Source organism: Cryptosporangium sp. NPDC048952 (assembly GCF_043197895.1).
Taxonomy (GTDB): Bacteria; Actinomycetota; Actinomycetes; order Mycobacteriales; family Cryptosporangiaceae; genus Cryptosporangium.
On sequence record NZ_JBICTY010000007.1, the window covers coordinates 165,707 to 219,347 of the forward strand.

Below are 53,641 nucleotides of genomic sequence, written 5' to 3' on the forward strand. Positions count from 1 at the left end.
TCTCGGTCCGCCCGTCCCGCCTCGACGCCGTGGCCACCGCCCTCGCCACCCACCCCGAGGTCTCCCTGGTGGCCCTCACCACCGGCCCCACCAACCTGCTCGCCGCGGTGAACTGCCGCGACTCAGGAGACCTGGCCCGCTACCTCACCGAACGGATCGCGTCCCTGGACGCGATCCGCTCCCTGGAGACCGCCCCGGTGATCCGCACCCTCAAACGCGCCGGCGCGGTCCTCCTCCCGCGATGACGCGCGGTCACAGGTCTTTGGCCAGGTTGCGGCCCGTCTCGATGAAGCCGAGCTGCTCGTAGAGCACCCGGGCCCCGGTGTTGTGGGCGAATACGTGCAGGCCGATCCGGGTCACCGCGTTGTCCGAGCACCAGCGCTCGGCGGCGAGCATGATCGCGCGGCCGTAGCCCTGGCGGCGCATGTCGGATTCGACGGCGACGTTGTGCACGGTCGCGGTGGTGCCCGTGACCACGATCCACAGGAAGCCCACCCGACGCTCGCCGTCGTAGGCGTACCAGAAGTGGTTGTCCGGGGTGGCGAACTCGTCCGGGAGCAGCCGCGCGTAGGTGTCAGCCGCCGCACGCGCCGCGTCCTGCGCCGACCGCCCCGACGCGGCCGCGCTCCGCGCGTAGTGCGCCTCCGCCTCGGCCCGCCACGGCCCGTACTCCGTCTCGCTCATCGCCTCCAACCGCACGTCCCGCGATGCAGTCATGACGACGTGGCGACACCGGCCAGGCGGTTCAGTGAGGCTTCGAGCTTGGCCGGCGTCGTCGCCCGGGCCGTCGGGAGGCGTTTCGGGTCAGTCAGCTGGGTCCAGTCGTAGACGTGGGTGACGTGCGTGCGGGTGTCGTCGATCGGCTCGAGGATCCACCGCCACAGATGCCCCGGCGGCTGCTGACCCGGCTCACTCGGGTTCCACGCGATCCGCCGCCCCTCGACGAACTCCACGATGTGGTTCTCCCGGTCCGAGCCCTTGGTGAGCCGCATGACGAACACGTCACCGACCGCCCGCACCCGCTGCCCGTCCGCCGCCACCGCCAGGTTGTCGTTGCCGTCCCACGACGGCTGCCGGGAAGGATCCGCGATCAGCTCGAAGATCACCTCAGCCGGCGCCGCGATCTCCCGCGCAACACTCACGACCCGCTCGTTGTCCACGACGACATCTCACCACAGCCAACGGATAGCCATTCAGCCGTCGCGCAACACGGCGAACACCGTTTAGGCTGCCCGGCCATGATGTCGACGCCGTCATCCGGCTCCTCCGTACAACGCAAGCGTGCAACGCCCTTGCTCATCGGTCTTGCTGTGCTCGTCCTGGTCGCCGTCGCCGGCGGCGCTGCCGTGTTCTTCGCGACCGGCGCCAACGGGAGTTCCGAAGCCCCGGCACCGGGCTCGAGACGCACGGCCGCGGAACTCGCCCGCAAAGGCCTGAACTGCATGCAGACGACGCCGGTCACCAGCGGCCTCGCCCCGGCGCAGGAGCGGGTGAAGTGCGCGACCGGCGGTGGCGGGGACGCGGTCGTGTCGACGTTCGAGAACGCGAGCACGGCCCGCAAGGAGGCCGAGCGGGCCTTCGAGAAGCTTTCCGACGCCGACAAGAAGGAGCGCGGCGTCGTGGTCGGCTCGTACTGGACCGTGAGCTGTTCGTTCCGGCAGGTCTGCGAGACCGCGGGCGACTACCTCAAGGGCGAGCTTCTGTCCTAGTCGAACAGGTGCCGGTTCGCGCGGCTCCACGCGAGCCGCGCGTCGGCGGCGTCGAGTACGCCGTTTTCCTGCCAGGCCACCTGGGGCTGCCTGCCCTCGGCCGCCAGCTGCCGGGCCCGCCGCAAGACGTCGCGCTGCTGGTTGATGACCTCGTCGACCAGCCCGTCGATCGACGTCAACCCGTACGCGGCGGCGAACGTCTCGAGGCGGCGGCGCCGGTCCGGCGGCTCCGGGTGGTGCAGCGAGTCGCGGCTGTACAGATCGTCCCGGAACGGCGCCACGTACTCCAGGGCGTAGGCGACGTCGTGCACGGGCCGCTCGGGCCAGGCGTAGTCCCAGTCGAGGATCCCGATCGGCTGGGTGCCGTTCCAGACCAGGTTCCACGGGCCGAAGTCGCCGTGGCAGACCAGTTCTTCGGCGTCGAATGCGCCATCATGGGCGGCCCAGCCGGCCACCGCCGTGGGGCGGAACCCGCGCACGGCGTCGTGGTACTCGCGCAGCAGCCTTGCCATCGCGATCAGGCCCGCGTCGCCGACGACCCGGTGCCACGCGGCGCCGCCGGACTCACCGTCGAGATACGTCAGTACCTCGCGCCCGTCGGCGTCGATACCGAGGAAACGCGGCGAGTACGGGAACCCGACCGCTTCGAGGTGTTGCAGGACTTCGTGCACTGTCGCCGACCAGGCGTGCAGCGGTCGGCGCACGGTGTCGCCGATGCGGACGACCGGCCGGTACGGATCGTCCTGCAGGAACGACGAGGCCGACGGCCCGGAGCTGCCCGGGCCGCCGGCGGTGAACGTGGGCGTCAACGCAGTCCCAGATCCGCCCACACGAGTCGGTGGTCGGAGGTCGGGAAGCCGTTGACCGCCGACCACGCCGGGTCGAAAACACCCGTCAAACGTGACAGCGGATCGGCCTTGCCCGGCCAGAACACACCCGAGCGCACGATTTTCGTGCCCTTGTTCGGCAGCACGTAGTCAGCGTGCAGGTTGCCCGGCGCGGTGTCAGCGAAGTCCGCCGTGTCGAATCGAGGATCACTCGTGTGAGTGGCGTTCGCGCCGCCCTGAACCTTCGACGCTTCGACGGCTCCCGCGCTGGACGGGAACGTGCCGGTGTTGATCAGCGGGTGCTCGGTGAGCTGCCGGGCGGCGTTCTGGTACGAGTCGCCATCGTTCGGGTCGGCGTTCTCGTCCCCGGCGATCACGAAGTTCTGCCCCGGCTTCAACCCACCGTGGTGGCCCTTGTCGTCGTAGATGTACGACGCCTTCTTCGGCGTGACGTAGTCGGCCCAGAACCGGATCTCGTCGTGGTTGCGCCGGCCGTTGCGGTCCTCCGGACCGTCGAAGGTCGGCGGCGTCGGGTGCGACACCAGGAAGTGCACGGTCTTCCGGCCGACTTTCACCGGCACGTCCCAGTGACTCTTCGACGACAGGCGCAGCGCCGCCTGCTCCTCGGGCGAGTAGAAGTCGGTCGGGATCGCGTTGCCGGGCATGTCCTTCCACGTGAACAGCTGGAAGGTGCGAACGGCGGAGTAGTCGATCGGGAACTTCGAGTAGACGACCATGCCGTACTGACCCGGGAACTGGCCGAAGCCCCACGAGTCGTCGCCGTAGGCCTGGTCGCCCGGCGTCGTGTCGGTCACGCCGTTGTTGTTGAGGTCGAAGCCGGACGAGATGCCGGTGTTCGAGGGCGCGACGTACCGGTACGGGTAGCGCTGCGCCGGGGCACCGTTCTGCGACTTCGCCAGGAAGTTCTCGGCGAACAGCCGCGCGGCCTCGGGATCGTAGTCGAATTCGTTGATCAGGACGACGTCCGGGTGCGCGCGCTGGATCACCTCTGCGACGTTGTGCGCTTGGCGCCGGTAGACGTCGTCGACGTCCGGAGCGGCCAGGTGCTCACGAAGCAGGCCCTCGGTGGGCCGGTTGAGTGAGAGGTTGTAGGTGGCGAAGCGGACCGCGCGCTCGTCGTGAGCGACCGCGACGGCCGGTGCCGTACCGATGATCGCCGCGCACACCGCGGCTACGGATAGAACTCGCTTGATCACGCACTCTCGATACCGGACGGCGCACCGCTTCGTGGCACCTTCGGCCGATCCGTCGCCGACAGTTCAATCAGATGGTGTACTGCATCATGAGAGTCGGTGTCGCGCACCACTTCGGCTGGGCCGTGGCCGTCACGGCGTCGGCCGACCAGCGGATCGTCGATCGGCGGCGGATCGCGCTGGTCGAGCCCGGCGTCGCGGTCGCCCCGTTCCACTCCGACGGCAAGGCGCTCGACGACGCGGCGGCGTCGGCACTCGTGGCTCAGGTCCGGGCGTCAGCGATCCGGGCGACGGGCGAGGCGCTGGACGCCCTCGCGGCCGACGTCGGCGAGCCGATCCTGTCGCTGTCGCTGCGGGCCTGGTCACCGGACTTTCCCACCGACATCGCGGTGCTGCGCCGGGTGCCGTACGAGGCGCGCGCGGACTCGGTCATGTACCGCCAGGTGCTGGCCGAGTCCGCGGAAGCCCGCGGCTGGGCCGTGCACCTCTTCGACGCCAAAGACGTCGAAGCGCAAGCTACCCGCCTCCTCGGCGCGCCGCTCCCCCGGCCACCCGGCCCACCCTGGACCAAGGACCACCGCATCGCCCTGGCCGCAACCGTCCTGGCCGCCGCTCCGCGCTAGCGAACCGCAGGTGCGTAGGTGTGCCGCGTCAGTCGTCGGCGACCTGGCGGTCAGCGGCGACGTAGGACGCCGCCGCGGTGAGCGCGGACACCGTCAGCACGGACGGCCAGCCGCCGATGCGCTTGGCCAGCGGGTGCGAGAGCCCGAACGCTCCGAAATACGTCGCGACCAACGCCCCGGTCACCGCGGGGCTGGTTCGCCGTGCCCACTCGCGTCCGGCCAGCGCGCCACCCACCGCGAGCACGACCCCACCGAGGGGTCGGATCCCGGTCCGCCGCGCCACCTGCCAGCCCCCGATGAGTGAACCCGCAGCAATCGCCGCCGTCGGAATACGCATGCGCAGACCGTACCTCTACCCATCGATAGAGGACCGGTTCGCACCCGGGGCGGAGGTTCGGGACAGGTGTCGTCCCTAGTGTCAGGAGCGTTCCGCTTCAGACCGAAGGACACCGATGACCAGCAAGGCAACCTACTTCCTGTCCCGCTCGATCGAGACGCTCCTGCTCCTACTCGGCATCGGGACGATCTTCGCCGAGGACACCGTCGGGTGGATCCTGCTTTGGGACTGCATCGCGATTTTCTACCTGGCCACCCGCATGTACCGCTTACGCCGCAGCAACCGGCGCGGCGACGACGTCTGGCTCACCCGCAGCCTCGGCGGCCGCGTCGGCCTGGCCTTCACCGTGCTCACCAGCCTCATCGGCATCGGCGCCGGTCTCGACATCGCGGTGAGCGGCGGCGGCGACGAAAAGTGGTTCGCGTCGGCCGTCGGATTGCCGTGCGTCATCCTCGCCTGGGCGATCCTGCACTTCGGGTACGCCGAGCGGTACGCGAAGACCTACTACGCCGCCGACCCGGCCAACCCCCCGCTGTCGTTCCCGAACATCGACAAGCCTTCCTACGTCGAGTTCGCGTACTTCTCGTTCACGCTCGGCACGACGTTCTCGGTGTCCGACGTCGAGACCCGCACCAGCGCCATCCGCCTGCAGGTGCTCTCGCACAGCGTCCTGTCGTTCCTGTACAACACCGCGACGATCGGTATCGCGGTCAGCGTCATCACCGGCTGAGCCCGGTACGGAGCGTCGCCCAGGTGAGCTTGCCCTCCGGCGTCGGCATCGTGCCCCAGCCGGAAGCGAACTCCTCCACCAGCCGCAGACCGTTCCCGTTCCGCCCCGGCCGCACGGCTTCCATGCGCCGGGCCGGCGTCGACGAGCGGTCGGCGACGCAGACGTGCAGCAGGTTCGCCCGGTAGATGAGCGTCACGACGACGTCGGTGCGGGCATGGACGGCCGCGTTGTCGACCAGTTCGCTGACCACGAGCGCGGCCGCCGACTCAAGATGGTCCAGGTCCCACGCCGTACAGGCGTTCCGAGTGGCCAGGCGGGCGTCGGCGGCGGCCTGCAGAGTGGGCCGCAGCGCGAACCGGAGCCGCCCCCGCACGGGCGGCCCCACGGCGCGCGCGAGCGCTTCGGGAAGCGTGCGGCAGACGGTCAGGTGCTCGGGGACGGCCGTGAGGGCCAGCGCCGACGCCAGCTGCCCGGTCACCCCGGCGAGCAGCAGCGGCACGTTCGGCCACGGTTCACCCTGCCGCTGCACGGCCGGGAACACGTTCAGCACGACCGGCCCGCTGACGCTCAGCTCGGAGACGTCGGCGATCACCGCGACCGGACAGTCGGTCAGGCACGTGAGCAGGACACCCCGCACGGTCGGGACGTCCCGGAGCGCCAGCAAACCCCGCAACCGGACGATCGTCACCTGACGATCGGCGCGAACGTCGTACGACACCGCGCCCACGCTCAGTCCGGTGGTTCGACCAGCACCGAGGGATGCAGGTCCCCGGCGCGCAGTACCCGACGGGCGAACGGGGGCGGGTCCCAGATCGACACGTGGATGTCGAGCACCTGCGCGACCTCGGCGACCGTGTTCAGGCACTGCAGCCCGGCGGCGCCGAAGAACGACAGGTGTCGTAGGTTCAGCACCAGCGCGTCCCCACTCTGGTCGCGGCAGGCGCCGAGCAGTTGATCGGTGAGCCAGGGTGCCGTGCGGGCGTCGACGTCGCCCTCGAGCGCGTACAGCATGCAGCGGTAGCGGGTGCCCAGCCGGGCGCTCAACGTGCCAGTGGGGTCACTGATCACCTGGACAGGCCCGCGGCGCGGGGGCGTGCACCGATCGGTGTACATCAGGTCCCCCGGTTTTGCTACGCATCGGCGCTACACCACCACCGAATGTGCTCAGCCTACTTCGATGCGCATTAGCGCGCCTTCCCGTCCTTTCGCCCCGCTTCGCGTGATGCGTTGACCGCGGAGGCAGCCTGAACCCATGGACCCCACGATTCGGTCGAACCGGCGCGCCTGGGACACGGCGGCGCGCACCTACGTCGAGGAGCACGACGTCTGGCTCGCCGTCGCCGCGGACGGCTCGTCGCTCCTCGACGTCGAACGCGAATTGCTGCGGGACGTTCTGGCGGCCGCACCGGACGTCGTCCACCTGCAGAGCGGCAACGGCACGGACGACGTCGCACTGGCCAACGCCGGGGCTCGGTCGGTGGTGGGCGTCGACTTCAGCGAGGTCACGACGCGAGCCGCGCAGCGGCGCGCCGACGAACTGGGTGCACCGTGCCGCTACGTGGTGGGGGTGCTGCCCGGCGCTCCGCTGGCCGGTGGCAGCGCCGATCTCGTCTACACCGGCAAGGGCGCCCTGATCTGGCTCCCGGACCTGGACGCCTGGGCCGCGGACGTCGCCCGCCTGCTGCGCCCCGGCGGCCACCTGTTCCTCTACGAGGAGCACCCCGCGTTCGCGCTCTGGACCTGGGACCCCGACGAACCCCGGATCCGCCCGGACCGCGACTACTTCGCGGCGAGCCACGTCAACGACGACTTCCCCGCGAACGGCGCGGTCCAGCGGCAGCACACGCTGGGCGAGATCGTGACGGCCGTGGCCACGGCCGGCCTGCGGATCCTGCACCTCGAGGAGTACGCCGAACCGTTCTGGCGGATGGGCGGGGTCACCGCCGCCTCCTGGAACGGCCGGCTGCCGAACTCGTTCTCGCTGCTGGCGGTGGCACGCTAGGGGGTGATGAGCTCTCGATCGCTGTCCGTTCTCGGTACCGGATGTGTACTGGTGTCCCTCCTCCTGTTCGGTGTGCTGCACTTCGTGCCGCCCTCGGCCGAGCTGGACTGGTCCCGCCGGACGATCAGCCAGTACGCGCTGCTGTCGAACGGCTGGCTGTTCGACACCGCGACCCTGCTGCTCGCGGGCGGATCCCTGGCCGTGCTCGCCGCGCTGTGGACCTCGCGGCTCCTCACCCGCGGCGCCGCCGTGGCCCTGCTGCTCTGGGTGGTCGGGCTCGTCGGCGTCGTCTGGTTCGAGAAGCACAACTGGGCCGTCGGCCCGTCGATCAACGGCGACATCCACCGCGCCGCCAGCCTGCTGGCGTTCCTGAGCCTGCCGGCCGGCGCGCTGCTGGCCGCGGCCCCCCAACTGCGCCGGTCCGACGCCGCCCGCTGGGTCGCCGCGGGCGGCGCCGTGTCGTTCCTCTGCTTCACGCCGATCCTGTGGGCACTGGTGTCCGAGCCGTGGACCGGTGTGCGCTGGTGGCGCGCGATCCCCCTCGGCGGCGTCGAACGGATCCTGGGCCTCGCCGAGGTCGCGACCGTGCTGCTGCTGGCCGTCTGGGCCCGCTCAGCTCACCGACTGGAAAAGGCGCCGTAGGTCCGCGGCGAGGTCCTTCGGCGGGTCCGACTAGGCTACTGAGCCGCCGACGTTGCGGATCATGCGCTGGAGCACCTTGAGCGTCGTCACGTAGTCGGCGTCGTCGATGCCGTCGTGGATCGCGGCGCGCACCGCTGGCGCCTGCGCAGCGACGGTGTCCTTGGCCGCGTCGCCGGCCGCGGTGATCGTGAGGCGCCCCCGGTCGTCGCGGGTGATCCAGCCGCGTTCGAGCAGCGTCTCGGCTTCGGCGGCCAGGTCGTCCTCGGGCCGGAGATACGTGGCCATCGCCTCGTACAACTCCGGGATGCTCCGCGGGCTCCCGGACGGCCACAAGTCTCCCGTCGACAAGTTGCGGAGCAACCAGAACTGCGGTTGCGTGAAGCCCAGCTCGGCCTGTCGCGCGCGGATGAAGGCGATCACCGCCTCGTAGGCGACACCGGTCCAGTAACCGGCGGGCTGGTTCGCGAGTTCAGTGTCGGTCATCGTCACGCGCCCGAACGTAGGACCTGAACTCCGGTTGAGGTCAAGGGCACGGCGCCCGGTACGGCAGCGAAGGCACGTACTTCGCCCACTCGGCGCGGGTGAGACCGTCCCCGCTCGCCCGGCAGACCAGTCGAGCGGCCGCTTTGGGGTCGATCGTCCACAGCCACACAGTGGCTGACCTTCCAGCCGCAGCTACCGTCTGGCCGTCCCGCGCGAACGCGACCGTGTACAAGGCCTTGTCTGAGGCGGTGAGCGTTCCCAGCAGCTCAGGTCGTGCCAGATCCCGGGTGTTCCACAGCGAGACAGTACCGTCCGTGACAGCACCTGCGAGCATGTGACCGTCCGGGCTGAACGACAAGGCGTAAACGTAGTTATTCGGGCCTTCGAGAACCGGCCCAGTCCGCCGCGGGCGGACCGGGTCCGTGACGTCGTACAGGCGCGCGGTGTGGTCGCCGCTGCCCATCGCGAGGGTCCGGCCGTCGGGGCTGAAGGTCAGCGCCATCACGTAGTGATCGGGGCCGCGGAGCGGGCCACCGAGCGCCCGCGGGTGGTCCGGGTCGGACACGTCGACGAGCCGTGCGGTCTTGTCCACGCTCCCGGCGGCCAACAACGCTCCGTCCGGACTGAACCGAACCGTGTAGACGTACGACTTGAACGTCGCCGCGACCGCCCGCCGAATGGACCGGGCCGGATCTTCCACGTTCCACACCTGCACGGTGCCGTCGTCGCTGCCGGTGGCGAGGCTCCGTCCGTCCGGGCTGAACATCAACGATTCGACGACGAAGCCCGGCGCCACGACGGCCTGCCCGTGCGGCACCGGACGCCGGGGGTCGGTGACGTCGTAGAACCGCACCGCGCCGTTGCCGAAGCCGACCGCGAGCGTCCGGCCGTCCGGGCTGTACCCGACGGAGGTGGCCAGGTCGGGCGCCGTCATCGGCGTGCCGATCCGCTGGTGGTTCCGCGGATCGAAGAACGAGACGTCGTGCCCGGCGACCGCCAGTACCGCGCCGTCCGGGCGGAAGGCGACCATGTTGACTGTTCCCGGTAACCCGGTGAGGACCGGACCGGGCAGATGCCACACCCGGGCGACGCCGTCGGCGGCACTGGTGAGCAGGCGCGTCCCGTCGAACGTCACCGCCGTGACCGGACCGGGATGGATCAGCCGGGCGACGACCACCCGCCGGGCCAGGTCCCACACCTGGGCGGTGCCGTCCGAGCTCGCCACCGCGAGCTTCGTGGCGTCGTCGTTGAACGCGACGCCGTTGATCCAGCTGTCGGTTCCGGCGAGACGCTCGGGGACCGTGCCCTGTTGGTTCCAGAGGTACGTCTTCGTATCGGCGCTGCCCGCGGCCAACGTCCGACCGTCGGGGCTGTAGGCGATCGCGAAGATCTTTCCGTCCGGGCCGGTCAGCGGTGGACGCGGGACGGGACGCGCCGGAGCGGTGACGTCCCACCGCTGCACCGACCCGTCCGCCAGCCCGGCGGACAGCTCCCGGCCGTCCGGGCGGAACGCGACGGCCTGCGCGAAGCCGGTCAGGCCGTCGAGGACCGCCACCGGGCGGTGCGTACCGACGTCGTAGAGGCGCACGGTGTTGTCGCCGCTTCCCGCGGCCAGCAGACGCCCGTCCGGGCTGAACGCCACCGAGTAGACGACGGCGGCCGGCCCGCCCAGGACCGCCACGGCCCGCGGGTGGTGCGGATCGGCGATGTCCCACAGTCGGATCCGGTGGTCGCCGCTGCCGGCCGCGAGCAGCCGCCCGTCCGGACTGAAGGCCGTCGTGTAGACGACGTCGGTGGGGCCGGTGAGCGGGGTGCCGAGCGTGCGCGGATGCGCGGGATCGGTGACGTCCCAAAGACGGACTGTCGTGTCCGCGCTGCCGGCCGCGACCAACCGCTTCCGCGGACTGACGCTGATCGACTGCATCACACCGTTGCCGCCGAGCATCCGGGGCGACGCGGTGGTGGCCGACGCGTCGATGAGGCTGGCGCGCGCTTCCGGGGTGTCGGCGATCCGGTTCGCGACCAGGCTCAGCTGTGCGGCCAACGGCACGTCGGTCTGCCTGACCCGGTCGGCCCGGATCGCGACCAGCCGGGAGAGCGCGAGGTTGCGCTCGGTCTCGGCGGTGCGTCGCTGCTGCACCGCGACGACGACTCCGGCGACGGCCACGAGCAGCAGCACGATCAGTACGGCCACGGTCTGGTAGAGCCGGGCGTTGCGGCGCCGCTCGCGCCGCAGTCCCGCCTCGACGAAGTCGCTGACCAAGGGGCCGTCTCCCCCTGCCGCCAGCCAGTCGCGGGCGGCGACGAGCCGGGCACCGCGGTAGAGCGCGGCCGGGTCGCGCTGTTCCCGGTCCCAGATCTCGGCGGCCTCGGCGAGCCGGCGGGCCATGATCAGCGTCGACCGGTCGGCGTCCAGCCACTCCCGCAGCCGCGGCCAGGCGGAGAGCAGCGCCTCGTGGCTGAGGCTGACGGCGTCCTGCTCCACCGTGATGAGCCTGCGTCGGACGAATCGGTCCAGCACCGGTGATCCGGCCCGCTGGATCTCGGCGATCGGAGCCCGGCGGCGGGTGTCCGAACCGTGGTCGGAGACCTGGACGAGGCGGAGGAACAGGCGGCGGGCGAAGTCCTGTTCGTCGGGGTCGAGCTCGGCGTAGGCGTTCTCGGCGGTCCGTGCGACGGCACCATGCAGACCGCCGGTCGCGTGGTAGTCGGCGAGCGTCAGCCGACGGCCCCGGCCCAGCTCGTACGTGGCCAGTAGCACGTGCGACAGCAGCGGTAGGGAGCCGGCCTCGTGCCCGGTGTCGCGCAGCAGGACGTCGACGAATCCCTCTTCGACGTCCATCCGGTCGCGCCGGGCGGGCTCGACGATCGCGCGGCGCAGCCCGTCCACGCTCATCGGCGGCACGATCACCTGGCCGACCTCGGCCGCCGCGGCCAGCAGCGGTACGCGCAGCGCGTCGGCGTAGAAGTCCGCCCGCAGGCCGAGGACGACGCGGAGCGTCGGGGCGTCACCCAGCGCGCGGAGGAACTCCGACCGCTCGGTCTCGTCCGCACACAGGGTGAAGACCTCTTCGAACTGGTCCAGGATCGTGGCGGTGAGTTCCTCCCGTCCGAAGAATCGGTCGGTGTCCTCGGGCTGGAAGCTGGCGAGCCCCAGGTACGGCGCCGGGGCACCGCTCGGGCGCGGTCCCGGCGCTCGCCGGATCCGGTTCAGCGCGGCGACCCACGCCGCCACCTCGGCCGGGTCGTGCACGCCGCACGCCTCGAGCAATCGCGGCAGCGCGTCGACCGGCTTGAGCGGCGGCAGGTGCCGACCGCCGAAGTAGCCGCCGACGGTGCTCGCCGGCACCCCGGTCAGCTTCGCCACGTCCCGCACCGTGCGCCCGGCCCGCTCCCGCAGGCCGGTGAGCGCAGCCGCGAACTCCTCACGGCTGTTGACGTCTTGAGGTTCCGGCCACGACGAATCCACTCAGGCCCCCCCGGGTCTCGTGTGGACACAAGTGTACGAAGCTGTACGGCCATCCGGCTCCCGCGTGGGCTTTGCGTTCAGCGTCGGCATTGGTGTGGCTTGTTGCTCTGAGCGGCATGGCCGGCGCTGCGCTCGCCATCGCCTGGCGGGCGTGGACGCTTCTGCAGCGGCCCTGTGCGCAGATCAACGACCTGATCTCCTCCTCGGGCGACAAGTTCGCCGTCGTCGATTGGCTCGCTTCCGCGCTCTCCGTACGACGCCAGCTCGTCGCTGCGGCTGTCGGCGGGCTCAGCTGCACGTACTGGCTGTGGTCGGCTCAGGCGTCGATCGGGACGGAACGCGAACTCAGCCCGGTCTCGTACGTCGCCGTCGGCTGGACCGGCGCAGTCGGCGGCCACCTGACCCACTGGCTGCTGGTCATTTTCGAATTCGGCCGTCGCGTGCTCTCCCGACGCGACCTCGAGATGGTGTGGTTCTCACCGGCGAGCACACCCGGAGTCGTCGAACTGAGCGCGGGTTACACGTTCGGCGCCGCCGCTATCCTCGCCTGCTTAGGGACGGCCGAAATCACGGCGCTCAACGTACCCAATCCGGACGACAGCAGCGTTGTCTCCGTGGCGGTCGCGGTGTTTCCGCTCCTTGCCGCGGTCATGACCCTGCTCGTCGGGATCCTGCCGCACTGGTGGCTGTACACGCTGGTGAAAGACGTCCGCCTGGCCACGTTGAAACGACTGCTGACGGGCACGCTCGAACTGTCGTCGCCGGAGACGAGCGGCCAGGACGAGGACGCTCTGTCCAAGGTCAGCCTCTACCGGCTCGTCGAGAACAGCGAAGTAGGCGGGCCGCGGACCAGCGCGACCCCTCCGGCGCGCCGGTCCGGGCGCACGCCGGACGGTGTCATCGCACCGCGTTTCCGGTTCCGCCGACAGCCTTCGGGAGACGTTCGTACAGATCCGTACAGCCCTCGACTACGCCCGAGGCAGGCGGATGACCGCGCGGGTGCCCTGCGGCCGGTTGGGCATGAGCCGGATCGTGCCGCGGTGCGCCTGGACGATCGCGCGGCTGAGCGCGAGCCCGAGGCCCGCGCCCGGAAGCTGCTGTTCGCGGCTGAGAACGGTGCGGTAGAAGGGATTCAGTACCTCGACGCCCTCGTCGTCCGGGATGCCGATGCCGGTGTCGGCGACGACCAGTTCCACCGTGCCGGTCGCCGAGCACCCTGCCGACACCGTGACAATCCCCCGCGGGCTGTGCGTCACGGCATTGCGCAGCAGGTGGTCGAGCACCTGCCGGATCCGCTCGCCGTCACCGTCGATGCGCAGCCCCGGCTCGACCTCCGCCCGCAGCACCGCGCCGGCCTCGTCCGCGGTCGCCTGGCTGTCGGCCAGGGCCGCGTCGACGATCGCGCCCACGTCGAGCGGCTCCCACACCAGGTCGGCGTGGCCGGAGTCGAGCGCCGCCAGGTCGAGCAACTCGTCGATGATGTGCCGCAGGCGGCTGGTGTTGCGGTCGATGACGCCCAGCAATCGGACGTTCTCCTCGTCCAGACCCGGCGTCTCCGCCAACAGCTCGGTGTAGCTGGCGATCGACGTCAGCGGCGTCCGCAGCTCGTGCCCGACGAGGAACAGGTACTCGTCCTTGCTTCGCGCCAGCGCGAGTTCGGCGTCCTCGGCGCGGCGACGCTGCAGGAACTGCGCGATCTGCCCGGCGATGCCGGACAGCAGCACCGTGACCGCGCCCTGCTCGTGCTTGACGACGTCGGTGACGAAGCAGAGCGCACCTCCGGCGTCCGCCACCGGTACCGCCACCCCGCTGCCGGACCAGGCCGGCTCGTTGCGTTCCCACGCCGGGGTCGCGAGGGCACCCGAGCACGGGGAGTGTCCGTCCGGATACGCCGCCACCGGCCGCAGGACGTCACCGTCGTCGGTCATCCAGAGCTCGCCGGCAGACCACCCGAGCGTGGAGCAGACCGCTCGCAGGACGGTCGGACCGGCCTGCTCGATCCCCACCGCCTCGGCCAGGGCCTTCCGGACCGCTCGCTCGGTCGCGAGGAAGCGCTCGGCGTCGAGGCGATCCATCCGCCCGACGAGTTCACCGCAGACCCGCGCCGACGCCTCGATTCCGGCCAGCTCCCGGGGCTGCCAGAAATGTGGCTGGTAGTCCATCGCCGCGCACACCCCGACGATCTCGCCGTCGCCGTCGACGACCGGGTAGCCGGCATAGGCGCGGCCGCCGTGGTCGAAGATCGGCGCGTCCGGCGGTACCCGGTCGTCGGTCAGAACGTCGTCGATGACGATCGGGCGTCGGCGGATCAGCACCAGCCCGGCGACGGTTTCTGACGCCGGGATGCCCTGCAGCACCTGCCAGCCGTCGCGCAGTCCGCAGGCGCCGATCATCTGCAACAAACTGTCTTCGGCGACGTAGATCAACCCGGCGGCGACCCCGGCGGCCAGTGCGGTGAGCGCGGCGAGGTGATGAGCCGCCGAGTCGATGTCCTCGGAGGCGCTGGGGTCGAACGTCCGCAGCCGGACTCCTCGGACCACCGGGTCGGGCTCCACGGCTGAGTGCTTACGCGTCGTCATCACTGCTGATACTACAACTAATCGGATATAGCGGACGTCCACGTGGTTGGTCGTAGAGTGTCCGCATGGCAGAGCCGGTGAAGGGTCCCGCGTCGTACTTCCCGTCGATCGAGAAGAAGTACGGCCGGCCGATCAGCGAGTGGCAGGACCTCATCCGAGCCTCGCCGCTGACCAAGCACATGGAGCTGGTGAACTGGCTCAAGGCCGAGCACGGCCTCGGGCACGGCCACGCGAACGCGCTGGTCGGGTACACCCTGGCCGAAGACAAGTAATGGACTACGCCGCCGCGCTGGTCGACCAGGACCGGCAGTTCGCCGACATGCTGCGCGGCGCCGACCTCAGCGCGCCGGTTCCGACCTGTCCCGGCTGGACGCTCACCCAATTGCTGCGCCACCTCGGGCGCGGGCACCGCTGGGCGGCCCAGATGATCCGGGAGCACAGCACCGAGCCGATCGACCCTCGCGCCGTCGAAGGCGGCAAGCCGCCGGCCGACGACGAGGGGGCGCTGGAGTGGGTCGCGGGCGGCGGTCAGATCGTGCTGGACGCGGTGGCCGCCGCAGACGCGGATACGCGAGTCTGGACCGCGGTGGGGCCGCGGCCGGCCTCGTGGTGGATCCGCCGGCGCCTGCACGAGTCGACGGTGCACCGCGCGGACGCCGCGATCGCGCTCGGCGCGCCGTACTCCCTACCGGCGGACCTGGCCGCGGACGGCGTCACGGAGTGGATCGAACTGCTGGTCGTCGAACAGCAGCCGCTGCCGGACGGCGTCAGCCTGCACCTGCACGCGACCGACGTCGACGCCGAATGGACGGTTCGCGGTACCGCCGCGGGTCTGACGTTCGAGCCGTCGCACTCCAAAGCCACCGCCGCGGTCCGCGGCCCGGCGACCGAGCTCCTGCTCGCGATCACCCGCCGCCGGTCCGATCCTTCCCTCGAACTCTTCGGTGACGACACCGTCTGGCGCACCTGGCTGGACAACACCCCGTTCTAGCGTTCGCCCGATACGGTCCGGGGATGCTCCTCGGAATCGTGGTGTTCGCGCTGGGCATCCTGCTGTCGCTGTGCCTGCACGAGGCCGGCCACCTCGGTGCCGCCCGTCTGTTCGGCATGAAGGTCACCCGGTTCTTCGTCGGGTACGGGCGGACGCTCGCCTCGTTCCGCCGCGGCGAAATCGAGTACGGCGTCAAGGCGATCCCCGCCGGGGCGTTCGTGTCGATCGTCGGCATGGTGCGGCAGTTCGACGAGACCGACGACGATCCGCGGGCGATGTGGCGGTACGCGCTGTGGAAGCGGACCGTCGTGATGGTGGCGGGGGTGGCGGCGAACGTCGCGTTCGGCGTCGTCCTGATCTGGGGCATGTTTTCGTTCACGCCACTGCCCGACGGTGACCGCTTGCAGCGCGAGCCGGTGACGGTTGCCACCGTGGCCGAGGCCAGCGCCGCATCGCAGCTGGGCCTGCGCCCGGGTGACGTGATCACGACGCTCGACGGCCGGTCGATCCGCGGCTGGAACGCGTTCACGAACGCGGTGCGGGCGTCCGGCGGTCGGACGCTGGAGATCGGTTACCAGCGCGACGGCAGCGCGCGGTCGGCGTCGGCCACGCTTCCGGTGGTGGACGGCGCCGGCCGGCTCGGGGTCACCGCGGAGGTGCCGCGTACGGTGGCCGGGCCGGTCGACGCGGTCGGCCTCACCGGCACCCAGACCGCCACGATGATCACGGGGACGCTCAGCGCGCTGGCGCATCTGCCGGAGCGGGTTCCGGCGGTGTGGAATTCGTTGACCGGCGACGAACGGGACCCGGAAGCGCCGGTGAGCATGGTGGGCGCCAGTCACCTCGGCGGCCAGCTCGCGGAACGCAGTGAGTGGTCGTCGTTCGTGCTGCTCCTGGCCGGGCTGAACTTCTTCCTCGCGGCGTTCAACCTGGTGCCGCTGTTGCCGCTGGACGGTGGGCACGTGTCGGTCTGGTGGTTCGAGCGGGCGCGGTCGTGGCTCTACGCGCGCCTGCGCCGCCCCGATCCGGGCCACGTCGACTACCTCAAGCTCGCGCCGCTCACCTACGTCGCCGTCCTGATCTTCGCGGCCTTCACGCTTCTCACGGTGGCCGCCGACGTGGTCAACCCCGTCGTGCTGTAGCTCAGGCGCGCGCGAAGCGGACCCGGCGCGTCGTCGGGTCGGCCTCGATCAGGTGTACCCGAAGACGCTCCCCCGCCGTCAACCCCGGCCCCGCGCACTTCGCCCACACCGGCGGATCGTCCAGCGCCACCGTGCCGCTCTTGCCCTCGCCGGAGATGTCGACGACCGCCGCGTCGAACTCCTCGCCGATGCGCTCGGCGAGGAGCACGGCCTCGGTGAGATCCACGACCGCGCGCTCGAACTCCCCGGCGCGACGGGTCGCGCCGGCCATCACCGCCGGCAGCTCGGGCAGCGCCTCGAGCACCCACGCCGGCACCGGGGAACCAGAAGTGACAGCCAGGCACACCTCGGTGGCGTACCGGTCCGCGAGACGACGCAGCGGCGCCGTGACGTGCGCGTACGGCGCCCCCACGCCGGCGTGGAACGGCTGCGGCGGCGGCCCGTCGGTGAAGGGGGTGTAGCCCGAGCCCCGCAGCAGCGTCGCCGCGACGTCGAGGAACGCGGCGCCGCGCGGATCGGCCGCGTCGACGCTGGCGACCACGCGACCGGGGGATGCACCGTCGGGCCAGCCCACGCCGAGACTCGGCGCCACGGTGCGGAGCCGCTCGACGTCCGCGGGCGCTGCGGGCGGCAACGTGCGCAGCAGACCCACGCCGGCGCCGAGCATGATCGCCGCCGCGCACTCGCCGGTGAGCAGCGAGACCTGCGCGTTGTGCCGCTCGGACGGGCTCTGCGCGCGCAGCACGAGCCGCCACCCACCGTCGTCGGTGCGCTCGACGTCCTGTTCGGGCACGTCGAGGTCGATGCCGCCGCGCTCCAACACCCGCTCGACGCGAACCTTGCCGAATGCCTCCAGCGCCGTCAGGGCTTCCGGCCGTGCGCCCGCTTCGACCTCGGGATAGGACAGTTGCTGCCGGCTGCGCACTGTCGCTCGTTCGACTGCGACGTCCAGCGGCGTGGCGTCGGCAGAAAGACGGACCGTCCAGACGACGGCGGGCCGCACCTGATCGGGCAGCAGGCTGGCCGCCCCCTCGCTGAGTACGGCCGGGTGCAGCGGGATCCGGCCGTCGGGCAGGTACAGCGTGACGCCGCGGCCCGTGGTCTCACGGTCGAGCGCGCTGCCGGGACGGACGAACGCGGCCACGTCGGCGATCGCGTAGCGCAGCAGGAATCCGTCGCCGTCCGGGACGAGGTGCAACGCCTGGTCGAGATCGCGCGAGCCGGGCGGATCGACGGTGACGAACGGGACGTCGGTGAGATCGACGCGAGGGAACTCAGCGGGGGCGGCGGCCGCTTCGGTGAGCGCCTCCGGCGTGAAGTCGGGCGGTGTGCCCAACTCGGTGCGGATGGCGCCGAAGTCGATCGCCGGTGCCCGCAGCCGCCGCGTCGGCGACCCGGTGACAGTCCAGGCCTGCTCCCCACCCTTCACGGCCCGGACGCTATCAGTCCCCTCCGACACCCCCACCTCAAGGCTGAACGTTCTCTCATAAACATCGGTTGTCAGTTACCACCACCTGATAATCGGTCCAGGAACGACACCGCGAACCTGACGGTTTCCTAACAGACGTAAGTCCTGGCCAGGAGGCATCTACGAGCTGATTCAGATGGGGGTTGATCGGCCCGGGAGCGTGGCACCGTCGAATGCATGCGGAGCACATTCGTCACGACACGCGCAATCGCAACGCTCGTTCTCAGCATCATTGTGGGGATCGCGACCTATCAGTTCACGAGCGATCTCCGGATGTCGCTGTTCGTATTCCTGGCGACCGTTTTCTGCGGATACATGTACACGATGATCAGCGTCGCCACGCGGGAGGAGTGAACCGTCATCCAACAACCGTCTCGGGTGGTCGACGCCCAGAACCAGGGCTGGGGCCTGGCCGCCGCCACCGGCCGCTACGCGGCCGACTTCGGGGTTCCCCGCGGCTTGCGCTCCGCGGTCAGCTATTCCGAGCTCGCCGCGACCCGCGGTCCGATCCGACCGGTCGTTCCGGCTTCCGACGCCGATCGCGACGCCTTGCTGCGCGCTTTCCGTGACGCGGGGCCGAGGGCCGCACTGTCGTTGCTCGTCGCGCTGCAGCGGGTGTTCCGGGACGCCGCCGCCGGCACCGAGTACGACAGCGCGCGGCGGACGTTGATCGCCGGCTCCGAGGAGTCGTGGGAAGCCGCGCACCTGACGATGCTGTTGGGGCGGGCGGCACCGAGCGGCACAATCGATTCGCTCGCCGTCGCGACGATCGTGAGCGTGCTGAGGCCGTGGGTCACCCGGCCGGACGAGTACGTCGAGGTCGCGCAGACGCTGTCGGCCGTGTTCGCGTCGTTCCTCGACGAGGACGTCGACGGGCGGCCGCGCGGATGGCGCGGCGCGGCGGACACGTCGCTGCAGCCCGGCGCCGCCGCGTTCGAGACGAACGGCGGACGGCTGCTCTACAGCTGGCTGGCCGCCCGCTCCCGCCGCTCCCGCCTGCTCAGCGAGTAGTTTCCCGACGCTGGGCCTCGCGGCGCTGCCGCTTGCCGAGCGGGGCCATCGACAGGTCCTGCGCGGTCGACCGCAGGTTCTTGTAGCCGTACCCACGCTCGGTGAGCCACGCCGCTGCATTCTCCTCGGCCTGCTCGGTCGCGAGCAGGATGTCTTCCTCGTCCTCACCGGTGTCCTGGAAGCGGAACGTGAACGCGTCCCGCGCGGCGATGTCGTAGGTCAGGCTGCCCTCGGGCGTGAACGCGGCGTTGAACACGTCGTGCTGAGCGGCGTCCGCCTGCAGCGCGGCCCGCTGCTCGGGGCTCAGGCCGTCGAAGAAACCGCGGACGATGATGCGGAAGGTACGAGTACTCACCACCCCACCCCATCACCGTCGTCCACCGAATTCCGACCGGGGCACAATGGGCCACGTGCCAATTCGCAAGCTGGGCTTCCTGACGATCGGGCTGTTCGACGGCGCGGATCCGCGTCCCGGCCACGAATCGACGCTCGAGATCATCCAGCTGGGCGAGGAGCTCGGCTTCGACAGCGCCTGGGTGCGCCACCGGCACCTGCAGTACGGCATCTCGTCGCCGGTCGCGGTGCTCGCGGCCGCGTCGCAGCGCACCCGCCGCATCCATCTCGGCACCGCGGTGATCCCGCTGGGCTGGGAGAACCCGCTGCGGCTGGCCGAGGACCTGGCCACCGTCGACCTGCTGTCCGGCGGACGGCTGGAGCCGGGCATCAGCGTCGGCCCGCCGATGCACTACGACCGGGTGAAGCCGGCGCTCTACCCCGACACCGACGAGGACTTCAGCTACGAGCGGGTCGCGCGGCTGCTGCGCTTCGTCCGCGGCGAGGACGTCACCGAGGCCGGCACCGAGGGCTTCGAGGTGTTCTCCAACCGGGTCGAGCCGCACTCCCCTGGCCTCGGCAGCCGGATGTGGTACGGCGGCGCCAGCCTGCGCTCGGCGCAGTGGGCCGGCGAGAACGGCATGAACTTCCTGACCAGCAGCGTGGTCAAGGCGGAAGAGTCCGAAGACTTCGCGGACATCCAACTCTCGCACATCCGGACGTTCCGGGCAGCCAACCCGGACGGTCGGGTTTCGCAGGGCCTCGTGGTCATCCCCACCGACAGCGCGACGGCCGAGCAGCGCGCCAAGTACCGGGCCTACGTCGAGGCGCGGACCCCGCGAACGCTGACGCCGCAGGGTCCGGGCCGGATGCTGTTCGCCCGCGACCTGATCGGCTCGTCCGACGAGATCGCCGGGCAGCTGCATGCCCACGCCGCGTTCCCCGAGGTGAGCGAGGTGGCGTTCGCGCTGCCGTTCAGCTTCGAACACGAGGACTACGTGCAGATCCTCACCGACATGGCCGGCAAGCTCGGCCCGGCGCTGGGGTGGACCCCCGCCTCGTGACCGCGCTGGAAGACTTCACCGCGCTCCGGCCCCGCCTGTTCGGTATCGCCTACCGGATGCTCGGCAGCGTCGCCGAAGCCGAGGACATCGTTCAGGATGCCTGGCTGCGCTGGCAGGATTACGACCACGCGTCGGTGCGCGAACCGCGGGCGTTCCTGTCGACGACGGTGACCCGTCTGGCCATCACCGCGGCGCAGTCGGCGCGCAGACGCCGCGAGACCTACCTCGGGCCGTGGCTGCCCGAGCCGGTCGACACCAGCGCCGACCCGACGCTGGGCGCCGAGCGCGCCGAGGCACTGGAGATCGCGGTGCTCCACCTGATGGAGCGCCTGACGCCGACCGAGCGCGCCGCCTACGTCCTGCGTGAGGCGTTCGACTACTCGTACAAGGAGATCGCGGACGTCATCGAGGTGTCCGAGGTGTCCGCACGCCAGTTGGTGAGCCGGGGCCGCAAGCACCTGGCGTCCGAACGCCGCGCGACGGTGGATCCCGGTCAGCAGCGGCGGCTGCTGGAGGCGTTCCTCGCGGCCTCCCGCGCCGGTGACGTCGCCGACCTGGAGAAGCTGTTCGCGGAGGACGTCGTCCGGTACTCCGACGGAGGCGACGCCGTGCGTGCGGCCCGCGTTCCGGTGCAGGGCCGGGCCAAGGTCGCCCGGCTGCAGGACGCGTTCCGCGAGTTCTTCGGCGCGACCGATCTGCGCTGGGGCGACGTGAACGGCCAGGTCGCGGCCGTGTTGTCGCGGAACGGCACCACTGTCGCCGTCGGCACCGTCACCGCGTCGGACGAGGGGATCACCGAGATCTACTGGGTGCTGAACCCGGTCAAGCTCACCGGGCTGTGAGACCCAGGTGCCAGAGCCGGTCGGCGGCGTCTCGGTCCTGTGCGAACGGCTCGAGTGCGACCTGGTGCTCGTCCTCGTAGTACGCGCCGGTCGTCGACGCGGTCGCCAGCAGGATCGACGTCGCCGCGCCCTGCACCGGGGTCTTGTAGTAGTCGGGCGTGAGCAGGCTGCTACGGGTCGGAGAGTGCGTTCAGCACCGCGTTCAAGCGGGTGGTGGGGGTGTCGCCGCGGGGATACCGCCGGTCAGACGGGTAGCTCCAGGCCGACCGTCAGGCCGATGCGGTCGGAGAGGACCTCGTCGTCGAACAGGGGCTTCGCGTCGAGCGCGGTGGCGCCTTTGAGCAGAATGTAGTCGATGCGGTGGACGGTGGAGCCGTGCGGGAGGAACTCGGCGCGGAACGTCGTCAGGTCGGTGTGCTCGAACGGGTCGTGCCAGGCGCCGTCCTCGGTGACGAACGGGTCGAGCGGCGAGCGGCTGGCGATGTTGAAGTCGCCGGTGAGGATCGTACGGAGTGCTGTGGGCTGCTCCTCGACGAACGCGTGGAGGCGTTCGAGCTGGTCGCGGTGGAAATGGAAGTAGCGGTTGTCGGTCGTCCAGCGGCCGTCCTTGTTCGCGGTGAGGTGGGTGTTGACGACGAGGGTGTCGCCCATCGTCACGGCGAGCGTGCCCTGGCGCCGGGCGTTGAGGGCCCGCCCGGCGCGGAACCGCGCCGTGCTGGTGCGCGGAGCGGTGCCCGCGAACGAGCGGTAGTGCGCCCGGCCGAGCGGATGCCTCGAAAAAGTGGCCACACCCCCAGCCGGTCCGCCGGAGATCGCCGGATGCCTCGCCACGTGCTCGAACGACGGAAGATGGCGCCGTAACGTCGCCAGCCCACGTCGTCCCCACAGCTCCTGAACGTTCAGCAGATCGACGTCGGACGCCTCGAGCCGCCGCCCGATCTCGGCCGCCCGAACCGCGAGCGGCGGCAGCCCCGACAGCACGGTCGGCAACCCACAGATGTTCAACGTCGCAACCCGAAGCGGCACCACCATGTTCCGGGAGCGTAAAGGAGTGGTCGGGGGGCATGAAGGGGCATGTGTCGACGGATGTTGAAGTGGAAGTCGGGCTGATCGCGGAGCCGGATGCGCCGACGGACCTGGCCCGGTCGCTGGCCTCGGAGCTGGAGCCGGAACTGCGCCGCCGCCATCCCGAGCTGGGGTGGCGGTTCGTCGTGGTGGACGGGGCGGGGGACGCCACGGACATCATGGGCGACGCCCGCGACCGGCTGCTCGACGAGAACTGGGACCTCGCGATCCGGCTCACGAACCTGCCGCTCTCGGAGGCTCGGCGCCCGGTGGTGGCGCAGGCCAGCGCGGCGCACAGCGTCGGAGTGGTGTCGGTGCCGGCGCTCGGGGCAGTGAACGTGCGGCGGCGGGCGCTGCCGGTGGTCGCCGACCTGATCGATCAGCTTTCCGGCATGGTGGACCCGACGCCCGACGAGGACGACCGGCGGCGCAGCACGCAGCGGCTGCGGGAGCTCGCCGAGGAGCCGGGCGAGTTCCGGGTCTCCCGGCTGGTCACCGGGAACATCCGGCTGCTGGCCGGGATGATCCGCGCCAACCGTCCGTGGCGGCTGGCGATCCGGCTGACCCGAGCACTGACCGCCACCCTGGCCGCGGGGGCGTTCGCGCTGGTCACGCCCGATATCTGGGCGCTCGCGGACGCGTACGGGTCGGTGCGGCTGTCGGCGATCGCTGTGGTGTCGGTGCTCGCGATCACCGTGACGCTGATCGTCGGCGGCAATCTGTGGGAGCGGGCGCGGCACCCGGGTCAGCGTCGGCAGGTGGCGCTGTTCAACATCACGACGACGGTCACCGTGGTGCTGGGCGTGCTGGTGCTGTACACCGTGCTCTTCGTGCTCGCGATACTGCTGGCGTTGGCGCTGGTCGTGCCCGGTCTGCTGGGCGATTCCCTGGGCCACCCGGCCCAGTTCTCGGACTACCTCGAGCTGGCGTTCCTGACCAGTTCGCTCGCCACCGTCGGCGGGGCCCTCGGCGCCGGGCTCGAGTCCGACGAGGCGGTGCACGAAGCCGCGTACACGTACCACCGCACGGGGTAAAAGACCCACCCTGCGGCCGATCGGCCTGCAACTTAAGCGACGCACGTTTGGCCGTATGAGGTGCGCGTGCTGCGGCGAATGGATGATCGAGCCGGTGACCCTGGACGACGTCCCACGCCTGCGCCTGTCGTGCCGCGGCTACCTGGTCGGCTACTACACCGCCCCGGAGTCCCTCGCGGCCGAACTCCGCCGCCAACACGGCCCCGAACTGGCCGACTTCCGCGCCGCGGCGTGACGAGCGGTCAGGCGAGCGTGACCATGCCGTAGTCGCCGTCGCGGCGGACGTACAGCACCGTGCCGCGGTCGGTCGCCACGTCGGTGAAGAACACGAACGGCTGCTCGCTGCGCGCCAGACGGATCGCCGCCACCTCGACGCTCAGCCGCGGCGCCGGCTCCCGCTCGATCGACACCGCCACCGCCGGGCACGTGTCGATCGGCGCCCGCCGCGCCTGCACGAGCCGGTACCCGGTCGGGCCGGCGCGGTGCACGATCGTGTCCTCGCCGCTGTCGGCGTCGCGGAACAGCTCGAAGTCGCGGTCGAGCAGGTCCAGCACGGCGATCGCCTCGTCGACGGTGCACTCCCCCGACACCACGCCCGGCACCCGGATCCGCGGCGCCGCCGGCACGTCCGCCGCCACCGGCCGACGGTGGGCATCCGCGCGCCGGTCCTCCTCGGAGCGGTCGATCGCCGCGCGGAGCTCGTGCCTGAGCTGGTCCAACCCGTCGTGCGGGGTCTTCGCCGTCGTGTGGACGCGAATCCGCGTGCCGTTGAGGTTCACTGTCGCGTACGACGCCACGGGCCGGTCCAACGACGGGTCGTCGTACCGCACGATCCGCACGTCGGCGCGGAGCACCGGGCCTCTGCGGTCACCGACAGCGGTCCGGATCGCCGTGCGGGCGTACCGCGCGATCTCGGGCGCGAGCTGTCCGCCCAGCGTCACCGCCACCGCGAAGCCGGGTGCTTCCACCACCGTCGTGGGTTCGTGAACCTCGGTCTCAGTCATCGTCGACCTCCTCGATGACCGGCATCGTCGCCCTTCGGAACGATCCGGACACACCCGCCGCGCCGCACCGCGACCAGGCCGTGATCTAGAAACGCCGGAAACGCGTGATCAGCCGCTGGTTCTTCGTCGGGCCGTGGACGTCCCAGAGCGTCCGTAGGCGACGGCCGTCCCGGTCCAGCGCGACCACCCCGTCGTAGGTGTCCCGGCCGCACGGGTGCACGACCGGTACCCCCGGCCGCCAGGGATGGAACGGCCGACCGTCCTCGAAGAACATCCACCACTCGCCGTCGAGCGGCTGCAGCAGCGACACCCGGGTCACCGGGAGGTCGGAGCCCTGCCACCGCAGAACGCCGCTCTCCGCGAGCCGGACACCGGAATCGAGGGCCGAAACCACGAGCGTCCCGGCCACGGTTCCGTACGTCCCGGCCGACCGATCGACGACCCGCCGCGCCATCGTCCACTCACCGATCAGCTCGCGCGGTTCCACGCGCCCCACGGTATCCCGGTAACCTGACCGGCCCGGTCGTGCACCGACCTGCGAAACTCGATGGAAAGAACCTGGGAGCGAGGGGACGTACTCGATGCGAGCGGTGGCGGCGATGGTCGCGCATTCAGCCCATGTGGAAGCGGGGCTGTTGTACGTGGAGGGCGCGGGCTGGGAGTGGGCCAAGCTCCCTGCGCTGCCCGAGACCGCGAACGTCACGTTCGCCGCCGTTTTCGGCGTGACGCCCGACGAGGTCGATCGCACGCCGCTGATCCGCATCGAGATCGACGGCCCGACGAAGTCGCTCGGCCACGTCGACCATCACTTCGTGGTGAACACGATTCACCAGATCCCGGGTACGCCGATCCACGAGCCGCGGGTCATCGAGCTCACCGACGTCACGTTCGTCGAGTGGGGTCTGCACCGCCTCACGGCGGTGCGCATCGAGGGTGACGAACGCCAGGAGCTGGCCGTGGTCGAATTCTCGATCGTTCAGGCGTGAAGCAGACGCTCCACCACTGAGCGCACGGGTGTCGCCGGGCGGCCGAGGACCTTCTCCAACGTCGGATCGGTGACCGCGAACTCCCCCTGGCGCGCGGCACGGAACATGCCGAGGATGAAGTCGGCCACGGGCTCGGGCAGACCCGTGGCGGCCTTCCACTCGTCGTCACCCACGACGACCCGCGTGACCGTCCGCCCGAGCACCTCACCCACCACGCCCGCGACCGCATCGAAGTCGAGCGCGTCCGGCGCGGTCAGCGGCGGGGTGACGCCCTCGAGCAGGCCGTCCCCGAGAAGCGCCGCCACCGCGACGTCGGCCAGGTCGTCGTGCCACGTCCACGAGAACGGACCGTCCTCGGGCACCGCCAACCGGCCGGACTCGCGCACCCCGCCGAGGCTGAGCCCGATCGCACTCGCGTAGTAGCCGTTACGCAGTGCCGTGAACGGCACGTCGAGTCCAGCCAGGTGCTCCTCGGTCCGCGCGTGGGTGTGCATCGCGCCGAACAGCGACGACGCCGACGCACCCTGGTGGCTGGTGTAGAGGATCCGCTTCGCTCCGGCCGCTCGAGCAGCGTCGACTGCGGCTTTGTTGGCGGCGACCGCCGCCTCGGTGTCGGAGATTCCCGCCGAGACGACGAGCGCCGTCTCGACGCCCTCGAAGGCATCCGCGAGACCCGCGGGTGACGTGAAGTCGCCGGCGCGGACCCGCACGCCCCGATCGGCGAGTGCCGATGCCTTGGCGGGCTCCCGCACACTCACGCCGACGTTCGCGGCGGGAACCCGCGCGAGCAGCCGTTCGACGATCCGTGATCCGAGCTGTCCGGTGGCTCCGGTGATGACATACATGGCTGACTCCCTGGATGTTTCCATTGATACGTCCAGGACGTTAGCACTGGTTCGCTTCCACCGCTAACCGCAAATTGTTATCATTGATTCATGCGAGACAAGATCGTCGAGGCCGCCGCGAAGCTCCTGCGCGAGCAGGGGATCCGCGCGGTGACGACCCGCGCCGTGGCGGAGGCCGCCGACGTCCAGGCCCCGACGATCTACCGGCTGTTCGGCGACAAGGAAGGCCTGGTGGACGCGGTCGCCGAACACGTCCTCAGCGCGTACGTCGCCGCGAAACTGCAGACCCACGTCGACGGCGACCCGGTCGCCGACCTGCGCGCCGGCTGGCATTCGCACATCGAGTTCGGTCTGGCCAACCCCGGCCTGTTCACGTTGATCTACTCGTCGGAGCGCGTCGCGCAATCACCGGCGATTGCCGCCGGTATCGAGAAACTCCGCGACCGCATCCGCGCACTCGCCACCGCGGGGTTGCTGCGGGTCGACGAGGACCGCGCGCTCGCGATGGTGCACGCGGCCGGTGTGGGAGCCGTGCTGGCGGTGCTGGACGGCGCCGCCGACCGGAGCGACCCCGGATTCACCGACGCGATGTTCGACGCCGTCGCCGGGAGCGTTCTCAGCACGAAGCCGGCCGCGGACGACGATTCGCTGCGCACCGTCGCCGTCACGTTCGGGACGCGGATACCGGAGCTTCCCGGCCTCACCGACGCGGAGCGGATGCTGATGAGCGAGTGGCTCACCCGCTCGCTCAAAGCCGAGCCACCGTCAACAGGTGCGAGCTGATCCCGAACTGGCTCTCGTCCTGCTCGACCGCGCGCACCGCCTCCAGGAGCGCCGCGGTGCACTCGTCGTCCTCCAGCCAGCCCTCCCGCCCGGCGAACAGCCAGGCCGCGGCCTCCACCGCGTACCGCGTCGCGCCGGGCATCCCCGCTTCGGCGAATTCGTCGCGGATCTCGTCGGCGGTGTGGAAGTACGCGAGTGTGAAGAGCTCCTCGTCGAGCCCGTCGTGGATCCCGGTGGCCAGCTCGGCGTCGACGATGCGGCGGACCGCCGGTTGCAGATAGCGGGCGCGTAACACGGCGTCCCACATCCCCGCGTGCCGCAGGATCGTCGCCGCGACGACCACCCCTCCCGGCGCGGTCACCCGCACCGCCTCCCGCAGCGCCGCGATCCGATCCCCGCGCTCGGTCAGGTGATACAGGGGCCCGAGCAGCAGCGTCGCCGCGTACGTGTCGGACGGCTCGTCCAGCTGCCGGGCGTCGCCCAGCACGGCGTCGACGCCGGGAATCGACCCGGCGTGCGCCACGTGCGACGGAACCGGATCGACGAGCCGGACCGGATGGCCGTCGGCGGCCAGCCAGCGGGCGTGGGCGCCGGTCGCGCCGCCGACGTCGAGGATCGGGCCCGGCGGGAGCACCCGGCGCAGGATCTCCTGCGTGCGCAGGAACTCCAGACGGCCGTTGCCGGCCTCGAGGCGGGTCAGCTCGCCGAGGCGTTCGTAATAGGTGTGTATCGCCGCTTCCATGACCTCATGCTGACCCGCCCGACCAACTCGTTTTCGCCAGTTCGCGGCCCAGCGCCGAGGCCGCGACCATCAGTACGGCCGCGAGTTGCCGCACCTCGGGCCCGGTCGCGGGCACTGAGTCCCGGTCCGGGTCGTCCGGCCCACCGGCGACGACGGCGAGCGACGCCAGCGTGGTGCGCAACGGCCCCGGAACGCCGACCGCGATCGACCAGGTGCCCGGCGTCGCCTCCCCGGCGCTGTACGCGTAACCACGGGCCCGCACCTCGGCGAGGTCGCGACGCAACGCCGCCGGGTCGGTGATCGTGCGGGGCGTGACCGGCTCCGGGGCCGCCAGAACCTCGTCCACGACACCGACCGGCGCGGCAGCCAGGAGCGCCTTCCCCGCCGCGGTCGCGTGCAACGGCAACCGCCGCCCCACCTTGCTCTCCAGCGGCACCGACGCCCGGCTCCAGATCCGCTCGATGTAAAGCGAGTGCACCCCGTCGCGGATCGCCAGGTGCACATTCTCGCCGGTCGCACGGTGCACGTCCTCCAGGAACGGCATCGCGATCTCCCGAAGCTCACCATGGATGGGGGCGAGCAGAGCCAACTGCCAGATGCGCCGTCCGACGACGTACGCGCCGTCGGGTTCGCGGTCGAGCGCACCCCATTCCTCGAGTTCGGCGACCAGCCGGTGCGCGGTGCTCAGTGGCAGCCCGCTGCGCCGGGCCAGCGCGGAGAGCCGCAGGCGCGGGTGCTCGCTGTCGAACGCGCCGAGCAGGCGCAGCGCCCGTGACGTGACGGCCTCACTCCGCATGGACGCATACTCCCAGGTCCGACACGGCCGCCCAGCACGGGCGAACGCCTGTCACGCTGGTTACAGTTCGCCGCGTGCGAGACCTCTTCGATGCGGCGGGCGACCTGCGCGGCGCCTACCGCGACGTCGACTGGACCTCGACGCCGCTCGGCCCGGTCGAGACGTGGAGCCCCACGCTGCGCGGCACGCTCGACCTCGCGCTGGCCAGCCGGTTCCCGGTGACGCTGCTGTGGGGACGTAAGTTCGTGCTGGTCTACAACGAGGCCTACGTCGAGCTGATCGGTGACAAGCACCCGGCGGCGCTCGGCGCCCCGGCAGAGGCCGTGTTCGGCGAGATCTGGGACACGATCGGGCCGCTGCTGGAGTCGGTCGCGGCCGGCAAGGGCACGACCTGGGTCGAGAACCAGCAGCTGATGATGGACCGGCACGGGTTCCTCGAGGAGGCGTACTTCACCTACTCGTACTCCGCCGTGCACGGCCCCGACGGCACGATCGAGGGAGTCCTCGACATCGCGTCGGAGACGACACACGAACTGCTCGACCGGCGGCGGCTGGCGCTGCTCAGCCGGCTGTCCGACCGCCTCGGCGACCTCGACCACCCGCAGGAACTCGACGCGGTGGCGCTGCCGGTGCTGCGCGAGGATCCGGACGACTTCCGGCACGTCGAGATCCGGGTCCCGGGCTCGTTGCCGCCCGGCCAGGACTTCGCGGTCGAAGCCGGCCCGGTGATCCACATGCGGTTGAGCGCGGGACCCGACGCGACGTTCGTCGCCGGACTGAGCCCGCACCTGCCGCTCGACGAGCGCTACCTCGGGTTCGTCCGGCTGATCGGGACGTCGCTGTCGCAGGCGCTCAGCCGCGCCCGTCAGCGCGAGGCCGAGCGTCGCACCGCCGAGCTCGAACGCAAGATGTCCGAGAGCCTGCAGCGCAGCCTGCTCACTCCCCCACCGAAGGCCGAGGGCCTGGACATCGCGGTGCGCTACCGCTCCGCGCTGGAGCAGGCGCAGGTCGGCGGCGACTGGTACGACGCGTACCTGCTTCCGGACGGCCGGTTGACGATGGCGGTCGGCGATGTCACCGGCCACGATCTGGATGCCGCGGCGCTCATGGCCCAGCTGCGCAACCTGCTGCGCGGTATCTCGTACACGCTGCGCCACTTCCCGTCGCGGGTGCTCGCCGGACTGGACGACGCGCTGCACGGCCTGCACGTCGGCGCGTTCGCCACGGTCGTGCTCGCGCACGTCGACCGGGAGGGTCCGCAGGGGCGCCGGGAGGTGCGCTGGTCGAACGCCGGGCACCCGCCGCCCGCGCTGGTGGCCCCGGACGGCACTGTGACGCTGCTGACGACGCGGCCGGAACTGCTGATCGGTGTGCACGCGGCTGCGCCGCGCACGGACCACACGGTGGTGCTCGAACCCGGTTCCAGTCTGGTGTTCTACACCGACGGTCTGGTCGAGCGGCGAGGCGAGTCACTCGACGATGGCCTCGGCCGTCTCGTCGACGCGTTGGCCGACCGGCAGCACGCGTCGGCCGACGAGCTCTGTGACCACCTTCTGGGGGCCTTCGGACCCACCAGTGAGGACGACGTCGTCCTCGCGGTGCTCCGAGTGCATACTCTCGAACAGTGGACGAATTCTCGATCCTGACCGAGGTCGCCGACGAGCTCGGGTTGTCGCACGACCGCATCCCGCGCGTCACCCGCAGCGCGGTGGAAGTCTCCCCCGGACGTGACGTCAGCGTCCTGACCTGGGGTGACGCGGAGCCACAGCTGGTGTTCCTGCACGGTGGTGGGCAGAACGCGCACACCTGGGACCTGGTGGCCCTGTTACTGGGACGCCCGGCGATCGCGCTCGACCTGCCCGGCCACGGCCACTCGTCCTGGCGCAGCGACCACGACTACGGGCCGGGCCGGAACGCCCACGCCGTGTCGACGGTGATCGAGCGCCGGGCCCCCGACGCCGACGCGGTGATCGGCATGTCGCTGGGCGCGCTGACCACCGTGCGCGTTGCGGCCGCCCGGCCCGACCTGGTGCGCCGGGCGATGCTGGTCGACGCCACGCCGGGGTCGCGCGCGGCCTACGCCCGGATGACCGACCGGGAGCGCGGTGCGGTGGCGCTGACCAGCGGTCCCCGCACGTTCCCGAGTCTTGACGCGATGGTCGACGCCGCCGTGGCCGCCTCGCCGCGGCGCCCGGCCGCCGCGGTCCGGCGGGGTGTCGTCCACAACACGAAACAGCTGCCCGACGGGCGGTGGACGTGGCGCTACGACCGGACGCTCGCGGACACGGGCGGGCTCCTGTGGGACGACCTGTCGACGCTCACGATGCCGACGATGCTCGTCCGCGGTGGGGAGTCGGCATTCGTCACCGACGCGGACGCGCTGGAGGCGAAGCGGCGGCTGCCGACCTTGCGGATCGAGGTGGTCGAGGGCGCGGGGCACGCCGTGCAGAGCGACCGGCCGGTCGCGTTGGCGGCGCTGATCGAGGGGTTCGTGGCCAGACAGAAGTAAAAGGCGTACGGTTCTGTCATGACTTCGATCAAGGACTCCGTCGCGCTCGTCACCGGTGGGCAGCGCGGGCTCGGTAAAGCATTTGTCGACGAACTGCTGGCCGCCGGCGCGGCGAAGGTCTACGCGACCGCGCGCAGACCTGTCGGGTCCGACGATCCCCGGGTCGTGCCGGTGGCGCTGGACGTGGCCGACGCGGCGTCGGTCGCGGCGCTCGCCGAGCAGGTCGGTGACGTCACGCTCGTGATCAACAACGCCGGGACGACCGTGCGCACGTCGCTGCTGGACGCGACGCTCGACGAGCTCAACGAGGTGTTCGCGACGAACGTCTACGGCGTCGTCGCGGTCACGCAGGCGGTCGCGCCGATCCTGGCGCGCAACGGCGGTGGGGCGTTGGTGAACATCGCGTCGGTGCTGTCGTGGCTGGCCGGTTCGAGCGTGTACGGAGCCTCGAAGGCCGCGCTGTGGTCGGTGAGCAACTCGCTGCGGCTGGAGTTGGCCGCTCAGGGGACGCAGGTCGTCGGGGTGCACCTCGGGTACACCGACACCGACATGACCCGGGCGCTCGACGTGCCGAAGAACGACCCGCGGCAGGTGGCACGGGACACGCTAAGGGCGGTCGAGCGCGGGGAGACCGAGGTTCTGGCCGACGAGGTCAGCCGGGTCGTGAAGGCAGCGTTGTCCGGGCCGGTCGAGAATCTGGCGCTCGGGAGCTGAGGATACGGTGGTTCGCATGTGGCCTGCGACGGAGCGATTCGGTCTGCGGACCGCTCCGTCCGGGCTCGCCTTGGTACAGGACCTCCTGAACACCGACGCCCCGGCCGGCCGGCCCACCCCCGACGACCTCCTGTCCAACGCCGACTCAGCGAGTTCGTGGGCACACGCCACCCTCGGCCCGGATGCGCCCTCCCTGACCGCGTCCGACGCAGAACACCTCCGCACCTTCCGCACCACCCTTCGCACCACCCTCCATCCCGGCGCCGAAGGCGCAGCCGCGGGCGCCGCGGCCACCGCCGTCGCGGACGGCGCCGGGCGCGCGGCGGTCGAGGTGGGGATGGCCTCGGATGGGGGGATCGTGGCTCGGCCGGCCGGGGACGGATGGCGGTACGTGGTGGGGGCGGTGTTGATCGCGGCGCGCGACGCGCAGCTCACGGGCGAGTGGCCGCGGCTCAAGGTGTGCCGCAACGACGCCTGCGGCACCGCCTTCTACGACCGGTCCCGCAACTCCAGCGCGGTCTGGCACGACGCCGCACGATGCGGCAACGCTCCGAACCTCCGCGCCTCCCGCGCCCGCCGCCGCACCACCTGACGCAAGTCCAAGAAATTCGCACTCCACGAATCGAGCTCCCACCGCGTAGAGAAGAGGACGGCGGAACGAGAGGGGCCGAAGTGCCTACGGGGTTCGACGACTACGTGACAGCGCGGGGCGGAGCGCTGCTGCGGTTCGCCTACCTGCTCACCGGCGACTACCACCTCGCCGAAGACATGCTGCAGGAAGCACTGACCAAAGTGCACGGCCGCTGGTCACGCCTGCGCCGTGACGACGACCCGAACGCGTACGTCCGCACCGCGATCCTGCGCCAGTACCTGTCCTGGCGCCGACGCCGCTCGTCCGGCGAGACCCCCTCCGAGCTCTCCCTCGACGCACCGGCCGACACCGACTACGCCGAGACGCTCGCCCAACGCGATGCCCTCTGGCACGCGCTCTCAGGCTTACCGCGCCAGCAACGCGCCGCCGTCGTCCTCCGCTTCTACGAGGACCTGAACGACGACGAGATCAGCGGCCTCCTGAACTGCTCGGTGGCCACGGTCCGCAGCCACGTCAGTCGCGGACTCGCACGGCTCCGCGACGAGATCCACACCGTAGGAGGCGAAGTCCGATGAACGAGGTCGACCAGGCCGTGCGGTGGATGCTGACCGAGAAGGCGGACACGGTCGCCGAGCCCACCACGCTGCTCGCCGGTGTCCACACGAAGATCCGTCGGCGTCGTACCCGGCGTCGGGCCCTGGTGAGCGCCCTCGCCGTGGTCGCGATCCTCGCCGCGGGAACTGTGGCGTGGTCCGCCGACCGCGGCGACCGGCTCGTCCCCGCCGAACGGCCGACCGAAGGCCCCGGGTCCGTCCCACCGTCCCCGGTGAGCGTCGGCCGGATGCCCGACGGGTTCCCCGTCCCCCTGCTCGCGCTCGACACACCGGACAGCTGGGTCTACACCGCCGATACGAGGACGGCGCCGAACCCCTGGATCATGATCCGCGTCAGCCGGAAACGACTGGTGCCCTCCGAGGGCCTCGGCACCTACAGTTCGGTCCGGGTCGACGACCGCCGCGCCGACCTCTACGTCGTACCCCCGCGCCCCCAGCGCATGCTGAGCGGCAATTTCAAGGGCGGTCCGTACCTGGAGCTCACCTATCAGCGCGCCTCCGGCAGCTGGATCCAGATTTCGACGTCCCACAGCGCGGACACCGTTCCGCTGACGATCACCGCGGACGACGTCGTGGCGCTGGCACGCGGCATCACCGACCAGCAGGACCCGCTCACCGACATGCTCCGCTTCGCCACGTCCCCACCGGGCCTGACGATGGGCGGCGCCTACACCACGCCCCAGGGCTCGAACTACAAGTTCGTCGACCCCGAGAAACCCGACGACCCGATGTTCCCCGACCACGGCACCCGCGTCCCGTTCGGGCTGGTGAGCGTCAAGGTCCGGGCGACCGCCGAGCACGACGACCCGGTCCGCGTCAGCACGCTCGAAGCCGGACGCTGGACCGCGACGAAGTACCGCAGCCTCGGGTACCGCGAAGGCCCGACCTACGTCGTCAAGATCGACGACCACCGCTGGATCACCGTCGAAACCGATGAGAAAACTGCCTACGACGACGACGAGATGGCGCGCTTCATCAGCGGCATCAGCCTCGGAACGGAGTTCGACTGCTGCGGATGACGCCCTGGTCAGTGGCCGCGGAACGCCTCCGCGAGCCACCACGAGCCACCGTCGTTCGCGATCTTCGCGTCGAGCAGCAGGGCTGAGCGGCGATCCCAGCTGTTCAGCGCGCCGCGAAGGTCGCCGAGCGTGCGCACCGTCGCGCCCTGCAGCCCGTAACCGCGCGCGATCGCCGCGATGTCGGTGTCGGGGAACGTCACCGTCGACAGGTCCGCGTCGGCACCGAAGTGGTGGATCTCGGCGCCGTACGCGGCGTCGTCGTACACCACGATCAGCAGCGGCAGCCCGAGCCGGGCCACGGTGTCGAGTTCGGCGGCGGCCATCAGCAGGCCGCCGTCGCCGGTGCCCAGCACGGTCAGCCGGTCGGGGCGGGCCAGCGCCGCGCCCACCGCGGTGCCCAGCCCCAGCCCGATCGACTGGAACGCCTGCGTGAAACAGAACCCCGCCTCGTCGGGCACGTCGAGGAACGCCGCCGGGTAGCCCATGAAGTTGCCGGAGTCGACGGCCACCGTGCGCTCCGTGGGCAGTAGCCGGTTCAGCTCGGCCGACAGCGAGCGCGGGTCGATGCGGTCGGCCGTCGACAGGTCGAACGGCCCCCAGCCCGGCTCACCCACAGTGGCCGTGCGGTATCCCTGGCGCTGTTCGAGCAGCGGGAGCACGCACGCTGCGGTCTCCCCCACGTCGCCGTGCACGCCGAGGTCGATCGGCCGGTTCGCCCCGAGCGCGTCCAGTTCGTCGTCGATCTGGATCAGGCGGGTGCCGTCACCGATGAGACGGCCGTGGCGAAGCGTCCACATGGTCAACGAGCAACCCCAGCCGACCAGCAGGTCGGCACCCTGGATCAGTTCCGCGGTGCGCGGGTTCGAGAAACCGCCGGACACCCCGAGGTCGAACGGATCACCGCTGAACAGGCCCTTCGCGACCGCCGAGGTGGCGACCAGCGCGCCGGTGCGCCCGGCGAGCTCCCGCAGCACCGGGCCGTGCCCGCGGGCACCGCGCCCGCCGATGAACACCGGCCGTTTGGCGGCGGTGATCGCCGCGGCCAACGCTTCCACCGCGGTGGCTCCCGGCCGTACGGGCACCGGTGTTGCCAGGTCAGGTACGTCGCCGAGCTCAGCTTGTTGGGTCTGCACGTCCAACGGCAGGTTGAGGACGACGGTCCGCCGACCCTCGCGGGCGGTGCGCCACGCCCTCACCACATCGGCGACGACTGTCGACGCGCCGTACACCCGCTCGGGCACTGCACCGACGCTGCGCACGAGCGCGTCCTGGTCGATGCGGAAGTTCGAGCGCACCGCCGAGGCCGCGGTGTCCGCGGTGAGCACAAGGAGCGGCGTGCGTGACTTGGCGGCCTCGGCGATGCCGGTCATCGCGTTGGTGAGCCCGCAGCCCTGGTGCAGCGACAGCACGCCAGGGACGCCGGAGGTGCGGGCGTAGGCGTCGGCCATCGTCGCGGCGCCGCCCTCGTGCCGCGTCGCGACGAACTGGACGCCGGCGCGCTTCAGAGCGTTCGTGACGTGGAAGTTACCGCTGCCGACGACGCCGAACGCAGAGGTGGCACCGAGACGGACCACGAGCGACCCGACGACGTCGGCAACTGTTGTCACTTCTCGACCAGCGCGAACACCCGGCTCGGCGAGCCCGTGCCCCCGACGATCGGCAGCGGGCTGACGACCAGCACCGCACCGGTGGCCGGCAACCTCTCCAGGTTCCGGAGCTGGGTGAGCCCGTACGTACCGGCTTCGAGCAGGAAGTGGTGCGCGGGGAACGGCGGCTCGAACCCACCGGCGGCACCGGCGTCGATACCGACCGTCTCGACGCCGAAGCCGGTGATCGTGCGCTCGGACGCGAGCCACTGCGCGGCCTTCGCGGACGGACCGGGGGTGTGCGGGCCGTTTTCGTCGGCGTTGGCGAACGCCGCCGCGTCGTCCTGGCGGGCGCTCCATCCGGTCTGCAGCAGCAGCCAGGCGCCGTCGGGCACCCGGCCGTGCTCGGCTTCCCAGGCCTCGACGTGCTCGGGCTCGAGCAGGAAGTCGGGGTTCTCGGCGACCTGCGCGCGCACGTCGATGACGACGGCCGGGCCGACGAGCTTCGCCGGCGGAATCGCGTCGACGGTCTCGCCGTCGCGGGCGGTGATCCAGTGCGCCGGGGCGTCGAGGTGGGTGCCGGTGTGCTCGCCGGTGTGGATGTTGTTCCACTTCCAGGCCGGGCCCGCGTCGTCGAACGCGCTGACCGCCTCCAGGCTCAGCGGGATCGTGTTCGCGAACGGCGGCGGCAGCTGCAGGATCGGCGTCGACGGGCTGAGCGGCGCGGTCAGGTCGACGACCGCGACGTCGGCGGATCCCAGCGCGGCCACTAAAGCGGACAGAACAGACACGAGGCCCTCCCGAGGACAGTTAGGGAGCACCGTAGTTGACCACGCGGTTCTCCCACGCCCAGGCAGCCACTTCCACCCGGTTGCGGAGGCCGAGTTTGGTCTGGATGCCGGAGACGTGGCTTTTCACAGTGCTCAGGGAGATGAAGAGTTCGGCGGCGACCTCGCGGTTGGTGTGGCCGCGGGCAATCGCGCGAACCACCTCCAGTTCGCGTTCGGAGAGCGGGCGGGCCGGTTTTCGTGCGGGGACGCGGTCACGCATCGACGCGAGCAGGCGCACGGTGACCGACGGGGAGACGAGAGCGTCGCCCGCGTGCGCGGCCCGGACCGCCTCGACGAGGAGCGTCGGGCCGGCGTCCTTGAGCAGGAAGCCGACCGCGCCCGCGCGCAGTGCGCCGTAGACGTACTCGTCGGTGTCGAAGGTCGTCACGACGACGACCCGCAGCGGATCGACGACGTCCGGACCGGCCAGTGCGCGGGTGACGTCGAGGCCGTCGAGGCGGGGCATGCGGATGTCGACGAGACAGACGTCCGGCCGTAGCTCACGGGCCAGCGCGACCGCCTCCACCCCGTCCGCTGCCTCGGCCACCACGCTGATGTCGTCCTGGTCCTCCAGAATGAGCCGCAACCCACTCCGAACCATCCCCTGATCATCAGCGACCAGCACCCGAATCGTCACGGCGCCTCACTCGGCGCCGGAGCCGACTCGCCGCGCAGCACAGCCGCGCTGTCCGCCGGGCGCGGCCGGCCGTCGACCGCGCGGTGCTCGCGCAGGGGGATGGTCGCGTGAACCGACCAGCCTCCGCTGCTACGAGGGCCGGCGGCGAGGGCGCCTCCCAGTGACTCGACACGTTCGCGCATGCCGACCAGGCCGTACCCCGTGCGGTGGTAACGCGGTGGACCGGCGGGGCCGTCGTCGGTGACGTCGACGGTGAGGAGTTCGGCGTCCGCGGCGACCGACACCGACACCGACCCGGCCGACGGCGCGTGCTGCGACACGTTGGTCAGCGCCTCCTGCACGACCCGGTACACCGTGCTCCTCACCTCCGGCGGCCAGTCGCCGACCGCGACGTCCCGCAGCACCCGCGGCCCCGGCCACCGGTCCAGCAGCACGCCCAGGTCCTCCGGCTCGGCGGCGACCTGCCCCGCGTCGCCCGGATCACGCAGGACCCCCACGACGCGGCGCATCGCCGCCAGAGCCTCGGACCCGGCGGACTCGATCCCCGCCAACGCGTCCTGCACCGACGGAGGCGCCGAGGACCGGCGCGTCACCAGCTGAGCGGCCTGCGCCTGCACGACGATCCCGGTGACGTGGTGCGCAACCACGTCGTGCAGTTCACGAGCGAGCTCCAACCGCTCCTCCCGGCGCACCGCCTCCCGCGCCGCCCGCCGCCGCGCGTCCACCGCCCGCAAACCGAGCCCGGTACCCACGGCAACCACCCACCCGGTCGCGTTCAACGCCGGCACGGTCGTCAGCCCCCCGGCCACGAAGCTGCCGACCACCACCGCGAACCCGGCCGCGACCACCAAGGCCGCCACCCGGATCCGCTCCCCGCGCACCGCGACCGCCACCACCACACCCAACGCGAACGCCGTAGCCGGCCCCGGCTCCCGAGGTAACCCGGCCACCGCCGCGACCACGATCGCCGAACCCGCGAGCACGAACCCCACCCACCGCAGCCCCGCCACCGCACACGCCACCGAGAGCACCCCGACGACCGCACCGAACACCCAGTACGACCCGCCCCAACTCACCCGGATCGCCCCCGCCGTGACCACCACGCCGAGCGCGCCGACGATCACCAGAGCGGCCTGTCGCATCCTCACGACAAGCAGGCTACGAAAACCACGCCGCCTCCGAACCGGTCAGAAGTACGAGCGGAACCATGCTTCGGACCGGCGCACGGGCCACCCGGATCGCGAACCGTGGACCGCATGGAAGACACACCCCTGCTCGAGGCCCAGGGCCTGAGCAAACGCTACGGCCGACGAGCCGCACTCACCGACTGCACCCTCGCCGTCCCGCGCGGCCGCGTCATCGGGCTGGTCGGACCGAACGGCGCCGGCAAATCGACGCTGCTCCAGTTGGTCTGCGGGCTGCTCACCCCGACGTCCGGCTCGCTCCGCGTCCTGGGCCGACCACCCGGAACGCTCCTGCCCCGCGTCGGCTTCGTCGCCCAGGACGCACCGGTGTACGCCGACCTCACCGTCGCCGACCACCTGAAACTCGGCGCCCACCTCAACCCCGGCTGGGACGCCGCCCTCGCCGGGCGTCGCATCACCACGCTCGGCCTCGACCCCCGGCGGAAGGCCGGTCGCCTCTCCGGCGGCCAACGCGCCCAACTGGCGCTCACGGTCGCCGCAGGCAAGCGTCCCGACCTGCTCGTCCTCGACGAACCCGCCGCCGCGCTCGACCCGCTCGCCCGCACCGAGTTCCTCCGCCACCTGCGCGACTCGGTCACCGAACTCGGCGCCAGCGCCGTGCTCTCCTCCCACCTGCTGTCCGACGTGGAGCGGGTCTGCGACTACCTGATCGTCCTCGCCGGCGGGCGGGTCCAACTGGCCGGTGACGTGAAGTCGCTGCTCACCGCGCACTCCGACAGCACGCTCGAGGAGATGGTGCTCATGTACCTGAGCCGCGCATGATCTGGCTGAGTTGGCGGCAGTTCCGCGGCCAGGCGATCGTGGCGTTGGTGGCCCTGGGCGTCACGTCAGCCGCACTGATCACGCTGGGCACGACAATCCGCCAGGACCCCTATGTGCGCTGCACCGAGAACTGCGCGAGCCTCGCCGCCGAGTTCCAGGACAAGTGGGTCAACCTGCTGTACTTCGTCGACGCCGGGCTGCTGGTGCTCCCGGTGCTGATCGGAATCTTCTGGGGCGCGCCGCTGGTGGCCCGCGAGTGGGAGGCCGGAACGCACCGCCTGGTGTGGAACCAGAGCGTGACGCGTGCCCGGTGGCTGACCGTCAAGCTGCTGGTCGTCGGCGCGGGTTGCGTCGCCGTGAGCAGTGTTTTCAGTCTTTTGTTGACGTGGGCGGCGAGTCCGTACGACGAGGTCGCTGGTGACCGGTTCACGCGGCTGCTGTTCGGGGTGCGGAACCTCGCGCCGGTGGGGTACGCGGTTTTCGCGTTCACGCTTGGGGCGTGTCTGGGCTTGTTATTGCGGCGAACGGTCCGCACGATGGCGTTGGCGGGGTTGGTGCTGATCGTCGTCCAGATCCTGGTTCCGACGCTGTTGCGGCCGCACTACCTGACGCCCGAGAACCGGGCGGTGCCGATGACCGCGGAGGTGGTCGCGAACCTACGGTTCCTCGGTTCGGACGCGGACATCAGCGGGCTGACCGTGCCGGGCGCGATGGTGGTGTCGACGAGCCGGATCCTGGGGCCGTCGGGCGGTCTCGTGGACCTCGATCGGTACCACGCGTGCGTGTCCCGCTCCCCCGAGACGGCCCCGGCCTGCATCGCCGCGCTCGGCGCCCACGTGGACGTCGCCTACCACCCGGCGAGCCGCTACTGGCTCTTCCAACTCCTGGAACTGGCTCTGTACCTGGTCGCGGCCGCACTGCTGGCAACCGTGAGCGCCCTCCGCCTTCGACGCGGCGGTCAGTGACCGGTCCTATCAGGAACGGCGTAGGTCTGGTGCTGCCAGGACAGCACCAGACCCACGGCGTTCCTCAGTGGAGGGCCGCGGAGGCCAGGGCTTCTACCTGGGCCACGTCGTCGCCGTAGCAGTACAGGACCAGTTCGTCGGCGCCGAACTCGCGATAGGCGGCCACGGTGTTGGCGATCTCGGCCGGATCGGTCAGCGGTTCGCCCCAGTTAGTGTGGCCGGTGAACGCGTAGTAGTCGGCGATCGCGCGGCGGGCCTGGTCGACCGCCGGTCCGGTGGCCGCGTTCACCTGGCAGACCAGGCGGGGGCGCCCGGAACGCCCCGCGGCCGTCCACTGCTCACGCACGGTCTGCACGAGTCCGCCCGCCCACTGCAGCGGAGCGGCGCAGAGGAACCCGTCCCCGTGCGACGCGACCCGGCGCAGCGCAGCGGGTGCGAACGCTCCGATGAGAATCTGCGGCCCACCCGGCGCGCACGGCCGAGGCCCGATCCCGGTGCCCGGTCGCGCTGCCGGGTACGGCTCGCCGCGCCAGATCGCGCGCAGATCGGTGAGTTGTGCGTCGAGCAGGCGTCCCCGCTGGTCGAGAGGCGTTCCGGCGGCGGCGTGGTCGTCCTCGCGGCCGCCGACGCCGATCCCGAGGGTGAAGCGCCCACCGGACATCCGGTCGAGCGTCGCGACCTGCTTCGCCAGCAGCGCGGTGGACCGCAGCGGACCGAGCAGCACCTCGGTCTGCAGGCGGATCCGCGAGGTGGCGCCGGCGAGTACCGACAGGGCGACCAGCGGTTCGGGGTTGTTGTAGGCGAGGCGGTCGAGCAGGGCCAGCGTGTCGAAGCCGGCGGATTCCGCGCGCGTCGCCCAGTCGACGAGGCGGGCGGGGTTGCTGATCGGCAGGCCGAGGCCGATGTCCATGAGGTTCTCCGAAAATGGGCAGCCAACAGTGACTGTCGCCACCTCCTCCCCGCACGGGCGGGGCCGCTCGTCCTCTGCGACGCATCTCTCGGACGACCGGTTCGGAGTTCCGCGGCCATCTTAGCGGCCGTAGTTCCATGCCCACATCAGCCAGGGGATGAGCAGCGCGACCAACACCACCGCCAGCACGCCGACCGTCCAGCGCAGAGCGGGAGGCCACGGCGGCCGCCGGTACACCGGTACGTCGATCGGCGGTTGAAGCCCCAGATGCCGCTCCTGGTCGACGATCTCGTTGGCAAAGTTGTTGTTCGCGATGACCATCCGGCGGGTCTGCGGGTCGGCCGCGAAGTGCTCCGCGGTAGTGAACCATCGACGTGCCAGTTTCTCCGCCGTCGAGCCCCTCGATTCGAGAATCTGCAGGCCGAACTCGTTGATCAGCAGCGCGACCTCGTTACGCAGATTGCTCGTGCGTGGGTGCCGTTCGGGAGGCGCTACCGCGGACAGTTGGCGGATCGCGGGCAGGAGCGACTGGCGCAGCAGTTTCGTCGTCGCCGCGAGATCACCGGCGTCCAAGCTGTGGCGGACGTCCCGCATGACGGCCTCGATCCTCTCGGACAGCGGCTCGGCCTGGTAGCTCAGCGGGTCACGGCCGAAATCCGGTGGAGCAGGCCATGCGAGTGCGGCCCGGCCCAGCGCCGCCCGACGTTCGGGTTGGACCGTCGCGTACAGCGAGACCAACGGCCGGTACAGGGTCTTCCGGAGCTCGCCGTGCAGCCCCTCGAGCACCGCCCCGTCGAGCCGCTCGTCGAGCACGCGCATCCGGTGCAGAAGGTGCTGCTCCACGAGGCTTAGCCGCTCGAGCTGCTCATCCCACGCCCGTGCCGCGGTGATCCACACCTCGTCCAGGCGACGTAGTTCGCCGTCGGACAGCTTGGCGCTGCGGGACTCGAGCCTCAGTGCACTGCTGTGGGCGCGGACCGCGGCGTCGTGCTCGCGATGAACGGCTCCCGGACACGCACAGCGCAGGATTTCGGTGTCCCAGAGCCAGAACAGTTCTTCGATCAACCGTCGACGTGGGTCGCCGAGAATTCGGTCGTAAGCCCGTACGGCCTCCGGGGAACGAGCGGTACTCCGCAATTGCCGCACGACGTCTTCGTCGACGTTCGTCGGCAGGCCGGTGACGCGGAACGCGTTGCGGCGGTAGAGCGCCGGGGTCGCGCTCTCCTGCAACGCCGAGAGTATGAGGGCGTCCACCCTCCACAGGGGAACACCCGGCGCTACACAGTCGCTACACAGCGGTGGGGTGGCGCACCGGGGCGGGATCGCGAAGGGAGAGGGCGTAGCGGGGGCGGTCGGTGGTGAAGGCCCAGAGCCTGGGCTCGTTGTGCGCCCACTGGATCTGCCGGGGTGTGTTCAGTGTCCAGGCCAGGACGCGCAGCCCGCGTTCGTGCGCCCATCGCAGCAGCCCGGCACGCGCCAGGTGGTGGTTCACGGCGAGCATCGTCGGCGAGCACCGCGCGATCCGCCCGCTCGGGAACAGCTCGGCGAGCAGCGGGTGCACCTTACCCAGCGACAACGCGACCGCCAGATGCGGCATCTTCGCCCGCAGCACCCGCACGCTCTCGTCCTCGAGCGTGGTCAGGAAGAACCCGTCGCTGCCGAGGTAGCGCTCGCACATCCGCGCGATCGCCACCTCGTCACCGGTCTCCTTCAGGTCGACGTGCGCCTTGGTCCGCGTCCCCCGGATCGCCTCGAGCGCGGCGCGCAGGCTCGGCGGCCGCTCGGCACCCCGATCCCGGGCGCCCCGATCCCGGTACGCGTCGTGCACGATCACGAACGACCCGTCCGGCGCCCGGCGCACGTCGAACTCGATCAGATCGACGCCCAGCTGCACCGCAGCGTGGATCGCCTCGAGGCTGTTGGGGCGGTGGATCCCCTCCGGCCCGCCTCGATGAGCGGAGATCAGAGGCCTTGGCGACGCGTCACACTCGGTCACACCGATGAGGCTACGAGCACCGGGTGTACACGAGTCACCCGCTCACGTGGCCGCGCGCCGAACGGCAGGGAGCGAACGGTTTCGCCGGCCCACCGCCGGGAAACGACGTGGTCATGAGCTCTCTGGAGAACGCCAAGGACTTCGTCGCCGAACACGAGAAGGACATCGACGAGGCGACGGGCAAGGCCGGCGGCCTGGCCGAGGACCGGGAACTTCCCGCGGAGCGCGCGGACGACACCCCGGCGGAGACCGAGACCCCGGAAGCCCGCGACCTCTGAGGCGTACACGCTTCGGTGGCCCCTAAGCCACCGAAGCGTGCACGGCTCAGGTGTGAGCGCTGTCGTGGATCTCACCGACGAGCTCTTCGAGCATGTCCTCCAGAGCGACCAGCGCCACGCCGTCCGTGCCGCGCACCTGGGCCAGGTGCGCTCCGCTGTGGCGCAGCGCCGCGATGCCCTCCCGCAGGGTCGCGTCCTCCTCGACGGTGGGCAGCGGGCGGACGATGTCGTCCGGGATCGGTGCGGTGTACGGCACGCCCTCGGTCACCGTGTCGATGACGACGTCCTTCAGGTGCAGGTAGCCCACCGGCACACCGCTGGGTGAGACCACCGGGAACCGGGAGAACCCGGTGCGGGCGGCCACGTCCTCGACGTCCTCGAGCGTCGCCGAGCGCGGCACGGTGACGAGGTCGGCGAGCGGCAGCGCGACCCGGCGCACGGTCCGCTCGTCGAGCCTCAGCGCGCGGGTGAGCAGCGTGTGCTCGGCCTGTTCGAGCAGCCCGGCGCGGCGTGACTCGGTGATCAGGTCGGCCACCTCGTCGCGGGTGAACGTGCTGCTGACCTCGTCCTTCGGCTCGACCTTGACCAGCCGCAGGACGGCGTTGGCCACGGCGTTGAGCACGAAGATCACCGGCTTGAGCGCGGTCACGATCGCGACCAGCGGGGGCGCGAGCATCATCGCCGAGCGGTCCGGGCCGGCCAGCGCGATGTTCTTCGGCACCATCTCGCCGACGACCACGTGCAGGCCCACGACCAGCATCAGCGCGAGGGCGAACGCGATCGGGTGCAGGAAGTCGTCGGGTACGCCGACGGCCGCGAACGGACGCTCGAGCAGGTGCGCGACGGCGGGCTCGCCGATCGCGCCGAGGGCGAGCGTGCAGATCGTGATGCCGAGCTGGGCGCCCGCCATCATCAGTGAGACGTTCTCCATCGCCCGCAGCGTGGTTTTCGCGGCACGGGATCCGGCGAGCGCCTTCGGTTCGATCGTCGTGCGGCGCGCGGAGATCAGCGCGAACTCCGCCCCGACGAAGAAGGCGTTCGCGAGCAGCAGGAACGCCGTAAGCGCAACTCCGGCCCAGTCACTCATCGGACGCCCCCGTCAGCCTCAACCGTGCGAGGGATCGCGAGTACGCGGTCCACTCGGCGGCCGTCGAGGCGGTCCACTTCGAGCCGGAAACGCGCCGGCTCCAGGCCGTCGACGCCGGCCGGAACCGGATCACCCGGCCCTGTAGCGGTCACCTCCACGGCGTCACCCAGACGGGGCAGGCGACCCAGGCGGACGGTCACGTACCCACCCAACGTGTCGTATTCGGGCCCGTCAGGGACCGGGACACCGGCCCCTCCGCGGATCTCGTCGGGACGGAGCAGGCCGCTCAGCGTCCAGGCGCCGTCGGGGCGGCGGCGCAGACCCGCCGGCTGGGAGCGGTCGTGCTCGTCGGCCACCTCGCCGACGATCTCCTCGATCAGGTCCTCGAGCGTGACGATGCCCTCGGTGCCGCCGAACTCGTCGACGACGACCGCGAGCTGCAATCCTTCGCGCCGGAGTTGCGGCAACAGGTCGTCGGCGGGCACGGAACCCGGAATGAACACCGGCGGTTGCATCGCCGTGCGGATCGGCACCGCGTGCCGCGCGTCCCGCGCGACCCCCACGGCGTGCTTCGCGTGCACGATTCCGACGATGTCGTCGATGTCGTCCCCGACGACGGGGAAGCGGGAGTGGCCGGTGCGGCCGGTCGCGGTCAGTACCTCGCGGACCGGGTCGTCGGCGTTGACCACGGTCAGGCGGCCGCGGGGCGTCATCACGTCGGCAGCGGTCAGCCGGCCCAGACCCAGCGTGCGGCCGAGCAACTCCGCCGTCTCACCGGACAGCGTGCCCAACTGCGCCGACCGCCGCATCAGCGACACCAGTTCCTCCGGCGCACGGGCCGAGGACAGCTCCTCCTGGGGCTCGATGCCGAACCGTCGCAGGATGCCGTTCGCGATGCCGTTGAGCAGCCGGATCAGCGGCAGAGTGGCCCGCGTGAAGCCGCGCTGCAGCGGTGCGACGGCGATCGCGGTGCCCAGCGGCTTGGAGATCGCGATGTTCTTCGGGACGAGTTCGCCGAACAGCATGGTGATCAGGGTCGAGAGAGTGAGGGCGAGAGCCACCGCCACGCCCGTGACGGCCGCGTCTGGCAACCCCAGGGCTCCGAGCGGCCCCTCCAACAACGCCGCGATCGACGGTTCCGCGAGGAATCCGATCGCGAGGTTCGTGATCGTGATGCCCACCTGGGCACCGGACAGCTGGGTCGAGAGGGTCCGCAGCGCGGAATCCACGCCTTTCGCCCCGGCCCGCTCCACCGCCCCGCGGTCCACCGTCACGAACGCGAATTCAGCGGCGACGAACACTCCGCACGCCGCGACGAGCAGCAATCCCAGCAGCACCAATAGCCACTCGACCATGCTTAGTTCTTCCCCATAACGCTGGTAGACGTTGCGCTACCTAAACGAGGAACTCAGCCGGAGAGTCCCCGAAACACGAGGTCAACGGTGGTGTCGATCGCCACATCCAGCGGAATGTCGCCGATCAGGCCGCGTGCGGCCATCGAGGCGACGCCGTGCACCTGGGCGGCCGCCACGATCGCCAGCGTGTAGGGGTCACCGTCGCGGACCTCGCCGGCGGCCTGCCCCGCCACGATCAGATCGACAGCGACGATCACTCCGCGGGCCGCTGCGGCGCCCAGCGCCTCGGTGGCTTCCGGGTGGTGTTTCGTGCCCAGCATCAGGGCGAGCAGGGGTTCGTGGTCGACGGCGAAGCCCACGTAGGCGCGGACCATGGCGTCGAGGCGGGCGCGGAAGTCGTTCGCCGGGGTGTCCGTACTCGTCACCCTGTCCGCCAGCCGGGTGAACCCCTCGACGGCCAGTGCGTCCAGCAGCGCTTGTTTGTCGCGGAAGTGGTGGCTCGGCGCCGCGTGGGACACGCCCAGGTCACGGGCCAGGCTGCGCAGCGAGATCCCGTCGACGCCGACCGTCGCCAGCGACTTCTCGGCCGCGGCGAGCAGGTCGGTGCGGAGGTTTCCGTGGTGGTACGCCACCCGATCACTCTAGCCGCATCTTGTCATTGACAAGTATCCTGACACTGCCTAGTTTTGACGCCATGGACATCCGTGGCAAGACCGCTCTCATCACCGGCGCCTCGGCCGGCATCGGCGCCGAGTTCGCGCGCCGCCTGGCCGCGCAGGGCGCCAACCTGGTGCTCGTCGCCCGCCGCACGGACCGCCTCGACGCACTGGCCGCGGAACTGACCGGGGTGCACGTCGACGTGGTCCCGCTCGACCTGTCGCAGCCGGGCGCCGGGCGTACCCTGCGCGAGCAGGTGCCCCAGCCGGTGCACCTGCTCGTCAACAACGCGGGGTTCGGCAACTACGGGCCGCTGCTCGACGAAGACCCCGACAAGCTCGACGCGATGATCCAAGTCAACGTCACCGCGCTGACCGACATCAGCCGCGCGTTCCTGCCGGGCATGGTCGAGGCCGGCGAGGGCACGCTGCTCAACATCGCCAGTATCGCCGCGTACAGCCCCACGCCGTCGATGCCGGTCTACGGCGCGACGAAGGCGTACGTCCTCAACTTCACCGAGGCCCTCGCCTACCAGCTGCGCAACACGCCGATCCGGGTGCTCGTGTACTCCCCCGGCGCCACCGAGACCGAGTTCTTCGACGTCGTCGGCACCCGCGACGCCGGCGGCGGCAACTGGCAGACCCCGGCGCAGGTCGTGACCGGTGCGTTGCGTGCCCTCGACGGCCGGGCGCCGAGCGCGGTCGCCGGCGTCCCCAACCGGATCGCGGTCAGCGTCGCGCGCCTGCTCCCCCGGCGGTGGGCTGTGAACCTCGGCGGCCGCTTGACCTACAACTAAGGCGTGCGACCTCCACGAGGTCTGCCCCCAAGGGGGGTGACGGCGCGGGGCACGACCCCTTAGCGTCGCGAGCACTTCCGAGGAGGGTAAATGTCCGCGACCGAGACGTACCGGAACGCCCGCGACCTGTTACTACGCCACCGCACCGACTACGACCGCGCGGTCACGGAATTCACCTGGCCGACGTTCGACGGCCCGTTCAACTGGGCGATCGACTGGTTCGACGCCTACGCACGCGGCAACGACCGCACCGCGCTCTGGATCGTCGAGGAAGACGGCTCCGAGAACACGTACTCGTTCGACGAGATGGTCAGCCGCTCGGACCGGCTCGCGGATCTGCTCGCCGCGGACGGCGTCGGCACCGGCGACCGGGTGCTGCTCATGCTGTCGAACCAGGTCGAGCTGTGGGAGTCGGTGCTCGCAATCACGAAGCTCGGCGCCGTGATCATGCCGACCACCACCGCGCTCGGCCCCGCCGACCTGCGTGACCGCATCGACCGGGGACGGGCCGCGTACGTCATCGCGAACACCGCGGACACCGCCAAGTTCGCCGAGGTGCCCGGTGAGTACGGCAAGCTCGCTGTCGGCGGCGCGGAGGGCTGGCGCTCCTACGCGGAGGCGGCGAGGTTCCCCGGCACGCGGCGGGAGTCGGTGACGAGTTCGGACGACACGCTGCTCGTCTACTTCACCTCCGGCACCACGAGCCGGCCGAAGCTCGTCGAACACAACCAGGTCAGTTACCCGGTCGGTCACCTCTCGACGATGTACTGGATCGGGCTGCAGCCGGGCGACGTGCACCTCAACATCAGCTCGCCGGGCTGGGCGAAGCACGCGTGGAGCAACGTGTTCGCGCCGTGGATCGCCGAAGCCACGATCTTCATCTACAACTACACCCGCTTCGACGCCGACGCCCTGCAACAGCAGATCCGCCGCTGCGGCGTGACGACGTTCTGCGCGCCACCGACGGTGTGGCGGATGTTGATCCAGGCGGACCTGTCGGGTGGGCCGGGCGCGCTGCGGGAGGTCGTGGCCGCCGGGGAGCCGCTCAACCCCGAGGTGATCGATCAGGTGCGGGAGCGGTGGGGGCTGACGATCCGGGACGGGTTCGGTCAGACCGAGACGTCGGTGCAGGTCGCGAACACGCCGGGGCAGGAGGTTCGGCCGGGGTCGATGGGACGGCCGCTGCCGGGGGTGCCGGTGGTGCTGGTGGATCCGCTCACCGGTGAGGTGTCTCCGACCGAGGGCGAGCTCTGCCTGGACCTCGCTGCCCGGCCGGTCAATCTGATGGTGGGCTACACCGACGACCCGGCGCGGCACGAAGAGGCCATGGCCGGTGGTTTCTACCACACGGGTGACGTCGCGACCCGGGACGCGGACGGATACATCACGTACGTCGGACGCACCGACGACGTGTTCAAGGCCAGCGACTACAAGATCAGCCCGTTCGAGCTGGAGAGTGTGCTGCTCGAGCACCCGGCGGTCGTCGAGGCCGCGATCGTGCCCGCGCCGGACCCGATCCGGCTCGCGGTGCCGAAGGCGTTCGTGGTGCTCGCGGCGGGGTGGGAGCCGTCGTCCTCGACGGCGGAGGCAATCCTCGCGTACGCCCGCGAGCACCTCGCGCCGTTCCAGCGCGTGCGCCGAATCGAGTTCGCCGACCTCCCGAAGACGATCTCCGGCAAGATCCGCCGAGTCGAACTCCGCACCCTGGAACAGGATCGCTACGACGCCTCAACCCCCGACATCCCCGAATACCGAGACGACGCCCTCCGCTCCTGACCCCACGCGCCCGCCGCGCACGGGGCGGGCTCGGCGGGCGCGGAGCGAGCGCTTCGCGGAGAGGGCGAAGGGTGTGGGGCCCCGCCCCACACCCTTCCGACTAGCGCTCGATGAGGGTGGCGCGTAGGCGGGCTGCGGCGTCGGCGGGGAGGCCGTGACGGGTCAGGTAGTCCTCGACGTTGCCGATTCGGGCGAGAGTGGCACGGATCAATTCGGGTGGGCAGGCGAGCATTTCGGTGAGCATCGCGTCGGTGTGCTCGCCCTGCGGCATCGTCGCGCGGATCTTGTCGGCGAAGCCGGTCGAGAGGTTCCGCGCCGTCGCCGCGTAGTCCTCTTCGAGGTCGGCGGCATCCACGCCGAGCAGCGAATGCACCAGCGCGATCACGACCCCGGTGCGGTCCTTGCCCGCGGTGCAGTGCACGACAGCGGGCAGCGCGCCGGGCTCCGCGAGCGCGGCGATCACCCCGGCGAGCGCGTCGCCGCACTCGTCGACCATGAGGTTGTACGCGTCCTCGAGCGACCGAGGACGCTCCTCCGCGGCCATGCCGGCGAAGGCCGGCAGGTGCCGGTAGGTGACCGGCAGGTCGCCGAGCGCGTCGGGGGCGACCTCGACCTCGGCGTCCTCGCGCAGGTCGATCACCGTCGCGATGCCGAGCTCGGCGAGCTGGGCGCGCCCCGCGTCGTCCAGGCCGGCCAGGCCGTCGGCGCGGATCAGCAGTCCGCGCCGGACCGTGCCGCCGTCGGCGGTGCGGTAGCCGCCCGCGTCCCGGACGTTGTACGTACCGGGTAACGGCAGAGCGTGGGTCGTGGCGGCGGTCATGGTGACTCTCTCCCTGGGTTTGTGGCCGTGCCCAAAGTACCGGTGCCGATGCGCAGCCTCGCCCCCTCGGGTGAACGCCGGGTGAAGCGTACGGGGCAATAGCCCCTGGCTAGGATCACATCGGACGCCCGCGTCCGGAGGGGGATGAATGGCCGCCATCACAGTCGTCACCGGAGCTGCCGGGGCCTTGGGCCGCGCGGTACTCGCCACGCTCACCGAGCGGGGCGACACGGTCGTAGCACTGGACCGCGCGAGCGCCGCGCTCGACGCGCTCGGGTCTACCGTCGCGGAGACGGACCGCGCAGGCGCGGCGCCGGACACGCTCGGCCGTGCGACCGGTACGCCGGGACCCGACGTCGATGGCGTCGGCCGGATCCATCCGATCGGGGTGGACCTCGCGGATCGGGGCTCGGTGCTGGACGCGTGGAAACGCGTCGACGAGGTCGGGGCACCCACCGGACTCGTCGCGCTGGCCGGTGGGTTCACGCCAGGCAAGCTCGCCGACCTGGACGAGGACACGTTCACCGGCCTCTGGGAAGGCAACGTCTCGACGCTGCTCTGGAGCGCCCAGCAGGCGGCTTCGCGGATGCCGCGGGGGTCCTCGATCGTCACGGTGGGGTCGAAGACCGCGGTGACCGGCAAGGCCCCGGTCGGGCACGCGGCGAGCAAGGCCGCGGTCGTGCGGGTCACCGAGCTCCTCGCCGACGAACTTCGCCCAGCCGGGATCCGCGTCAACACGGTTCTCCCGTCAGTGCTCGACACCCCGGCCAACCGCAGCTGGATGTCCCCCGACCTGGTCGCCAAGGCCGTGAGCACCGCCGCCGTCGCCAAGGTCATCGCCTTCCTCCTGAGCGACGACGCATCCCCCATCAGCGGCGCCCGCATCCCCGTCTACGGCGACGCCTGACCCACCGGCCGAGGCGGGGCGACGCCCGCGCGGCAACCGCCCCAGCGCGGCGCCCTACGAGCGGCGGCAGTACACGTCCCCGCTGTTCGCCTCGTGCGGCAACCCCGCGAGGTGAGCGGCAACCTGCTCCGCCGACACCCACGTCGCGAAGTCGAACCCCATGGTGTCGCCCAACGCGACGTTGAACCGCGCGAACCCCAGCGCGACCGCACGGTCCAGACACTGCTGCGCCACGTCCCGCTCGATCGTCGTGAACTCGAACGACAGCGCCGGCACCGCCCGCGAGAGCCCCGACAGCACCGCGTGCTCGTACCCCTCGACGTCGATCTTCACGAACGACGGCTCCCCGTACTCACGGATCAGATCGTCCAGCGTCACGGTCGGCACCGAGATCTCGGTGTCCCACACCTGCCCGCGCCACCCGTTCGCGCCGAACGCGGCTTCCACGAAGTCCTTCGATACGGTGGACACCGTCGGATTCGCCGTGTTCACGTAGAACGTCACGCTCCCGGCAGAGGCACCGCAGGCGGCCTCCACCACCCGCACCCCGGGGTCGTCCGCGAAGATCTCGGTCAGCGCCCGGCTGCACAGCGGCTGCGGCTCGAGCGCAACCACCCGCGCCCCGAGCCGCCGATAGCTCGCCACCCGGTCACCCACGTGGGCACCGATGTCGAACACCACGTCACCGGGCCGCACCAGCGACGCGTGGAACGCGTCCATCGCCGCGTCGCGGACGTCGTTCCCCCAGTAGAAGTCGAGGGACTGATGGATCGACGAGACGGCCGGGTTCGCGCGGAGCGAGGATACGACGGCGCTGGAGCTCATACACGATGATACGTGCGTGGAGCCGTGCGAGGTTCAGCGCGCAACCGTGTACCAGAGCGCCACCGTCTGCCCCGACGCCTGCACCCGCGGCTCGTTCAGCCGGATCTTCGTACCCCCGAGATGCCGGAACATCGGCGTCCCATCGCCGAGCAGTACCGGCGCCACGAACATCAGCACATCGTCCACCTCGCCGGCCTCCAGGCACTGCCGCCCCACGTCGGCGCCGATGATGCACGCGTACTTGTCCCCGGCGGCGGCCTTGGCTTCCTTCACCCCGGTCGCCAGATCGGTGACGAACGTGATCGACGGAACCGGCGTCGGCGGCGGATTGTGCGTCAGCACGAACTGCGGTCCCTCCCACGCCCCGCCGAACGGACCCTCCTTCTCGGTGCCCATGTTCGGATCGTCACCGCGGTACGACACCCCACCGACCAGACACGAACCGACGTTCGCGACCAACTCGTCAGCGATCGGGTCCGGACCCCCGAGGAAATCGCCCAGCCACTGCATGTCGCCGTTCACGCCGGCAATGAAGCCGTCCAGCGACATCGTGGCGCCGTAAAGCAGCTTTCCCATCGTTCATCTCCTCCGAGTTCGCAAACGGGCCCTCGTTGAGACGGTGCCTCCGCGAAAAACTCATCGGTCGCCCGGCGAAATTTCTGCGGGCAGCCCGAACACCGGGAACAGCGCCGGGTCGTGGAACGCCGTCATCTCGGTGAAGAGCCCACCCTCGACCTCCACCACCGAGATCGCGAACGGCCGGAAACTCGCCTCCCCGGGCATCCGCGTGTACGACGCCGCCGCCAACTGCCGGTTCGCCCCCACCACTCGCACCGAGAACTCCCCGACGTACCCCTCCAGCGCCGGATCCCAGCTCGACGCCAGCGCCCGTCGCACGTTTTCCCGTCCCTGGAACCACATCGGCCACGGCGGCATCGTCGTGCGGACGTCCTCCGCCAGCAGCGCGGCCACCGCGTCCAGATCGGCGCGCTGCACGGCGTCCAGATAGCGGTTGAGCAGTTGCCTTTCCTCCGCGGTCGGCTCGCCTGCGGCGCGCCAGTCCGACCGACGTTCCGGCAGGTTCTCCCGGAGGGTGGCTCGCGCCCGTTGCAGTGCGCTGTTGATCGACGGCACGCTCACGTCCAGAGCACTGGCGACGGCAGACGCGGGCCAGCCGTGCACGTCACGCAGTACCAGCGCGGCACGCTGGCGAGCGGGCAGGAACTGCAGTGCGGCGAGGAACGCGAGCTCGATCGTCTCGCGCCGGACCGCCACCGCCTCGGGATCCGATTCGGACGGCGCCACCAGCTCGTGGTCGGGGAACGGCTGCAGCCAGGGGACGTCGGTGCGCGGCCCGAAGCCGACGCTCGGGTCGGACGGCCCGGTCACGTGGTGCGGGAGCACGCGGCGGGGCTTGCCGTCGAGCCAGTCGAGGCACGCGTTGGTGGCGATGCGGTAGAGCCAGGCGCGGACCGTCGAGCGGCCCTCGAACGTGTCGCGCTTCTTCCAGGCGCGCAGAAAGGTTTCCTGGACGAGGTCCTCGGCGTCGGTGTAGGAGCCCAGCATGCGGTAGCAGTGGACGCGCAGCTCCTGGCGGTGGCGTTCCAGGTCGTGCTCGGTCAGGGGTGGCACGCGGGCGAGTCTGCCAGGAAGTCGCGGATCGCCTGGCGGAAGCCGCTCGGATCCTCGGCCCAGGGGCTGTGGCCGGCGTCGAGGGTCACGCGCCGGACGTTCGGGAGCGCGTGCTCCAGCGAGTCGACCGCTGAGCGGGGGCGGGGGTCGTGGCGGCCGTCGACGATCAGCGTCGGGACGGTGAGGTTGCGGCAGCGGGCGGCGAGGTCGTCGTCGACGATTCGCTTGACGTCGGCGTTCAGACTCTGCGCGCACTCCCAGTTCAGGCCGTGCCAGGGAGTGGCCATACGCTCGGCGTGAACGGGGTCTTCGAAGTCGGTCGCCCACTGCAGGATCGCCAGTTCGCGGTCTTCGTCAGGGGTGCGGTCGCGTTGGTCGAGCTCGTTCCAGCGAGGGTCGACGCGCGCGGCGAAGGTGCGGTGGTGGGCGGGTTTCCAGGTGTGGTCCG

General features: G+C 71.0%; 62 protein-coding genes and 1 pseudogene (2 of these 63 cut by a window edge). 29 read left to right on the top strand and 34 right to left on the bottom strand.

Going from position 1 to position 53,641, the window contains the following annotated elements:
* Nucleotides 1-245, top strand: partial view of an Lrp/AsnC family transcriptional regulator gene (locus ACGFY5_RS34345; protein WP_392726756.1) — the 3' end only. 727 nt of this gene lie to the left of the window's left edge; only the last 245 of its 972 coding nucleotides appear in the window; the start codon falls outside the window, past its left edge; the stop codon is at nt 243-245.
* A 7-nt stretch (nt 246-252) separates the two neighbouring features.
* On the opposite strand, the gene ACGFY5_RS34350 is transcribed toward ACGFY5_RS34345, so the two are convergent.
* Together ACGFY5_RS34350 and ACGFY5_RS34355 are read right to left on the bottom strand one after the other, a co-directional pair.
* Entirely contained in the window at nt 253-717 is a 465-nt protein-coding gene (locus tag ACGFY5_RS34350) for a GNAT family N-acetyltransferase (protein ID WP_392726758.1), read from the bottom strand.
* The gene (locus ACGFY5_RS34355) at nt 714-1,142 is read right to left on the bottom strand and encodes an SRPBCC family protein (protein WP_392726761.1); all 429 of its coding nucleotides are present in this window, start codon (nt 1,140-1,142) and stop codon (nt 714-716) included. Before ACGFY5_RS34355 ends, ACGFY5_RS34350 begins: the two co-directional genes overlap by 4 nt.
* 150 nt (nt 1,143-1,292) lie before the next feature.
* Here ACGFY5_RS34355 and ACGFY5_RS34360 point away from each other — a divergent pair, with 150 nt between their 5' ends.
* Nucleotides 1,293-1,709 carry a hypothetical protein gene (locus tag ACGFY5_RS34360; protein ID WP_392726764.1) on the top strand — a complete coding sequence of 139 codons (417 nt, stop codon included), beginning with the start codon at nt 1,293-1,295 and terminating at the stop codon, nt 1,707-1,709.
* Here the strand turns inward: ACGFY5_RS34360 and ACGFY5_RS34365 are convergent.
* The gene (locus ACGFY5_RS34365) at nt 1,706-2,518 is read right to left on the bottom strand and encodes an aminoglycoside phosphotransferase family protein (RefSeq protein ID WP_392726766.1); all 813 of its coding nucleotides are present in this window, start codon (nt 2,516-2,518) and stop codon (nt 1,706-1,708) included. The genes ACGFY5_RS34360 and ACGFY5_RS34365 overlap by 4 nt on opposite strands.
* Nucleotides 2,515-3,750 carry an endonuclease/exonuclease/phosphatase family protein gene (locus tag ACGFY5_RS34370; RefSeq protein ID WP_392727833.1) on the bottom strand — a complete coding sequence of 412 codons (1,236 nt, stop codon included), beginning with the start codon at nt 3,748-3,750 and terminating at the stop codon, nt 2,515-2,517. Before ACGFY5_RS34370 ends, ACGFY5_RS34365 begins: the two co-directional genes overlap by 4 nt.
* A gap of 89 nt (nt 3,751-3,839) precedes the next feature.
* Here ACGFY5_RS34370 and ACGFY5_RS34375 point away from each other — a divergent pair, with 89 nt between their 5' ends.
* Entirely contained in the window at nt 3,840-4,373 is a 534-nt protein-coding gene (locus ACGFY5_RS34375; RefSeq protein WP_392726768.1) for a hypothetical protein, read from the top strand.
* Between the two features lie 28 nt (nt 4,374-4,401).
* Here the strand turns inward: ACGFY5_RS34375 and ACGFY5_RS34380 are convergent, their stop codons facing one another.
* Nucleotides 4,402-4,710, bottom strand: a complete 309-nt coding sequence (locus tag ACGFY5_RS34380) for a hypothetical protein (protein ID WP_392726770.1) — start codon at nt 4,708-4,710, stop codon at nt 4,402-4,404.
* 115 nt (nt 4,711-4,825) lie between these two features.
* Here ACGFY5_RS34380 and ACGFY5_RS34385 point away from each other — a divergent pair, with 115 nt between their 5' ends.
* A complete protein-coding gene (locus tag ACGFY5_RS34385; RefSeq protein WP_392726772.1) occupies nt 4,826-5,440 on the top strand; it encodes a DUF1345 domain-containing protein in 615 nt (204 codons plus the stop codon).
* Here ACGFY5_RS34385 and ACGFY5_RS34390 read toward each other — a convergent pair.
* On the bottom strand, nt 5,430-6,158 hold the full coding sequence (locus ACGFY5_RS34390) for an ATP-binding protein (RefSeq protein WP_392726775.1): 729 nt from the start codon (nt 6,156-6,158) through the stop codon (nt 5,430-5,432). The genes ACGFY5_RS34385 and ACGFY5_RS34390 overlap by 11 nt on opposite strands.
* Nucleotides 6,159-6,169: 11 nt before the next feature.
* Nucleotides 6,170-6,484, bottom strand: a complete 315-nt coding sequence (locus ACGFY5_RS34395; RefSeq protein WP_392726778.1) for an STAS domain-containing protein — start codon at nt 6,482-6,484, stop codon at nt 6,170-6,172.
* Nucleotides 6,485-6,692: 208 nt separating this feature from the next.
* Between ACGFY5_RS34395 and ACGFY5_RS34400 the strand changes: the two genes are divergently transcribed.
* Both ACGFY5_RS34400 and ACGFY5_RS34405 read left to right on the top strand, forming a co-directional pair.
* On the top strand, nt 6,693-7,442 hold the full coding sequence (locus ACGFY5_RS34400; protein WP_392726779.1) for a class I SAM-dependent methyltransferase: 750 nt from the start codon (nt 6,693-6,695) through the stop codon (nt 7,440-7,442).
* A 6-nt stretch (nt 7,443-7,448) separates the two neighbouring features.
* On the top strand, nt 7,449-8,084 hold the full coding sequence (locus tag ACGFY5_RS34405; protein ID WP_392726780.1) for a DUF998 domain-containing protein: 636 nt from the start codon (nt 7,449-7,451) through the stop codon (nt 8,082-8,084).
* Nucleotides 8,085-8,114: 30 nt separating this feature from the next.
* On the opposite strand, the gene ACGFY5_RS34410 is transcribed toward ACGFY5_RS34405, so the two are convergent.
* From ACGFY5_RS34410 to ACGFY5_RS34420, 3 genes are all read right to left on the bottom strand, one after another.
* Nucleotides 8,115-8,567, bottom strand: coding sequence for a MarR family transcriptional regulator (locus tag ACGFY5_RS34410; RefSeq protein WP_392727836.1), 453 nt, complete (start codon nt 8,565-8,567; stop codon nt 8,115-8,117).
* Between the two features lie 40 nt (nt 8,568-8,607).
* A complete protein-coding gene (locus tag ACGFY5_RS34415) occupies nt 8,608-12,036 on the bottom strand; it encodes a helix-turn-helix domain-containing protein (RefSeq protein WP_392726783.1) in 3,429 nt (1,142 codons plus the stop codon).
* A 968-nt stretch (nt 12,037-13,004) separates the two neighbouring features.
* Entirely contained in the window at nt 13,005-14,615 is a 1,611-nt protein-coding gene (locus ACGFY5_RS34420) for an ATP-binding protein (RefSeq protein ID WP_392726784.1), read from the bottom strand.
* A gap of 65 nt (nt 14,616-14,680) precedes the next feature.
* Between ACGFY5_RS34420 and ACGFY5_RS34425 the strand changes: the two genes are divergently transcribed.
* Genes ACGFY5_RS34425 through ACGFY5_RS34435 form a run of 3 tightly spaced genes read left to right on the top strand, consistent with a single transcriptional unit; the run spans nt 14,681 to nt 16,748 of the window.
* The gene (locus tag ACGFY5_RS34425; protein WP_392726787.1) at nt 14,681-14,887 is read left to right on the top strand and encodes a DUF4287 domain-containing protein; all 207 of its coding nucleotides are present in this window, start codon (nt 14,681-14,683) and stop codon (nt 14,885-14,887) included.
* The gene (locus ACGFY5_RS34430) at nt 14,887-15,606 is read left to right on the top strand and encodes a maleylpyruvate isomerase family mycothiol-dependent enzyme (protein ID WP_392726788.1); all 720 of its coding nucleotides are present in this window, start codon (nt 14,887-14,889) and stop codon (nt 15,604-15,606) included. Before ACGFY5_RS34425 ends, ACGFY5_RS34430 begins: the two co-directional genes overlap by 1 nt.
* Before the next feature lie 23 nt (nt 15,607-15,629).
* The gene (locus tag ACGFY5_RS34435) at nt 15,630-16,748 is read left to right on the top strand and encodes a M50 family metallopeptidase (protein ID WP_392726789.1); all 1,119 of its coding nucleotides are present in this window, start codon (nt 15,630-15,632) and stop codon (nt 16,746-16,748) included.
* Nucleotide 16,749: 1 nt separating this feature from the next.
* On the opposite strand, the gene ACGFY5_RS34440 is transcribed toward ACGFY5_RS34435, so the two are convergent.
* Nucleotides 16,750-18,177 carry an RNB domain-containing ribonuclease gene (locus ACGFY5_RS34440; RefSeq protein WP_392726791.1) on the bottom strand — a complete coding sequence of 476 codons (1,428 nt, stop codon included), beginning with the start codon at nt 18,175-18,177 and terminating at the stop codon, nt 16,750-16,752.
* 216 nt (nt 18,178-18,393) lie between these two features.
* On the opposite strand from ACGFY5_RS34440, the gene ACGFY5_RS34445 reads away from it, so the two are divergent.
* A complete protein-coding gene (locus ACGFY5_RS34445; protein WP_392726793.1) occupies nt 18,394-18,570 on the top strand; it encodes a hypothetical protein in 177 nt (58 codons plus the stop codon).
* Between the two features lie 24 nt (nt 18,571-18,594).
* Nucleotides 18,595-19,227, top strand: coding sequence for a hypothetical protein (locus tag ACGFY5_RS34450; protein ID WP_392726795.1), 633 nt, complete (start codon nt 18,595-18,597; stop codon nt 19,225-19,227).
* On the opposite strand, the gene ACGFY5_RS34455 is transcribed toward ACGFY5_RS34450, so the two are convergent.
* Nucleotides 19,217-19,582 (bottom strand): DUF6204 family protein, encoded by a 366-nt coding sequence (locus ACGFY5_RS34455; protein WP_392726797.1) that lies wholly within the window; start codon nt 19,580-19,582, stop codon nt 19,217-19,219. The genes ACGFY5_RS34450 and ACGFY5_RS34455 overlap by 11 nt on opposite strands.
* A 55-nt stretch (nt 19,583-19,637) precedes the next feature.
* Between ACGFY5_RS34455 and ACGFY5_RS34460 the strand changes: the two genes are divergently transcribed.
* Together ACGFY5_RS34460 and ACGFY5_RS34465 are read left to right on the top strand one after the other, a co-directional pair.
* Nucleotides 19,638-20,624, top strand: a complete 987-nt coding sequence (locus tag ACGFY5_RS34460) for an LLM class flavin-dependent oxidoreductase (protein WP_392726798.1) — start codon at nt 19,638-19,640, stop codon at nt 20,622-20,624.
* On the top strand, nt 20,621-21,466 hold the full coding sequence (locus ACGFY5_RS34465; protein WP_392726801.1) for an RNA polymerase sigma-70 factor: 846 nt from the start codon (nt 20,621-20,623) through the stop codon (nt 21,464-21,466). Before ACGFY5_RS34460 ends, ACGFY5_RS34465 begins: the two co-directional genes overlap by 4 nt.
* Here ACGFY5_RS34465 and ACGFY5_RS34470 read toward each other — a convergent pair.
* Together ACGFY5_RS34470 and ACGFY5_RS34475 are read right to left on the bottom strand one after the other, a co-directional pair.
* A complete protein-coding gene (locus ACGFY5_RS34470) occupies nt 21,453-21,602 on the bottom strand; it encodes a hypothetical protein (RefSeq protein WP_392726803.1) in 150 nt (49 codons plus the stop codon). The two genes, ACGFY5_RS34465 and ACGFY5_RS34470, sit on opposite strands and share 14 nt — an antisense overlap.
* Nucleotides 21,603-21,709: 107 nt before the next feature.
* Nucleotides 21,710-22,498 (bottom strand): endonuclease/exonuclease/phosphatase family protein, encoded by a 789-nt coding sequence (locus tag ACGFY5_RS34475; protein ID WP_392726804.1) that lies wholly within the window; start codon nt 22,496-22,498, stop codon nt 21,710-21,712.
* A gap of 62 nt (nt 22,499-22,560) precedes the next feature.
* Here ACGFY5_RS34475 and ACGFY5_RS34480 point away from each other — a divergent pair, with 62 nt between their 5' ends.
* Both ACGFY5_RS34480 and ACGFY5_RS34485 read left to right on the top strand, forming a co-directional pair.
* A complete protein-coding gene (locus ACGFY5_RS34480; protein ID WP_392726806.1) occupies nt 22,561-23,565 on the top strand; it encodes a hypothetical protein in 1,005 nt (334 codons plus the stop codon).
* An 82-nt stretch (nt 23,566-23,647) separates the two neighbouring features.
* Nucleotides 23,648-23,800 carry a hypothetical protein gene (locus tag ACGFY5_RS34485; RefSeq protein WP_392726808.1) on the top strand — a complete coding sequence of 51 codons (153 nt, stop codon included), beginning with the start codon at nt 23,648-23,650 and terminating at the stop codon, nt 23,798-23,800.
* A gap of 7 nt (nt 23,801-23,807) precedes the next feature.
* Here ACGFY5_RS34485 and ACGFY5_RS34490 read toward each other — a convergent pair whose 3' ends face one another.
* Nucleotides 23,808-24,569, bottom strand: a complete 762-nt coding sequence (locus ACGFY5_RS34490) for a sigma 54 modulation/S30EA ribosomal C-terminal domain-containing protein (protein WP_392726810.1) — start codon at nt 24,567-24,569, stop codon at nt 23,808-23,810.
* Nucleotides 24,570-24,654: 85 nt separating this feature from the next.
* A complete protein-coding gene (locus tag ACGFY5_RS34495) occupies nt 24,655-25,056 on the bottom strand; it encodes a DUF6314 family protein (RefSeq protein WP_392726811.1) in 402 nt (133 codons plus the stop codon).
* A gap of 112 nt (nt 25,057-25,168) precedes the next feature.
* On the opposite strand from ACGFY5_RS34495, the gene ACGFY5_RS34500 reads away from it, so the two are divergent.
* On the top strand, nt 25,169-25,555 hold the full coding sequence (locus tag ACGFY5_RS34500) for a hypothetical protein (protein WP_392726813.1): 387 nt from the start codon (nt 25,169-25,171) through the stop codon (nt 25,553-25,555).
* Here the strand turns inward: ACGFY5_RS34500 and ACGFY5_RS34505 are convergent.
* Nucleotides 25,546-26,400, bottom strand: coding sequence for an NAD(P)H-binding protein (locus ACGFY5_RS34505; protein ID WP_392726815.1), 855 nt, complete (start codon nt 26,398-26,400; stop codon nt 25,546-25,548). The two genes, ACGFY5_RS34500 and ACGFY5_RS34505, sit on opposite strands and share 10 nt — an antisense overlap.
* A gap of 90 nt (nt 26,401-26,490) precedes the next feature.
* Here ACGFY5_RS34505 and ACGFY5_RS34510 point away from each other — a divergent pair, with 90 nt between their 5' ends.
* The gene (locus tag ACGFY5_RS34510) at nt 26,491-27,183 is read left to right on the top strand and encodes a TetR/AcrR family transcriptional regulator (RefSeq protein WP_392726818.1); all 693 of its coding nucleotides are present in this window, start codon (nt 26,491-26,493) and stop codon (nt 27,181-27,183) included.
* Here the strand turns inward: ACGFY5_RS34510 and ACGFY5_RS34515 are convergent.
* Nucleotides 27,149-27,925 (bottom strand): class I SAM-dependent methyltransferase, encoded by a 777-nt coding sequence (locus ACGFY5_RS34515; protein WP_392726821.1) that lies wholly within the window; start codon nt 27,923-27,925, stop codon nt 27,149-27,151. The two genes, ACGFY5_RS34510 and ACGFY5_RS34515, sit on opposite strands and share 35 nt — an antisense overlap.
* Before the next feature lie 4 nt (nt 27,926-27,929).
* Nucleotides 27,930-28,721 carry an IclR family transcriptional regulator gene (locus ACGFY5_RS34520; protein ID WP_392726822.1) on the bottom strand — a complete coding sequence of 264 codons (792 nt, stop codon included), beginning with the start codon at nt 28,719-28,721 and terminating at the stop codon, nt 27,930-27,932.
* A gap of 74 nt (nt 28,722-28,795) precedes the next feature.
* Between ACGFY5_RS34520 and ACGFY5_RS34525 the strand changes: the two genes are divergently transcribed.
* The 6 genes from ACGFY5_RS34525 to ACGFY5_RS34550 all read left to right on the top strand — a co-directional run bounded on the left by ACGFY5_RS34525 (nt 28,796) and on the right by ACGFY5_RS34550 (nt 34,169).
* Nucleotides 28,796-30,367 (top strand): PP2C family protein-serine/threonine phosphatase, encoded by a 1,572-nt coding sequence (locus tag ACGFY5_RS34525; protein WP_392726825.1) that lies wholly within the window; start codon nt 28,796-28,798, stop codon nt 30,365-30,367.
* On the top strand, nt 30,346-31,230 hold the full coding sequence (locus tag ACGFY5_RS34530) for an alpha/beta fold hydrolase (RefSeq protein ID WP_392726827.1): 885 nt from the start codon (nt 30,346-30,348) through the stop codon (nt 31,228-31,230). Before ACGFY5_RS34525 ends, ACGFY5_RS34530 begins: the two co-directional genes overlap by 22 nt.
* An 18-nt stretch (nt 31,231-31,248) precedes the next feature.
* Entirely contained in the window at nt 31,249-31,944 is a 696-nt protein-coding gene (locus ACGFY5_RS34535; RefSeq protein WP_392726829.1) for an SDR family oxidoreductase, read from the top strand.
* 16 nt (nt 31,945-31,960) lie between these two features.
* Nucleotides 31,961-32,536, top strand: coding sequence for a CGNR zinc finger domain-containing protein (locus ACGFY5_RS34540; RefSeq protein ID WP_392726831.1), 576 nt, complete (start codon nt 31,961-31,963; stop codon nt 32,534-32,536).
* A gap of 80 nt (nt 32,537-32,616) precedes the next feature.
* Nucleotides 32,617-33,111, top strand: a complete 495-nt coding sequence (locus tag ACGFY5_RS34545) for a SigE family RNA polymerase sigma factor (RefSeq protein WP_392726833.1) — start codon at nt 32,617-32,619, stop codon at nt 33,109-33,111.
* Nucleotides 33,108-34,169, top strand: coding sequence for a hypothetical protein (locus ACGFY5_RS34550; protein ID WP_392726835.1), 1,062 nt, complete (start codon nt 33,108-33,110; stop codon nt 34,167-34,169). The genes ACGFY5_RS34545 and ACGFY5_RS34550 overlap by 4 nt, the downstream gene beginning before the upstream one ends.
* 8 nt (nt 34,170-34,177) lie before the next feature.
* On the opposite strand, the gene ACGFY5_RS34555 is transcribed toward ACGFY5_RS34550, so the two are convergent.
* From ACGFY5_RS34555 to ACGFY5_RS34570, 4 genes are read right to left on the bottom strand one after another with little or no spacing between them, the layout of a single operon-like run.
* The gene (locus ACGFY5_RS34555; protein ID WP_392726838.1) at nt 34,178-35,776 is read right to left on the bottom strand and encodes a thiamine pyrophosphate-binding protein; all 1,599 of its coding nucleotides are present in this window, start codon (nt 35,774-35,776) and stop codon (nt 34,178-34,180) included.
* Nucleotides 35,773-36,546, bottom strand: a complete 774-nt coding sequence (locus ACGFY5_RS34560; RefSeq protein WP_392726840.1) for a cyclase family protein — start codon at nt 36,544-36,546, stop codon at nt 35,773-35,775. Before ACGFY5_RS34560 ends, ACGFY5_RS34555 begins: the two co-directional genes overlap by 4 nt.
* Before the next feature lie 19 nt (nt 36,547-36,565).
* Nucleotides 36,566-37,222, bottom strand: a complete 657-nt coding sequence (locus ACGFY5_RS34565; protein ID WP_392726842.1) for a response regulator — start codon at nt 37,220-37,222, stop codon at nt 36,566-36,568.
* Nucleotides 37,219-38,364, bottom strand: coding sequence for a sensor histidine kinase (locus tag ACGFY5_RS34570; RefSeq protein ID WP_392727839.1), 1,146 nt, complete (start codon nt 38,362-38,364; stop codon nt 37,219-37,221). Before ACGFY5_RS34570 ends, ACGFY5_RS34565 begins: the two co-directional genes overlap by 4 nt.
* A gap of 114 nt (nt 38,365-38,478) precedes the next feature.
* Here ACGFY5_RS34570 and ACGFY5_RS34575 point away from each other — a divergent pair.
* Together ACGFY5_RS34575 and ACGFY5_RS34580 are read left to right on the top strand one after the other, a co-directional pair.
* A pseudogene (locus ACGFY5_RS34575) lies at nt 38,479-39,138 on the top strand (ABC transporter ATP-binding protein); the annotation flags it as partial.
* A gap of 47 nt (nt 39,139-39,185) precedes the next feature.
* Nucleotides 39,186-40,154 carry an ABC transporter permease subunit gene (locus tag ACGFY5_RS34580; protein WP_392726845.1) on the top strand — a complete coding sequence of 323 codons (969 nt, stop codon included), beginning with the start codon at nt 39,186-39,188 and terminating at the stop codon, nt 40,152-40,154.
* Between the two features lie 64 nt (nt 40,155-40,218).
* On the opposite strand, the gene ACGFY5_RS34585 is transcribed toward ACGFY5_RS34580, so the two are convergent.
* The 3 genes from ACGFY5_RS34585 to ACGFY5_RS34595 all read right to left on the bottom strand — a co-directional run bounded on the left by ACGFY5_RS34585 (nt 40,219) and on the right by ACGFY5_RS34595 (nt 43,060).
* On the bottom strand, nt 40,219-41,064 hold the full coding sequence (locus tag ACGFY5_RS34585; RefSeq protein WP_392726847.1) for an LLM class flavin-dependent oxidoreductase: 846 nt from the start codon (nt 41,062-41,064) through the stop codon (nt 40,219-40,221).
* Between the two features lie 120 nt (nt 41,065-41,184).
* Nucleotides 41,185-42,318, bottom strand: a complete 1,134-nt coding sequence (locus tag ACGFY5_RS34590) for a hypothetical protein (RefSeq protein WP_392726850.1) — start codon at nt 42,316-42,318, stop codon at nt 41,185-41,187.
* 34 nt (nt 42,319-42,352) lie between these two features.
* The gene (locus ACGFY5_RS34595) at nt 42,353-43,060 is read right to left on the bottom strand and encodes a glycerophosphodiester phosphodiesterase (protein WP_392726851.1); all 708 of its coding nucleotides are present in this window, start codon (nt 43,058-43,060) and stop codon (nt 42,353-42,355) included.
* 113 nt (nt 43,061-43,173) lie between these two features.
* On the opposite strand from ACGFY5_RS34595, the gene ACGFY5_RS34600 reads away from it, so the two are divergent.
* On the top strand, nt 43,174-43,338 hold the full coding sequence (locus ACGFY5_RS34600) for a hypothetical protein (protein WP_392726853.1): 165 nt from the start codon (nt 43,174-43,176) through the stop codon (nt 43,336-43,338).
* Between the two features lie 46 nt (nt 43,339-43,384).
* Here ACGFY5_RS34600 and ACGFY5_RS34605 read toward each other — a convergent pair whose 3' ends face one another.
* From ACGFY5_RS34605 to ACGFY5_RS34615, 3 genes are read right to left on the bottom strand one after another with little or no spacing between them, the layout of a single operon-like run.
* Entirely contained in the window at nt 43,385-44,425 is a 1,041-nt protein-coding gene (locus tag ACGFY5_RS34605; protein WP_392726855.1) for a hemolysin family protein, read from the bottom strand.
* The gene (locus tag ACGFY5_RS34610; protein WP_392726857.1) at nt 44,422-45,780 is read right to left on the bottom strand and encodes a hemolysin family protein; all 1,359 of its coding nucleotides are present in this window, start codon (nt 45,778-45,780) and stop codon (nt 44,422-44,424) included. Before ACGFY5_RS34610 ends, ACGFY5_RS34605 begins: the two co-directional genes overlap by 4 nt.
* Before the next feature lie 53 nt (nt 45,781-45,833).
* The gene (locus ACGFY5_RS34615) at nt 45,834-46,412 is read right to left on the bottom strand and encodes a TetR/AcrR family transcriptional regulator (protein ID WP_392726859.1); all 579 of its coding nucleotides are present in this window, start codon (nt 46,410-46,412) and stop codon (nt 45,834-45,836) included.
* A 62-nt stretch (nt 46,413-46,474) separates the two neighbouring features.
* Between ACGFY5_RS34615 and ACGFY5_RS34620 the strand changes: the two genes are divergently transcribed.
* Complete coding sequence (locus ACGFY5_RS34620; RefSeq protein ID WP_392726860.1) at nt 46,475-47,233, top strand: SDR family NAD(P)-dependent oxidoreductase; 759 nt, start codon at nt 46,475-46,477, stop codon at nt 47,231-47,233.
* A gap of 90 nt (nt 47,234-47,323) precedes the next feature.
* Nucleotides 47,324-49,009, top strand: a complete 1,686-nt coding sequence (locus ACGFY5_RS34625; protein ID WP_392726863.1) for an AMP-binding protein — start codon at nt 47,324-47,326, stop codon at nt 49,007-49,009.
* 100 nt (nt 49,010-49,109) lie between these two features.
* Here ACGFY5_RS34625 and ACGFY5_RS34630 read toward each other — a convergent pair whose 3' ends face one another.
* A complete protein-coding gene (locus tag ACGFY5_RS34630; protein ID WP_392726866.1) occupies nt 49,110-49,829 on the bottom strand; it encodes a tyrosine-protein phosphatase in 720 nt (239 codons plus the stop codon).
* A gap of 148 nt (nt 49,830-49,977) precedes the next feature.
* Between ACGFY5_RS34630 and ACGFY5_RS34635 the strand changes: the two genes are divergently transcribed.
* Nucleotides 49,978-50,736 carry an SDR family NAD(P)-dependent oxidoreductase gene (locus tag ACGFY5_RS34635; RefSeq protein ID WP_392726869.1) on the top strand — a complete coding sequence of 253 codons (759 nt, stop codon included), beginning with the start codon at nt 49,978-49,980 and terminating at the stop codon, nt 50,734-50,736.
* Nucleotides 50,737-50,790: 54 nt separating this feature from the next.
* Here ACGFY5_RS34635 and ACGFY5_RS34640 read toward each other — a convergent pair whose 3' ends face one another.
* The 4 genes in view from ACGFY5_RS34640 to ACGFY5_RS34655 are tightly spaced (at most 60 nt apart) and all read right to left on the bottom strand, a layout consistent with a single transcriptional unit that may run on beyond the window.
* On the bottom strand, nt 50,791-51,561 hold the full coding sequence (locus ACGFY5_RS34640; RefSeq protein ID WP_392726871.1) for an FkbM family methyltransferase: 771 nt from the start codon (nt 51,559-51,561) through the stop codon (nt 50,791-50,793).
* Between the two features lie 33 nt (nt 51,562-51,594).
* Nucleotides 51,595-52,137, bottom strand: a complete 543-nt coding sequence (locus ACGFY5_RS34645) for a dihydrofolate reductase family protein (protein WP_392726873.1) — start codon at nt 52,135-52,137, stop codon at nt 51,595-51,597.
* A gap of 60 nt (nt 52,138-52,197) precedes the next feature.
* Nucleotides 52,198-53,193 (bottom strand): sigma-70 family RNA polymerase sigma factor, encoded by a 996-nt coding sequence (locus tag ACGFY5_RS34650; RefSeq protein WP_392726875.1) that lies wholly within the window; start codon nt 53,191-53,193, stop codon nt 52,198-52,200.
* Nucleotides 53,181-53,641, bottom strand: the 3' portion of a protein-coding gene (locus ACGFY5_RS34655; RefSeq protein WP_392726877.1) for an alpha/beta fold hydrolase. The gene runs 379 nt beyond the window's last position; only the last 461 of its 840 coding nucleotides appear in the window; the start codon falls outside the window, past its right edge; the stop codon is at nt 53,181-53,183. The genes ACGFY5_RS34650 and ACGFY5_RS34655 overlap by 13 nt, the downstream gene beginning before the upstream one ends.

Excerpts from the sequence above, each read along its gene's own strand:
- ACGFY5_RS34350 (WP_392726758.1), bottom strand. The coding sequence starts at position 717 with ATGACTGCATCGCGGGACGTGCGGTTGGAGGCGATGAGCGAGACGGAG.
- ACGFY5_RS34375 (WP_392726768.1), top strand. The coding sequence starts at position 3,840 with ATGAGAGTCGGTGTCGCGCACCACTTCGGCTGGGCCGTGGCCGTCACG.
- ACGFY5_RS34380 (WP_392726770.1), bottom strand. The coding sequence starts at position 4,710 with ATGCGTATTCCGACGGCGGCGATTGCTGCGGGTTCACTCATCGGGGGC.
- ACGFY5_RS34385 (WP_392726772.1), top strand. The coding sequence starts at position 4,826 with ATGACCAGCAAGGCAACCTACTTCCTGTCCCGCTCGATCGAGACGCTC.
- ACGFY5_RS34400 (WP_392726779.1), top strand. The coding sequence starts at position 6,693 with ATGGACCCCACGATTCGGTCGAACCGGCGCGCCTGGGACACGGCGGCG.
- ACGFY5_RS34405 (WP_392726780.1), top strand. The coding sequence starts at position 7,449 with ATGAGCTCTCGATCGCTGTCCGTTCTCGGTACCGGATGTGTACTGGTG.
- ACGFY5_RS34410 (WP_392727836.1), bottom strand. The coding sequence starts at position 8,567 with ATGACCGACACTGAACTCGCGAACCAGCCCGCCGGTTACTGGACCGGT.
- ACGFY5_RS34420 (WP_392726784.1), bottom strand. The coding sequence starts at position 14,615 with ATGACGACGCGTAAGCACTCAGCCGTGGAGCCCGACCCGGTGGTCCGA.
- ACGFY5_RS34425 (WP_392726787.1), top strand. The coding sequence starts at position 14,681 with ATGGCAGAGCCGGTGAAGGGTCCCGCGTCGTACTTCCCGTCGATCGAG.
- ACGFY5_RS34430 (WP_392726788.1), top strand. The coding sequence starts at position 14,887 with ATGGACTACGCCGCCGCGCTGGTCGACCAGGACCGGCAGTTCGCCGAC.
- ACGFY5_RS34435 (WP_392726789.1), top strand. The coding sequence starts at position 15,630 with ATGCTCCTCGGAATCGTGGTGTTCGCGCTGGGCATCCTGCTGTCGCTG.
- ACGFY5_RS34445 (WP_392726793.1), top strand. The coding sequence starts at position 18,394 with ATGCGGAGCACATTCGTCACGACACGCGCAATCGCAACGCTCGTTCTC.
- ACGFY5_RS34475 (WP_392726804.1), bottom strand. The coding sequence starts at position 22,498 with ATGGTGGTGCCGCTTCGGGTTGCGACGTTGAACATCTGTGGGTTGCCG.
- ACGFY5_RS34485 (WP_392726808.1), top strand. The coding sequence starts at position 23,648 with ATGATCGAGCCGGTGACCCTGGACGACGTCCCACGCCTGCGCCTGTCG.
- ACGFY5_RS34490 (WP_392726810.1), bottom strand. The coding sequence starts at position 24,569 with ATGACTGAGACCGAGGTTCACGAACCCACGACGGTGGTGGAAGCACCC.
- ACGFY5_RS34500 (WP_392726813.1), top strand. The coding sequence starts at position 25,169 with ATGGTCGCGCATTCAGCCCATGTGGAAGCGGGGCTGTTGTACGTGGAG.
- ACGFY5_RS34505 (WP_392726815.1), bottom strand. The coding sequence starts at position 26,400 with ATGTATGTCATCACCGGAGCCACCGGACAGCTCGGATCACGGATCGTC.
- ACGFY5_RS34510 (WP_392726818.1), top strand. The coding sequence starts at position 26,491 with ATGCGAGACAAGATCGTCGAGGCCGCCGCGAAGCTCCTGCGCGAGCAG.
- ACGFY5_RS34515 (WP_392726821.1), bottom strand. The coding sequence starts at position 27,925 with ATGGAAGCGGCGATACACACCTATTACGAACGCCTCGGCGAGCTGACC.
- ACGFY5_RS34520 (WP_392726822.1), bottom strand. The coding sequence starts at position 28,721 with ATGCGGAGTGAGGCCGTCACGTCACGGGCGCTGCGCCTGCTCGGCGCG.
- ACGFY5_RS34535 (WP_392726829.1), top strand. The coding sequence starts at position 31,249 with ATGACTTCGATCAAGGACTCCGTCGCGCTCGTCACCGGTGGGCAGCGC.
- ACGFY5_RS34540 (WP_392726831.1), top strand. The coding sequence starts at position 31,961 with ATGTGGCCTGCGACGGAGCGATTCGGTCTGCGGACCGCTCCGTCCGGG.
- ACGFY5_RS34550 (WP_392726835.1), top strand. The coding sequence starts at position 33,108 with ATGAACGAGGTCGACCAGGCCGTGCGGTGGATGCTGACCGAGAAGGCG.
- ACGFY5_RS34570 (WP_392727839.1), bottom strand. The coding sequence starts at position 38,364 with ATGCGACAGGCCGCTCTGGTGATCGTCGGCGCGCTCGGCGTGGTGGTC.
- ACGFY5_RS34580 (WP_392726845.1), top strand. The coding sequence starts at position 39,186 with ATGATCTGGCTGAGTTGGCGGCAGTTCCGCGGCCAGGCGATCGTGGCG.
- ACGFY5_RS34585 (WP_392726847.1), bottom strand. The coding sequence starts at position 41,064 with ATGGACATCGGCCTCGGCCTGCCGATCAGCAACCCCGCCCGCCTCGTC.
- ACGFY5_RS34600 (WP_392726853.1), top strand. The coding sequence starts at position 43,174 with ATGAGCTCTCTGGAGAACGCCAAGGACTTCGTCGCCGAACACGAGAAG.
- ACGFY5_RS34605 (WP_392726855.1), bottom strand. The coding sequence starts at position 44,425 with ATGAGTGACTGGGCCGGAGTTGCGCTTACGGCGTTCCTGCTGCTCGCG.
- ACGFY5_RS34610 (WP_392726857.1), bottom strand. The coding sequence starts at position 45,780 with ATGGTCGAGTGGCTATTGGTGCTGCTGGGATTGCTGCTCGTCGCGGCG.
- ACGFY5_RS34620 (WP_392726860.1), top strand. The coding sequence starts at position 46,475 with ATGGACATCCGTGGCAAGACCGCTCTCATCACCGGCGCCTCGGCCGGC.
- ACGFY5_RS34625 (WP_392726863.1), top strand. The coding sequence starts at position 47,324 with ATGTCCGCGACCGAGACGTACCGGAACGCCCGCGACCTGTTACTACGC.
- ACGFY5_RS34630 (WP_392726866.1), bottom strand. The coding sequence starts at position 49,829 with ATGACCGCCGCCACGACCCACGCTCTGCCGTTACCCGGTACGTACAAC.
- ACGFY5_RS34635 (WP_392726869.1), top strand. The coding sequence starts at position 49,978 with ATGGCCGCCATCACAGTCGTCACCGGAGCTGCCGGGGCCTTGGGCCGC.
- ACGFY5_RS34640 (WP_392726871.1), bottom strand. The coding sequence starts at position 51,561 with ATGAGCTCCAGCGCCGTCGTATCCTCGCTCCGCGCGAACCCGGCCGTC.
- ACGFY5_RS34645 (WP_392726873.1), bottom strand. The coding sequence starts at position 52,137 with ATGGGAAAGCTGCTTTACGGCGCCACGATGTCGCTGGACGGCTTCATT.